Annotated in this window: 38 protein-coding genes and 2 pseudogenes (1 of these 40 running past the window's edge); 26 read left to right on the forward strand and 14 right to left on the reverse strand. The window is 68.7% G+C overall.

The window, feature by feature from the left end; all coding sequences use genetic code 11:
- Positions 1-209, reverse strand: partial view of a flavodoxin-dependent (E)-4-hydroxy-3-methylbut-2-enyl-diphosphate synthase gene (ispG, locus tag A5780_RS10715; RefSeq protein ID WP_193615572.1) — the 5' portion only. It extends 925 nt beyond the left edge of the window; 209 of the gene's 1,134 nt are visible here — the first part of the coding sequence; it begins with the start codon at positions 207-209; the stop codon falls past the left edge of the window.
- Between the two features lie 481 nt (positions 210-690).
- On the opposite strand from ispG (A5780_RS10715), the gene A5780_RS10720 reads away from it, so the two are divergent.
- The 6 genes from A5780_RS10720 to A5780_RS10745 all read left to right on the forward strand — a co-directional run bounded on the left by A5780_RS10720 (position 691) and on the right by A5780_RS10745 (position 8,912).
- Entirely contained in the window at positions 691-1,248 is a 558-nt protein-coding gene (locus A5780_RS10720) for an endonuclease V (RefSeq protein WP_231982915.1), read from the forward strand.
- Between the two features lie 514 nt (positions 1,249-1,762).
- Positions 1,763-2,023: a three-helix bundle dimerization domain-containing protein gene (locus tag A5780_RS10725; protein ID WP_063014933.1), complete on the forward strand. Its 261-nt coding sequence runs from the start codon at positions 1,763-1,765 to the stop codon at positions 2,021-2,023.
- A gap of 12 nt (positions 2,024-2,035) precedes the next feature.
- Entirely contained in the window at positions 2,036-2,959 is a 924-nt protein-coding gene (ppk2, locus tag A5780_RS10730) for a polyphosphate kinase 2 (RefSeq protein WP_369829516.1), read from the forward strand.
- 31 nt (positions 2,960-2,990) lie between these two features.
- Positions 2,991-5,786, forward strand: a complete 2,796-nt coding sequence (locus A5780_RS10735; protein ID WP_082976392.1) for a cation-transporting P-type ATPase — start codon at positions 2,991-2,993, stop codon at positions 5,784-5,786.
- Between the two features lie 9 nt (positions 5,787-5,795).
- Positions 5,796-7,502: a SulP family inorganic anion transporter gene (locus tag A5780_RS10740; protein ID WP_064908326.1), complete on the forward strand. Its 1,707-nt coding sequence runs from the start codon at positions 5,796-5,798 to the stop codon at positions 7,500-7,502.
- 21 nt (positions 7,503-7,523) lie between these two features.
- Entirely contained in the window at positions 7,524-8,912 is a 1,389-nt protein-coding gene (locus A5780_RS10745) for a diacylglycerol kinase family protein (RefSeq protein WP_082857055.1), read from the forward strand.
- On the opposite strand, the gene A5780_RS10750 is transcribed toward A5780_RS10745, so the two are convergent.
- Together A5780_RS10750 and dxr are read right to left on the reverse strand one after the other, a co-directional pair.
- Positions 8,896-10,119, reverse strand: coding sequence for an RIP metalloprotease (locus A5780_RS10750; RefSeq protein WP_064908327.1), 1,224 nt, complete (start codon positions 10,117-10,119; stop codon positions 8,896-8,898). The two genes, A5780_RS10745 and A5780_RS10750, sit on opposite strands and share 17 nt — an antisense overlap.
- Before the next feature lie 21 nt (positions 10,120-10,140).
- Positions 10,141-11,280 (reverse strand): 1-deoxy-D-xylulose-5-phosphate reductoisomerase, encoded by a 1,140-nt coding sequence (dxr, locus tag A5780_RS10755; RefSeq protein ID WP_063015001.1) that lies wholly within the window; start codon positions 11,278-11,280, stop codon positions 10,141-10,143.
- A 162-nt stretch (positions 11,281-11,442) separates the two neighbouring features.
- Between dxr and A5780_RS10760 the strand changes: the two genes are divergently transcribed.
- Positions 11,443-11,727: a DUF2631 domain-containing protein gene (locus A5780_RS10760; protein ID WP_104363070.1), complete on the forward strand. Its 285-nt coding sequence runs from the start codon at positions 11,443-11,445 to the stop codon at positions 11,725-11,727.
- A gap of 48 nt (positions 11,728-11,775) precedes the next feature.
- Here A5780_RS10760 and A5780_RS10765 read toward each other — a convergent pair whose 3' ends face one another.
- Positions 11,776-12,510 carry a LysR substrate-binding domain-containing protein gene (locus A5780_RS10765; RefSeq protein ID WP_063014939.1) on the reverse strand — a complete coding sequence of 245 codons (735 nt, stop codon included), beginning with the start codon at positions 12,508-12,510 and terminating at the stop codon, positions 11,776-11,778.
- Positions 12,511-12,704: 194 nt separating this feature from the next.
- Here A5780_RS10765 and A5780_RS10770 point away from each other — a divergent pair, with 194 nt between their 5' ends.
- The 3 genes from A5780_RS10770 to crcB (A5780_RS10780) all read left to right on the forward strand — a co-directional run bounded on the left by A5780_RS10770 (position 12,705) and on the right by crcB (A5780_RS10780) (position 14,366).
- A complete protein-coding gene (locus A5780_RS10770) occupies positions 12,705-13,352 on the forward strand; it encodes a phosphatase PAP2 family protein (protein WP_082976393.1) in 648 nt (215 codons plus the stop codon).
- A 136-nt stretch (positions 13,353-13,488) separates the two neighbouring features.
- Positions 13,489-14,007 (forward strand): fluoride efflux transporter CrcB, encoded by a 519-nt coding sequence (crcB, locus tag A5780_RS10775; RefSeq protein ID WP_063014948.1) that lies wholly within the window; start codon positions 13,489-13,491, stop codon positions 14,005-14,007.
- Positions 14,004-14,366 (forward strand): fluoride efflux transporter CrcB, encoded by a 363-nt coding sequence (crcB, locus tag A5780_RS10780; RefSeq protein ID WP_064908329.1) that lies wholly within the window; start codon positions 14,004-14,006, stop codon positions 14,364-14,366. Before crcB (A5780_RS10775) ends, crcB (A5780_RS10780) begins: the two co-directional genes overlap by 4 nt.
- A gap of 21 nt (positions 14,367-14,387) precedes the next feature.
- Here the strand turns inward: crcB (A5780_RS10780) and A5780_RS10785 are convergent, their stop codons facing one another.
- On the reverse strand, positions 14,388-15,530 hold the full coding sequence (locus A5780_RS10785) for a CdaR family transcriptional regulator (RefSeq protein ID WP_063028573.1): 1,143 nt from the start codon (positions 15,528-15,530) through the stop codon (positions 14,388-14,390).
- A gap of 179 nt (positions 15,531-15,709) precedes the next feature.
- Between A5780_RS10785 and hpnC the strand changes: the two genes are divergently transcribed.
- From hpnC to A5780_RS10845, 12 genes are all read left to right on the forward strand, one after another.
- Positions 15,710-16,564 carry a squalene synthase HpnC gene (gene hpnC, locus A5780_RS41795; RefSeq protein ID WP_030513104.1) on the forward strand — a complete coding sequence of 285 codons (855 nt, stop codon included), beginning with the start codon at positions 15,710-15,712 and terminating at the stop codon, positions 16,562-16,564.
- 2 nt (positions 16,565-16,566) lie between these two features.
- On the forward strand, positions 16,567-17,469 hold the full coding sequence (hpnD, locus tag A5780_RS10795) for a presqualene diphosphate synthase HpnD (RefSeq protein ID WP_369829517.1): 903 nt from the start codon (positions 16,567-16,569) through the stop codon (positions 17,467-17,469).
- Positions 17,466-18,968 (forward strand): hydroxysqualene dehydroxylase HpnE, encoded by a 1,503-nt coding sequence (gene hpnE / locus A5780_RS10800; protein WP_064908343.1) that lies wholly within the window; start codon positions 17,466-17,468, stop codon positions 18,966-18,968. Before hpnD ends, hpnE begins: the two co-directional genes overlap by 4 nt.
- Complete coding sequence (locus A5780_RS10805; protein ID WP_063014952.1) at positions 18,965-19,981, forward strand: polyprenyl synthetase family protein; 1,017 nt, start codon at positions 18,965-18,967, stop codon at positions 19,979-19,981. The genes hpnE and A5780_RS10805 overlap by 4 nt, the downstream gene beginning before the upstream one ends.
- A 2-nt stretch (positions 19,982-19,983) precedes the next feature.
- A complete protein-coding gene (shc, locus tag A5780_RS10810) occupies positions 19,984-21,951 on the forward strand; it encodes a squalene--hopene cyclase (RefSeq protein ID WP_082857057.1) in 1,968 nt (655 codons plus the stop codon).
- Between the two features lie 478 nt (positions 21,952-22,429).
- Positions 22,430-23,431: a 4-hydroxy-3-methylbut-2-enyl diphosphate reductase gene (gene ispH / locus A5780_RS10815; protein WP_219823437.1), complete on the forward strand. Its 1,002-nt coding sequence runs from the start codon at positions 22,430-22,432 to the stop codon at positions 23,429-23,431.
- On the forward strand, positions 23,432-24,433 hold the full coding sequence (gene hpnH / locus A5780_RS10820) for an adenosyl-hopene transferase HpnH (RefSeq protein WP_030513098.1): 1,002 nt from the start codon (positions 23,432-23,434) through the stop codon (positions 24,431-24,433).
- Between the two features lie 48 nt (positions 24,434-24,481).
- A complete protein-coding gene (locus tag A5780_RS10825; protein WP_064908330.1) occupies positions 24,482-26,275 on the forward strand; it encodes a 1-deoxy-D-xylulose-5-phosphate synthase in 1,794 nt (597 codons plus the stop codon).
- Entirely contained in the window at positions 26,272-27,390 is a 1,119-nt protein-coding gene (ispG, locus tag A5780_RS10830) for a flavodoxin-dependent (E)-4-hydroxy-3-methylbut-2-enyl-diphosphate synthase (RefSeq protein WP_064908331.1), read from the forward strand. The genes A5780_RS10825 and ispG (A5780_RS10830) overlap by 4 nt, the downstream gene beginning before the upstream one ends.
- 92 nt (positions 27,391-27,482) lie before the next feature.
- The gene (gene efeU / locus A5780_RS43060; RefSeq protein WP_104363024.1) at positions 27,483-29,714 is read left to right on the forward strand and encodes an iron uptake transporter permease EfeU; all 2,232 of its coding nucleotides are present in this window, start codon (positions 27,483-27,485) and stop codon (positions 29,712-29,714) included.
- Positions 29,715-29,750: 36 nt separating this feature from the next.
- The gene (efeB, locus tag A5780_RS10840; protein WP_030513094.1) at positions 29,751-30,986 is read left to right on the forward strand and encodes an iron uptake transporter deferrochelatase/peroxidase subunit; all 1,236 of its coding nucleotides are present in this window, start codon (positions 29,751-29,753) and stop codon (positions 30,984-30,986) included.
- A 59-nt stretch (positions 30,987-31,045) separates the two neighbouring features.
- Positions 31,046-32,377: an MFS transporter gene (locus A5780_RS10845; RefSeq protein WP_064908332.1), complete on the forward strand. Its 1,332-nt coding sequence runs from the start codon at positions 31,046-31,048 to the stop codon at positions 32,375-32,377.
- Here A5780_RS10845 and rlmN read toward each other — a convergent pair.
- Entirely contained in the window at positions 32,374-33,483 is a 1,110-nt protein-coding gene (rlmN, locus tag A5780_RS10850) for a 23S rRNA (adenine(2503)-C(2))-methyltransferase RlmN (protein ID WP_063014965.1), read from the reverse strand. The two genes, A5780_RS10845 and rlmN, sit on opposite strands and share 4 nt — an antisense overlap.
- A 135-nt stretch (positions 33,484-33,618) precedes the next feature.
- Between rlmN and A5780_RS10855 the strand changes: the two genes are divergently transcribed.
- Positions 33,619-33,966 carry a lipopolysaccharide assembly LapA domain-containing protein gene (locus A5780_RS10855; RefSeq protein ID WP_063014967.1) on the forward strand — a complete coding sequence of 116 codons (348 nt, stop codon included), beginning with the start codon at positions 33,619-33,621 and terminating at the stop codon, positions 33,964-33,966.
- Between the two features lie 18 nt (positions 33,967-33,984).
- Here the strand turns inward: A5780_RS10855 and A5780_RS10860 are convergent, their stop codons facing one another.
- The 3 genes from A5780_RS10860 to pyrH all read right to left on the reverse strand — a co-directional run bounded on the left by A5780_RS10860 (position 33,985) and on the right by pyrH (position 36,331).
- Positions 33,985-34,872, reverse strand: a complete 888-nt coding sequence (locus tag A5780_RS10860; protein ID WP_064904027.1) for a phosphatidate cytidylyltransferase — start codon at positions 34,870-34,872, stop codon at positions 33,985-33,987.
- Between the two features lie 103 nt (positions 34,873-34,975).
- Positions 34,976-35,533, reverse strand: a complete 558-nt coding sequence (frr, locus tag A5780_RS10865; protein WP_064904025.1) for a ribosome recycling factor — start codon at positions 35,531-35,533, stop codon at positions 34,976-34,978.
- A 63-nt stretch (positions 35,534-35,596) separates the two neighbouring features.
- Entirely contained in the window at positions 35,597-36,331 is a 735-nt protein-coding gene (gene pyrH / locus A5780_RS10870; protein ID WP_030513088.1) for a UMP kinase, read from the reverse strand.
- 57 nt (positions 36,332-36,388) lie between these two features.
- Here pyrH and A5780_RS10875 point away from each other — a divergent pair, with 57 nt between their 5' ends.
- Positions 36,389-36,859, forward strand: a complete 471-nt coding sequence (locus tag A5780_RS10875; protein ID WP_156769437.1) for a hypothetical protein — start codon at positions 36,389-36,391, stop codon at positions 36,857-36,859.
- Positions 36,860-36,919: 60 nt separating this feature from the next.
- Here the strand turns inward: A5780_RS10875 and tsf are convergent, their stop codons facing one another.
- From tsf to A5780_RS43065, 4 genes and pseudogenes are all read right to left on the reverse strand, one after another.
- Entirely contained in the window at positions 36,920-37,744 is an 825-nt protein-coding gene (tsf, locus tag A5780_RS10880; RefSeq protein WP_063014971.1) for a translation elongation factor Ts, read from the reverse strand.
- A 123-nt stretch (positions 37,745-37,867) separates the two neighbouring features.
- The gene (gene rpsB / locus A5780_RS10885; protein ID WP_036503641.1) at positions 37,868-38,746 is read right to left on the reverse strand and encodes a 30S ribosomal protein S2; all 879 of its coding nucleotides are present in this window, start codon (positions 38,744-38,746) and stop codon (positions 37,868-37,870) included.
- 270 nt (positions 38,747-39,016) lie between these two features.
- Entirely contained in the window at positions 39,017-39,382 is a 366-nt protein-coding gene (locus A5780_RS10890) for a DUF202 domain-containing protein (protein WP_064908333.1), read from the reverse strand.
- Positions 39,379-39,699, reverse strand: a pseudogene (locus A5780_RS43065) (YidH family protein); the annotation flags it as partial. The pseudogene A5780_RS43065 and the gene A5780_RS10890, both read right to left, overlap by 4 nt.
- Positions 39,700-40,223: 524 nt before the next feature.
- On the opposite strand from A5780_RS43065, the pseudogene A5780_RS39865 reads away from it, so the two are divergent.
- Positions 40,224-40,676 (forward strand): annotated as a pseudogene (locus A5780_RS39865) (M23 family metallopeptidase); the annotation flags it as partial.
- A 51-nt stretch (positions 40,677-40,727) separates the two neighbouring features.
- Here the strand turns inward: A5780_RS39865 and A5780_RS39870 are convergent.
- The gene (locus A5780_RS39870) at positions 40,728-41,495 is read right to left on the reverse strand and encodes a siderophore-interacting protein (RefSeq protein ID WP_064903935.1); all 768 of its coding nucleotides are present in this window, start codon (positions 41,493-41,495) and stop codon (positions 40,728-40,730) included.
- 149 nt (positions 41,496-41,644) lie between these two features.
- Here A5780_RS39870 and A5780_RS10915 point away from each other — a divergent pair, with 149 nt between their 5' ends.
- Positions 41,645-42,157, forward strand: coding sequence for a DUF1990 family protein (locus tag A5780_RS10915; protein WP_064903933.1), 513 nt, complete (start codon positions 41,645-41,647; stop codon positions 42,155-42,157).
- Positions 42,158-42,349: the final 192 nt, after the last annotated feature.

A 42,349-nucleotide genomic window follows, 5' to 3' on the forward strand; every position in this document is an offset into this window, starting at 1 on the left:
TCCTGCCGCGGGCAGGCCACGCGCACGATGTCACAGCCCGAGGCGGTCAGTTCCGCGATCTGCTGCAGCGTGGCGTTCACGTCGTGGGTCTTGGTCGTGGTCATCGACTGGACGGAGATGGGGTGATCACTGCCCACTCCCACCGTGCCCACCATCAGCTGGCGCGTTTTACGCCGCGGTGCGAGGACCGCCGCCGGTGCGGCCGGCATCCCCAGGGTGATGGCTGTGCTCACGTTCGGCTGCCTACTTTCGTCTGCGTCTGGTGCACCCGTTCGTTGCCGAGTCTAGTGCGGGCGGTATGAGAGCGACCTGTGAGAGCACCGACACCCCGGCCGGTGAACCACGCACTCATGGTCCGCCACCACCGCCGAACGACTGTGACCAGGACCGTACCGTCGCCGGGCCGAGCTGCCCGGCACACCCGGTATGCCCGGTCATCCGCGTTTTTCCGCCCGGATGCCGAGGTGGCTACCGTAGACGAGCCGAAGACCGGCAAGCACCGTCGCGTTCAGGAGGATTCACCGGATGTACATCCCGCGACCACGTGTCGGGCGGCGCTGACCGTGCGCCTGGCGATGACTCCCGAACTGCCCGCCGACCCGGAAGCGGCTGCGGCACTGCAGGAACGATTGCGCGATTCGGTGCTCACCTACGACCCGGCGGCCGCCGCGATTTCGCACCGTCGCGGGCCTGGATTCGGCCTACGACGAGTCCGGCGCGGTCGTCGCCGCCGTCGTGGTCCTCGATCTCGACACGATGGCGACCGTCGACACCGCCGTCGCCCGCGGCACGACGCGGTTTCCGTACGTGCCCGGCCTGCTCGCGTTCCGGGAACTGCCGACCACCCTGGCCGCGCTGGAACGCCTCGAGACCACGCCCGACCTGCTGGTCTGCGACGGCCAGGGCATCGCCCACCCGCGGCGCTTCGGGCTGGCGTGCCATCTGGGGGTGCTGACCGGCCTGCCGTCGATCGGCGTCGCCAAGACGGTGTGGGGTCGATGCGACGAGCCCGATGCCGCGCGGGGTTCGGTATCCGACATCACGGTGGACGGCGAGGTGGTCGGCCGGGCGCTGCGCACCCAGCCCGGGATCAAACCGGTGTACGTGTCGGTGGGCCATCGCATCTCCCTCGACACCGCGTGCGCCCAGGTTCTCGCGCTCGCACCGAAGTACCGCCAGCCGGAGACCACCCGCCGCGCCGACCATCTGTGCCGAACACTGTTGCGCGACAGCGTCTCTCGCGGCTAGGGAAGCGCCCGGGCACAGCGGGCGAGCAGCGCCGGGTGGCAGCACCGAACCAGCCTACGAAGGCGACCATCGGCAACTTCATCGCTAATCGACGATTCGCGTTGCGCGGACCCGCGAGATTCGCCGAACACCACCGCCACCCGGAGCGACGGCAATCAATGTCCGGGCGGCGCCAGAGTCGAATGTCACCTCGTTTCAGATATTCGTTCTCGAATTGCGATCGCGCCTGATGCGGTCGATTGTTTTCCGTTTCGTCGTACCCGATCGAAGTAGCCGAAATCCGATGACTATTCGCCGATCGCCACCGGACGCGAACCCTTTACTCCGATCCGGGTCGGCCGCGTGCGATCGCCGCGAACACTACATATCAAGACGAACACCGCAGATCAGACGGCACGACAGGGGAACGGCCACCGGAGGCGGATATGACGAATCACGAAAGAGCAAGGCGCCGTCGAATTTCGCGCCCGATTCGTGCCTTGACGACCATCGCCGCCGGGCAGACGATAGACCGATGACCGGCGATGAGGAATTGATTCAGGTCGAACAAGTCATCGAGCGAATGATCGCGCGCCACCCGTCCGTCCCGCCGGGGGACATAGAACTCATCGTGCGCGACATCCACAAGCGCTTCTCCGATGCGCGAGTACACGACTTCGTCCCTCTACTCGTCGAGAAGGCAGCACGGCAAGCGATCAGCATCCGGCCCGCAGGAACACCGGCATCCGCGTCTCGCACCCGTCCGCGCGGCACGCGCGCAGTGACGGTCATCTGAGGAGACGAGTACGTGGGGAAGAAGTCCCGCCACGGCAAGCGCCGGGCCGACACCCCGGGGAACACGCTCACCGAGCGTTCCCACCGTCCGCCGCGAAGCTCGGCGGAGCTGTCCGGCGCGCAGGAATCCGCGGCGGCGAGGTCGAACGAACCGATATCGAACACGCCGATGTCGAACAAGGAGTACCGGCGGCTGCTGCGGCCGTTGCAGGCCGAACTGGTCGCCCTGCAGGAGTGGGTGAAGGACTCCGGCGCGCGGCTCTGCCTCGTCTTCGAGGGCCGCGACACGGCCGGTAAGGGGGGAGTCATCAAGGCCATCACCGCGCGCGTGAGCCCGCGGGTGTTCCGGGTCGTCGCCCTGCCCGCCCCCACCGAGCGGGAGAAGTCGCAGATGTACATCCAGCGCTATCTGCCGCATCTGCCGGCCGCCGGCGAGGTCGTCATCTTCGACCGCAGCTGGTACAACCGGGCCGGCGTCGAACGGGTGATGGGTTTCTGCACCGACGAGCAGGCCCGGCACTTCCTCGAGCTGATTCCGACGGTGGAACGCGAGATCGTCGACTCGGGCGTCATCATGCTGAAGTACTGGCTGGAGGTCGGTCAGGACGAGCAGACGCGGCGGCTGCAGAGCCGCATCGACGACCCCCGCAAGATCTGGAAACTGTCGGATCTGGATCTGCGCTCCTACAGCCGCTGGTACGACTATTCGCGGGCACGGGACGAGATGTTCCACTTCACTGACACCGGCTGGGCGCCCTGGTATATCGCGGCCACCGACGACAAGAAGCGCGGCCGGCTCAACATCATCAGTCACCTCCTCGGCCGGATCGACTACGAGCCGCTCGATCGACCGCAGGTCGTGCTACCGGATCGGCAGAGCGCGAACGGCTATCGCGTCCCACCGCAGCCGCTGCACTGGATTCCGACGCCGTACTGAGAGTTGCGAGCCGAGGGAGAGGACGAGCGTTATGGCGGACACACAAGCGGTGCCCCGGAATCCGTCCGCCGGCGCACCGGCACCCGAACCTGCCGATTGGCACGCCCGCGACGCCGACGCGGTGGTGACTGCGCTCTCCTCGGACCGGCACGCCGGACTCACCACCGCCGCGGCCGAGCAGCGGCGTAAACGCTACGGCCCCAACGAAATAGCCGCCGAGCCCGCACCGGCGCCCTGGGCCGTCGCGCTGCGACAGCTCCGCGATCCGATGAACCTGATGCTGGTCGCGGTGGTGGTGGTCAGCGTCGTCATCGGCGAGATTCCGACGGCCGTCGTGGTCGGGGTGCTGGTCGTGCTCAACGTCGTACTCGGCACGCGACAGGAACTCGTGGCGCGCGCGAGCGTGGACGCGCTGGCGAAGATGCAGTCGGCGCAGGCGCGGGTGGTGCGCGACGGAGTGCTGACCCAGCTCGACGCGCTCGAGCTGGTGCCCGGCGATATCGTCCAGCTCGAAGCGGGCGATATCGTCCCCGCCGACGGCCGGCTCGTCACCTCCGCGACGCTGGAGACCCAGGAGGCGGCGCTCACCGGTGAAAGCGCCCCCGTGGCCAAGGATCCCGGCACCCTCGCCGCCGCGGACGTACCGCTCGGCGACCGCGGCGACATGGTCTATCAGAACACCTCGGTCACCCGGGGGACCGCCACCATGGTGGTCACCGAAACCGGGATGAACACCGAGATGGGCCGGATCGCGTCCATGCTGTCGGCGGTCCCCCCGTCGAGATCACCGCTGCAGCGTGAGCTGGATTCGCTGACGAAACTGCTCGGGGTGATCGCGTGGACGGCGGTGGCGATCATCGTGGTGATCGGTGCGCTGCGCGGCCAGGATGTGACAGCGGTACTACTGCTGGGCATTTCGATGGGCGTCTCCGCGATTCCCACCGGGCTGCCGACCTTCGTCCAGGCGATGCTGGCCTACGGCGCACGCCGCCTCGCCGACGCCAAGGCCGTGGTCAAGAACCTCACCGATGTCGAGACGCTGGGCGCGACCAGCGCGATCAACTCGGACAAGACCGGCACCCTGACCATGAACCAGATGACGGTGCGATCGCTGTTCTTCCACTGCCGCTGGTACGGCGTGACCGGAGAGGGCTACAGCACATACGGAACGGTCACCGAGGCCGCGGGCGAAGGCGTCCCGGATTTCAGCCTGCTCGCCTATGGTCTGTGCCTGGACAGCGACGCCACCGTGTCCGACACCGGAGAGGTGGTCGGCGATCCGACCGAAGCGGCGCTGGTGGTACTGGCGGCCAAGCTCGGCATCGACGCTCCGCTCACCCGCCGCGCCTACCCGCGCATCGCCGCGGTGCCCTTCGACTCGGCCTACAAATTCATGGCCACCTTCCACCATCTGCGCGTCGACGATCGGACTCGATTCGTCGAATTGGTCAAGGGCGCACCGGATATGGTCCTGGCCCGCTGCGCGAGCGCCTACCGCCCCGGCCGCACGGAGGTGCCGATCGACGAGGCGCGCGCCGAGATCACCGCCGCGATGCACACCATGTCGGAGCAGGGCCTGCGCGTTCTCGCCTTTGCCGTCCGGATCCTCGACGGCCGGGTGGACGCCGCGCGGGCCGATCCCATGTCGCTGGTCGAGAATCTCACCTTCGTCGGCATGGTGGGTATCATCGACCCGCTGCGGCCCGAGGCGGTCGATTCGGTGCGCATCGCCCACGAGGCAGGGATCGACGTGCGCATGATCACCGGCGACCACGCGATCACCGCCGCCGCGATCGGAGCCGAACTCGGGCTGGGGCCGGGGGCGGTCGGCGGCGCGGAACTGCAAGCCATGACCGACGAGCAACTGGCCGAGGCGCTGCCGAATCTGCACGTGTTCGGCCGCGTGACCCCCGAGGACAAGCTGCGGCTGGCCGGCGTGATGCAGCGCGGCGGCGCGGTGGTGGCGATGACCGGTGACGCGGTCAACGATGCCGCCGCGTTGAAGAAGGCCGATATCGGCGTCGCGATGGGTTCGGGCAGCGAGGTCACCAAACAGGCCGGCAAAATGGTGCTCACCGACGACAACTTCGGGACGCTGATCACCGCGATCCGCCTCGGCCGGGCCATCTACGACAAGATCGTGTCCTACATTCGGTATCAGATGTCGAAACTGTTCTCCCTGGTGCTGCTGTTCTTGGTGGCCAGCATCTTCGACATCAACCACGGCGTCGCGCTGACTCCGCTGATGGTGCTGTTCCAGCACTTCTTCATCACGCTGTTTCCGGTCGCCGTCATCATGACCGACCCGCCGCCGGCGAATCTGATGAACAAGCCGCCGCGCGATCCGGCGATGCCGATCGCCAACCGGACCGCGTTCGCGCAGTGGCTGGCCTACGGTGTGCTGCAGTTCGCGGTCGCCCTTGCCGCCATGCTGCTGGCTCCCGGCGAGATGAGTACGGACACCGCCTCGGTGCCGATGACGACGACCTTCGTGGTGCTGTCACTGGGTTCGGTCCTCGCCGGGCTCGCGATGCGTCGCGATCCCGAATCCGGTTTCACCGCACCGGTTCTCGGTGCGCTGAAGATCTTGTCGATCCCGGTCGTCGTCACCGTGCTTGCCGTGGAATTGAGTTTCCTGCAGGATCTGCTGATGACGACATCGCTGACGGGTGGCCAGTGGCTGGCCTGTCTCGGCTGGTCGGTGCTGATCCCGATCGCGATCGAGGCGGAGAAGGCGCTGCGGCGCAGGCGCATCCGCCACAACGCACCGCAAATTCCGCTCAATACTGCGGCCGCGGTGACGCCGCTGCGTGCCCGGGCGCACTGAGGCGCGGCCGTGGGCTGGCGAGACAGTATCGGCCGGCTGCCCGGAATCGCGACCGCGCGTGGATATCACCGTGACTGGCTGCGCGCGGATGTGACCGCGGGCCTCGTCCTGACCGCGCTCCTGATTCCCGCGGGCATGGGCTACGCCGAAGCCGCCGGGCTGCCCGCCTACGCCGGCCTGTACGCGACCATCGTTCCGCTGCTCGCCTACGCCGTGGTCGGCCCGTCGCGAATCCTCGTACTCGACCCCGACTCGTCGCTGGCCCCGCTGATCGCGGCGGCGGTGCTGCCGCTGGCGGCCGCCGGTGATCCCCGCAGCGCCCTCGCGCTGGCGGGCGTACTGGCCGTACTCGTCGGCCTCATCCTGCTCGTCGGCGGTTTCCTGCGCCTCGGATTCGTCACCGAACTGCTGTCCAAACCCATCCGGCTGGGATATCTGAACGCCATCGCGCTGATCGTCGTCGTCGGGCAGGTGCCCAAACTGCTCGGATTCTCGGTCGAGGAGACCGGTCTGCTCGCCGAGATCGCGGCCATCGTCCGGGCGGTCTTCCACTCCGGCATCGAACCGGTCGCAGCGGCCGTCGGCATCGGATCACTCGCCGTCATCGTGATCTTCCGGATGTGGCTGCCGATCGTGCCGGGTGTGCTCGTCGCGGTCGTGGCCGGCATCGTGATCTCCGCGGCCGCCGGGCTCACCGACGAGATCGGGATGGTCGGCGCGTTGCCCGAGGGCCTGCCGCTGCCCTCGGTCGGCGGGGTCGGCCGGCACGAGGTCGCTCGCCTGATCGGGCCCGCGGCGGGTATCGCGCTGATCGCCTTCGCCGACAGCGGCGTCCTGTCGCGCACGTTCGCCTCGCGCCACGGCGAGGACGTCGACGGCAGTACGGAAATGAAAGCGATCGGGGTCGCCAATGTGGCCGGCGGGCTGTTCGGCGGATTTCCCGTGTCCGCCAGCGGCTCTCGCACCCCCGTCGCCGAACAGAACGGTGCGCATACGCAATTGGCGGGTGTGGTCGGAGCGGCCGCGGTGTTGCTGTTCGTCCTCATCGCCCCCGGACTCACGGCCTACCTTCCCGACGCGACGCTCGCGGCGGTGGTGATCGTCGCGGCCACCGCGTTGATCGATGTGCGCGGCCTGGTCCGGATGTGGCGGATGAGCACGGTGGAATTCGGCCTCGCCGTGGCCGCGTTCCTGGGCGTCGCGCTGGTGGGCGTCCTGCAGGGCATTCTGGTCGCGATCGGGCTGTCGTTCGTCGCGGTGGTCGCGCGGGCCTGGCAGCCGTACCGCACCGAACTCGTCGCCACCGCGGACCGGCCGGGTTTCCACGACATCGAACGCCACCCCGAGGGACACCGCTTCCCCGGCCTGGTGCTGGTGCGTTTCGACGCGCCCCTGTTCTTCGCCAACGGCCAGATCTTCGACGACTACGTGCGCTCGCTCGTCGCGCGGGCTCCGTACCCGGTCGAATGGGTGGTCGTCGCCGCCGAACCGATCACCGGCCTCGACACCACGGCCGTCGACGAACTCGTCGATCTCGACCGGTACCTCGAGGGCCGCGGGATCCGGCTGGCCTTCGCGGAGATGAAAGGGCCGATCAAGGACACGATCATCCGCTTCGGCGTCGGCGACCGGTTCGACGCGACGCATTTCTACCCCACCGTCGACGCAGCGGTCGATGCCTTCCAGCACCGATCCGATCACACGACCGATACCTGAGCGCCCGGGACGAGGCCTGCCATGAACCACATCTACGCCGAAGAGCCACCCTCGCACCGCCGATCCGGAGACGCAGCGAACGACGGCGGCCGCTCGCTGCGCGCCCGATCACGCTGGGCGCGAACAGCATTCGTCTTCGCCGGTGCGGCCGTGGTGGTGCCGGTCGTGTTCGCCGACGTGCTGGGTACCCTCGCGCTGCTGATCGTCGGTGCGGGCGGGGTGGTGGTGACGGTGGCCGCGCTGTACTGGTTCGTGAGCGACCGTGGGGCCATTCGGTGGGTGTCGGCGATCGTGGCGGTGGCGGCGCCGATCGTGGTTCTCGTCATGTTCGTGCGCACGGGCCTGCTGTGGGTCGTGCTAGTGGCGGGCGCGCTGGCCTTCGCGTCCATGTTCTGTGCTCGCGCCGCGCTACGGCCGGGTGAGGCCCACACGACGGCGATCGAATACTCCGCGCCGCCACCGCGACGACCGTTCCTGATCATGAATCCCCGCTCCGGGGGAGGGAAAGTCGCGAAGTTCGATCTGCGGCGCCGAGCCGAAGAGCTGGGCGCAGAGGTTGTGCTGATGGAGGGTCGCGTCGATGTCGCCGCCCTGGCTCAGGAGGCCGTCGAACGAGGTGCGGACCTGCTGGGCGTCGCGGGCGGCGACGGGACCCAAGCGCTCGTGGCCGGGGTCGCCGCCGCGCACGACCTGCCGTTCCTCGTGCTCAGCGCGGGCACGCGCAATCATTTCGCGCTGGACCTCGGGCTCGACCGCACCGATCCGGCGACCGGGCTCGACGCGTTGCGCGACGGCGTGGAGATGCGCGTCGACCTCGGCCGGATCAACGGCCGGCCGTTCGTCAACAACGCCTCGTTCGGCGTCTACGCCGAGATCGTGCGCAGCCCCGCCTATCGCGACGACAAGACCGCGACCGTCCTGCGCCTGCTCCCCGATCTGCTCGCCGGCCACAGCGGGACCAAGCTGGTGGCGCGTATCGGCGCCACCACGGTCACCGGCCCGCAGGCGGTGCTGGTGAGCAACAATCCCTACGGCACCAGCGATCTCGCCGGGCTGAGCCGCCGCGACCGCCTCGACCGCGGCGTGCTCGGGGCGGTCACGGTCTCGGTCTCCGATACCCGCGCGGCATTGGGTCTGATCCGTCGCACACACAGCCACGGACTGACCCAGCAGACCGCATCCGAAGTCGTCGTCGAGGCCGAGAGCTCACCGATCCCCGCCGGCGTCGACGGGGAATCGCTGCTCCTCGACACACCGGTGCGATGCGTCGTGGAACCCGGCGCGCTGCGCGTGCGCGTACCGCGCAACCGCCCCGGAACCCGCCCTGCCGCAGCCGCTCTGGACTGGCTGCGCCTGCGCGATCTGGCGCTCGGTCGCGCGAGCGCCGAATCCGCTACGGGAACAGCTTGATCGGGTTCACGATGTCGGCGACCAGGGTGAGGATCATGTACGCCCCGCCGATCACCACCACCACGTAGGTGGCGGGCAGCAGTTTCAGGTAGTCGACCGGAGCGCCGTTGGGCAGGCCCTTGCGGTTGCGCCACATGTTGCGCAGCTTCTCGAAGATCACCACCGCGATGTGGCCGCCGTCCAGCGGGAGCAGGGGCAGCAGGTTGAACGCGCCGAGGAAGAAGTTCAGGCTGGCCAGCACCAGCACGAACGCACCCCACAGCCCATGTTCGGCGGTTTCGCCGCCGATCTTGCTGGCGCCGTAGACGCTGACCGGAGTGTCGGCATCGCGCTGGCCGCCGGTGACCGCATGCCAGAGGCTGACCACCTTGCTCGGCATCTGCGCCAGCGAGGCGAACGTGCGGCCGAACATGTCACCGGTGAATGCCACCGAGGCCGGAACCGCGGAGATCAGGTTGTGCTTCACGGGACCGTAGAAGTCCTGTGCCACACCGACTTTGCTCACGTACACCGGCGTGGTGACGCGCTCGGAACTGTCGGTGGACTTCAGCGGATAGGTCGCCACCCGCTCCGGGGTCACCGGAATCTGCAGGGTCTGATCGTCACGTTTCACCGTGTAGACGACCGGGCCGTTGGCCTTCTCGGTGATCGAGCGGAAGTCGTTCCAGGTCTTGACGGGCTTGCCGTCGATCGCGGTCACCAGATCGCCGCGCTTCAGCCCGGCGCGTTCGGCCGGGCCGGGGCCGGTGCACTTCTGCATCGACCCGTCGGGGTTCTGCGCGGGCACGCAGCCGGCCGGGTAGATCTGGGTGGCTGGCGGCGAATCCAGCCGGGGCAGCCCCCAGGCCACCGCGAGCAGCATGATCAGCAGGAAGCCCAGGATGAAGTTCATCGCGATGCCGCCGAACATCACCACCAGCCGCTTCCAGGTGGCCTGCCGGTACATCGCGCGATGCAGGTCCTCGGGTGGAACCTCGTCCAGCGCGGTCATCCCCGCGATATCGCAGAAACCGCCCAGCGGCAGCGCCTTGAGGCCGTATTCGGTCTCACCGCGGCGGAACGAGAACACCTTCGGCCCGAAGCCGACGAAGTAGCGGCGCACCTGCATGCCGGTGGCCTGCGCCGCCCACATGTGGCCACATTCGTGTAGCGCCACCGATACCGTGATGCCGAGGGCGAACAGCACGAATCCGATCGCGAAGCCCATGCGGTATGGAACCCTCCTGAATCAGTTGCTCACGAGCGTGCGCGCACGCTGTCGCGCCCACGCATCCGCCGCGAGCACCTCGTCCAAGGTACTGGGTTCCGCGGCCCAGCGGTCGGCCGACTCGACGACCCGCGCGACCGTGCGCACGATATCCGGGAATCGCAGCGCACCGTCGAGGAATGCCTGCACCGCGATCTCGTTGGCGGCGTTGTACACCGCGGTGACGCTGCCACCGGCCTTACCCGCCGCGCGAGCCAGCTCGACCGCCGGGAAGACCTCGTTGTCGACCGGTTCGAATTCCCAGGTGAACGCGGTGCCGAAGTCGATCGGGGCGAGGGTGCCCGGCACCCGGTCGGGCCAGCCCAGGGCCAGTGCGATCGGCAGCTTCATATCGGGCGGGCTGGCCTGGGCGAGGGTGGAACCGTCGGTGAAGGTCGCCATCGAATGCACGATCGACTGCGGATGCACCGTGACATCGATCTTGTCGTAGTCGATGCCGAACAGCATGTGCGCCTCGATCAGTTCGAGGCCCTTGTTCACCAGCGTGGCCGAATTGAGGGTGTTCATCAAACCCATCGACCAGGTGGGATGAGCCTTGGCCGCGTCGGGGTCCACCGATTCCAGCATCTCGGCGGTCCAGCCCCGGAACGGGCCGCCGGAGGCGGTGAGCACCAGCCGCGCGACCTCGTCGGCGCGCCCGCCGCGCAGGCACTGCGCCATCGCCGAGTGTTCGGAGTCGACCGGGACGATCTGCCCGGGAGTGGCGGCCCGGGTCACCAGACTGCCGCCCGCCACGAGTGATTCCTTGTTGGCCAGGGCCAGGCGCCGCCCCGATTCCAGAGTCGCGAGCGTCGGGCGCAGCCCGAGCGCGCCGACCAGGGCGTTGAGCACCACGTCGGCGTCGGTGCGGCGCACGAGTTCGGTCACCGCGTCCGGACCGGTTAGGCCCACACCGAGTTTCGCGGCGGCGGCCGGATCGGCGACGGCCACGTTGTCGGTACCGGTGGCGCGGATCTGCTCGGCCAGCAGGTCGGTATTGCCGCCGCGCGCGGCCAGTCCGACCACCTGGAATCGGTCCGGATTGGCGGCGACGACCTCCAATGCCTGGGTGCCGATGGAGCCGGTGCTGCCCAGCAGCAGAACTTTCACGATGTCGGACACGCACTCATTGTCCACGGTGAATCGCCGCGCACGTCACCCCGCTGGCTACGACGCCCGGTCGTATGCAAACATATTCTCGACAGTCACCTTCACGACCTGCGGACCTCACGGTGCACTCCGCGCACCCGAACCGCAGCGAACACGGAAATGATGGGAGCGAACGTGGCCGCCACGGAACTGGAACCCGCCAAGAGCGCCGGCGTCGTCACCAAGGTCGATCCCGCCGAGGTTCCCTCCGCCGCCTGGGGCTGGAGTGGTGAATCGCGGCGCACCTTCCGTATCGCCGGATGGGTCGTCTTCCTGATCCTGCTGGCCATGCTGTTCGAGAACCAGCAGGGCCACACCTCGGGCACCGGCTACACCGGATACATCTTCCTGATCGGTTTCGCCGTCGCGCTGGCGGGCATCTTGATCCGCGATTCGATCATCCGGCGCAAGCCGCGCTGAATCACCGTCGCGTAGCGCATCATTCGACCGGCCGCTGAGGTGCTGACCTCAGCGGCCGCGTCGTTTCCGCGGGCCGCCGGCCTTGCCCGCCCGTCCCGGCTTCGCCGCGCCGCCCCGGCGTGCGGCCGGTTTCGCACCGCCGTCGCCCCGGCCCCTACCGCGCTGCGCCGCAACACCTTCGGCGCGCGCACCGGAATCCTGCCGGCCGCGCCGATCGCGTTCACCGGCGGTCCGGGAACTGCGTGCCGTGCGCCCGCGCACGACGCCGATGAATTCCTCGGCGAGTTCGACCGCGTCCTCGATCGGCCACGACAGCGCGACCTGGGTCGGATCGACATCGGTGAGCGGACGATAGATCAGGTCGCGGCGGTGATGCAGCCGTGCCAGCGACTGCGGCACCACCGCCGCCCCGCCGACCGCGGCCACCAATTCGACGGTGTCGCCCACCGCGTCGAGATCGGTCGCGTCCTGCATCCGCTCGCCCTCCAGATCGGCCAGGCTCACCTCGTCGAACAGCCCGATCGGATGATCCTTCTGCACCACCGCCACGGCGACCTCGTGGTAGAGCGGGATCGCGTGCAGCCCGGCCCGATCGATCGGTAACCGGACGAAGCACATGTCGACCCGTCCCTGCGCCAGTACGTCGCGCTGCTGTGCCTGCGGCACGGCGATCAAATCGAGCGGGACATCGGGGAACCGTTCGGCCCACACCCGCGCCCACTTGGCGACGGTGACGCCCGGGACGTAGCCGATGCGCAGCGCGGCGGGAGCAGACTCGGTCATGCGGCCAGCGTATGGCACCGGGCGGGCCGGTTCGGCATCCACCGCGAACCCCGGCGACCCGATACGCGATCCAGGTGACGCGGAGTTCGACGGCAGTGGTCGAAACCGTGCCCACCGGGCGAACACGGTAGAAATGATCGCAGTACGTTTCCCATCCTCCCCCGGCGTCCCGGGCAGACCAGATCGGATATGCGTTGACGACCCCCTCCCCGGCCCCGATGGCATCCGGCGGCCCCGGATTCGATCGGCCGCTGTTCACCACCATCACCGATTTCGCCGACCACACCCGGTGGCTCAACGACGCGATGCTCTGGTGGACCGACGCCGGTTTGGCGGTGTTCGCGGTGCTGATGGTGATCGGCTGGTGGCAGGCCCGGCGCCGCGACGACCGGTCCATGGCGCTGGCGCTGCTGGCTCCGGTCAGTGTGGTGGTCGCCTATCTGGTCGCCGAGGTGGTGAAGGTGATCGTCGCCGAACCACGCCCGTGCCGGGGCGTGCCGACCGCCTACATCATCGAAACCTGTCCGGTGCCGAGCGACTACTCGTTTCCCAGCGGTCACACCACCACCGCCGCGGCGACCGTCGCGGCGCTGTATCTGCTGAATCGGCGGCTGGGCTGGATCACGGCCGTCTTCGCGTTCGTACTGGCCTTCAGCCGGGTCTATGTCGGCGGTCATTACCCGCACGACGTCGTGGCGTCGGCGATCCTGGCTATTCCGGTCGCCGCTGCCGTCAGTCTGCTGCTGGCCCGCCCCGCCACGGCGGTGGTGACGCGCATGCGGTCCTCCGCACTGGCGCCGCTGGTCGCCGACGCCTCGACGGCGCCGGCATCCCGGATGTGAGCCTCACGCTATTCTGTCCGACGTGGCGGTGGGGCTCGCCACTTCGGCGCCGCGGCCGGAGCAACCGTGATCGGACGATCGCCAACAGTCCCTACTCGAGGTACCACCATGTTCGTGTTCGAGTAGGAGTCCGTCGTTGACCGAGCTACGCCGTGAGGAGCCCCGGCCCGGCGAATCCGCCGACCGGCCCGTCGATCCCGATATCGATCTGCACGTCCCGTCGCAACGCCGCGAACTGCTGCGCGAACACGGCGCGGTGCTGGCGGTGATCGGGCTGGGTGGCGGATTGGGCGGTCTGGCCCGCTACGGCCTCACCCAGCTCCTGCCGACACGCCCCGGGCAGTTCCCGTGGGGCACATTCACCGAGAATGTGCTCGGCTGCCTGGCGATCGGCGTGCTGATGGTGCTGATCACCGAGGTCTGGTCGGCGCATCGACTGGTGCGGCCGTTCCTCGGGGTCGGATTTCTGGGCGGGTTCACCACCTTCTCCACCTACGCCGTCGAAATCCGTAATCTGCTGCAACCCGGTTCGGCCGTGACGGCGTTCGTCTATCTGGCCGCTACCCTGCTGAGCGCGCTGCTCGCGGTCCTCGCCGGGGTGACGCTGGCGCGAATGACGCTGCTCCGCAAGGTGATTCGAGGAGAGGCACGATGACCGTCGTCCTGGTCTTCGCCGGTGCGGTGCTCGGCGCCCCGGCCCGCTACCTCACCGATCGGTTCGTGCAGGCACGCCACGACAGTCTGTTTCCCTGGGGCACGCTGACGGTCAACATCGTCGGCTGCCTGATTCTGGGCGCGCTCACCGGCGGTGCGGCCGGCAGCCCGGTGCTGGCGTTCGCGGGCACCGGATTCTGCGGGGCGCTCACCACCTACAGCACCTTCGGTTACGAGACCGTCCGGCTGCTCGAGCAGCGCTCCGCGTTCTACGCCGCGATGAACGTGGTGATCAGCGTGATCGCCGGACTCGGCGCCGCGCTGCTCGGCTATGCCGTGACGCACGCGCTGGTCGGCTGAGATCTCGCGGATATCGCCGACTCAACCGGCGCGTCCGTGCGGCTGATCCCAGACCAGCGCCAGATACATCCGGGCTCGCTCGCGTGGCGAATCCAGGCGCTCCCCGAGCAGGTCGTGCAGCCGGTCCATGCGGTAGCGCACGGTCTGCGGGTGAATGTGCAGATCGTCGGCGACCGCGTGCCGGTCGCCCATGTTCCAGAGCCAGCTGCGCAGCGTTTCGACCAGCCGGTCGCGCTTACCGTCGGGCAGTTCCCGAAGTGGTTGCAGCACTTGGGCACGCAGCGTTTCCAGCAGCCATTCGTCGCGATTGGCGATGATGGTGTCGAGTTCGTCGGCGACCACCACCGGCGAGCCGGACAGCACGCCGGCCTTGCGCAACCGCAGCGCGGTGCGGGCGATCCGCATACCGGTCGGCAGCAGGTCCAAGGTGAGCGGATGACCGATCACCGCGTCACAACCCCGCAGCGCGGCGATCAGCCGGGTGATCCGCCCGCCCAGCATCGGACTGGGCACGATCGCCCCGACCGCGTCGTCACGCCGGATCGGCAGGCAGTGACCGCCGAGATGTTCCACCACGCCGCAGGAGCGCGCATCGGCCGGATCGGCGAGCACCACCGCGACCTCGGGGGGCAGCTGCCAGCCCGCGCGTTCGGCGGCCAACCGGATTCCGACGGTGTCGGAACGGCCGGAAAGCAACATTTCCGCCAATTCCTCGCGGTGCCGTTCCCGGGCCGCGCTGGAGGCGGACTGTTCGAGCACATAACCGTGCGCCGAGGCCGCGGAGAATTCGTCGACGAAGGCGAAAACGGCCTCCGCCAGCACCGCGAGCACCTCCGGACCGAGATCGAGTTTCAGCGCCGTTTCCGCGACGTGATGCCAGGCGGCGCGGGCGCCGACCTGGTAGGCGCCGAGCAGATCGGACAGGTCCGCGCCGTCGTGCAGTTGCTGGCGGCCCACCTGTTCGAAGACCAGCTGTGTCGGCGGCGGGACGCCCTCACCAGCGGAATCGCCTGTGCGGGGGCCGTGTTCGGCCAGGTCCAGGAGCCGATGGACGAACAACACCCCGACCTCGGCGACCTCCGGGCGATGGTCGTCGAGATAGCGCGCGTAGTCGGGCCACTCCGCGGCGAGCAGATCACGGACCTCGTCCAGGAGATCGGGCATCCTAGCGTCGAGTTCCTCCGAAAGCTGCTCCAATGCCTCCGGTGTTATCGGAATTTCATTATGGGAATCGCTCATTCGAGTCCTTTCCGACTCGATTATCTTCCGGATACAAAAAACACCAACCGGAATCACCTCGACGGTTGAAGATTTGAGCCCTGTGTTGCGTTCACCATCGAAACATGGACGCAGCGACAGCCCCGGCCCGCTGGCTGCGGGCCCGTGAAAAGGAAGAGAACTTTCCCGTCGCGCTGCGGTGGTTGCCACGCGAACCACGCCGACACCTGCACGCGGTCTACGCAGCCACCAGGTTAATCGACCAGGTCGGCGACGAAGCCCCCGGCGATCGTGTGTCGCAACTGCTGACGCTGCGTGCCGACCTCGCCGGTCTCTACCAGGGTCGCACGCCCGACGATCCGGTGCTCCAGATGCTCGCCCCCACCGTGGCGGCGTGCGATCTGCCGCAGGAGGCGTTCCAGGAGTTGATCGAGGCCAATCTGCTCGATCAACGCGTCGGCCGCTACGCCACCTTCGAGGATCTGCTGGGCTACTGCCGGCTGTCTGCGAATCCGGTGGGCCGCCTGGTCCTTGCGGTCTTCGACCAGTCCACACCGGACACGCTGGCACTGTCGGATCGGGTGTGTTCGGCACTGCAGGTGCTCGAGCACTGCCAGGACGTGGCCGAGGACCACGCGGCCGGACGCATCTACCTGCCGCAGGACGATCTGGCCGCGGCCGGGGTGCCGGAAGCGGCGCTGGCCACCGGCGGACCGGGTGATCCGGCATGCCGAGCGGTGGTCCTGACCCAGGTCGAACGCTGCGAAGCGATGCTCGGCGAAGGAGCTCCGCTGGTCGCCCGGCTCACCGGATGGGCCCGGCTCGCAGTCGCGGGATATCTCGCGGGCGGATGCGCGACCGCGAAGGCGCTGCGCGCGGCCGAGGGCGACGTGTGGACCCAGCCGGTGCGGCCCCGCCACGTCGACACCGTGGCCTCGATGGTCACGCTGCTCGGCAAGGCCACGGTGGTGCCGCAGTGAGCATCATCGCGACCGGCCCGACCACCGCGGCGGCCTACGAGACCTGTGAACGGATCACCCGCACCGAGGCCAAGAACTTCTACTACGGTATCCGGCTGCTGCCCCCGGAGAAGCGCACGGCACTGTGCGCGCTCTACGCGCTGGCCCGCCGCATCGACGATATCGGCGACGAGCAGGGCGAACCGGCCACCAAAACCGAGGCGCTGACCCTGTTGCGCAAGGAATTGGACAAGGTCACCGGCGGCGCTGGCACCGACGATCCGGTGTTGTTCGCCGTCGCCGACACCGCGCGGCGCTATCCGGTGCCGCTGGGTGCGTTCGGCGAACTGATCGACGGTGTGCAGGCCGATGTCGACGGCGTCACCTACACCGACTTCGACGAGTTGACCCACTACTGCCGGTGCGTGGCCGGGGCGGTGGGCCGCCTGTGCCTGTCGATCTTCGGCTCCGGCGGTGATCCGTGCGCGCCGGTGTATGCCGATCAGCTGGGAATAGCGTTGCAGCAGACCAACATTCTGCGCGATATCCGCGAGGACCTCGGCAACGGCCGGGTCTATCTGCCCCGGGACGAGTTGCTGCGCTTCGGCGTCCGGCTCGAACTCGACGCCGGTGGGGCGCTCGACGATCACAACGGCGGACTGGCCGCGCTGATCCGCGCCGGCGCCGAACGCGCCGAGAACTGGTATTGCCTGGGACTGCGGCTGATTCCGCATCTGGACGGCCGCAGTGCCGCCTGCTGCGCGGCGATGGCGGGCATCTACCGGCGGCTCAACGAGCGCATCCGCGCCAATCCGGTGGCCGTCTACGACCGGCGGCTGTCGTTGAGCGCACGGGAGAAGACCCGCGTCGCATCCGGCGCCCTGCTGCAGTACTCGATGACGGCATTCGGGTGGGGCCCGCGATGACGGCGCGGGTGGCCGTGGTGGGCGGCGGGCTCGCGGGGATCACCGCGGCTCTGCGCTGCGCGGACGCCGGATATGCGGTGCGGCTGTATGAATCCCGGCCCTGGCTGGGCGGGCTGACGCATTCGTTTCCCCGTGGCGATCTGTGGATCGACAACGGACAACACGTCTTCCTGCGGTGCTGCGACCGCTATCTCGCACTGCTGGATCGGCTCGGCATGCTGGATGCGGTGCACCTGCAGCCGCGCTTGGACATACCCGTCTCCGGCGGTGGCCGCGCGGGCAGGTTGCGGCGGCTGCCGTTGCCGGCACCGTTGCATCTGAGCTGGGCGCTGCTGCGCTATCCGTGGTTGTCGCAGGGCGCGCGGGTGCGGTTCGTCCGGGCCGCACTTGCTCTGCGGGCGGTCGATCCCGCCGATCCACGGACGGACACCACCAGTTTCGGGGACTGGTTGCGTGCGCACGGCCAGGATCGCGACGCCGTGGACAGTCTGTGGGATCTGGTCGGCATCGCCACCCTCAACGCGCGCGCCGACGACGTATCGCTGGCGCTGGCCGCGACCGTCTTCCGGATCGGCCTGCTCACCGATGCCGATGCCGCCGATATCGGGTGGTCGCGGATCCCGTTGCGGCAGTTGCACGGTGAGGCCGCGCTGACCGCCCTCACCGCGGCCGGGGTTACGGTCGTCCACGAGCGAGTCACGGCCGTCCGGCGAGTAGCGAACGGGTGGGCGGTGTGCACCCGGTCCGGCGACTGCGCCGCCGACGCCGTCGTCTCGGCCGTGCCCCCTGCCGCGGCTCAGGCGCTGTTGCCCGCCGACGCGGTGGATCTGCCCGCGAATTGGGCTGCGAGCCTGGGCAGTTCGCCGATCGTCAACATCCACGTGGTCTACGACCGGCCGGTGATGAACGAATCCCTGCGAGCGGGGGTCGGCTCGGTCGTGCAGTGGGTTTTCGACCGCACCGACGCCTCGGGATTGCGCGTGGCGGGTCGCCGGAGCGCGGACGTCACCGACGGGCCACAAGACAGTTCGGCGCCGGTCGCGACAGCCGCACCGAGCCCGTCGGTGGCACCTGCCCGGTTTCCCGCCGGCGCGCAATATCTGGCCGTCTCCGTCTCCGCCGCCGACGCATTCGTCGATCGCCCCGTCGCCGAGCTGCGCCGGGAATTCCTGCCCGCCCTCGAACAGTTGCTGCCCGCCGCCCGCACGGCGCAGGTGGTCGACTTCTTCGTCACTCGCGAACGCCATGCGACGTTCCGGCCCGCACCGGGCAGTGCGCGGCTGCGGCCGCCCGCGGCCACCGCGTTGCCCGGCCTGGCGCTGGCCGGAGCGTGGACCGATACCGGCTGGCCCGCGACCATGGAGGGCGCCGTGCGCAGCGGGGAATCCGCTGCGGCCGAGATCATTTCGCATCCGTCGGGGCGTCGGCCCCGCGACGGTGCCGCCGAGCGCACCGGTATGCCCGAACCCCGCACGCGGATATCGGAGGTGATCAGATGACGGTAACCATCCTGTCCACGGTCGACGCCGACGGCCAGGCCGTCCGGTCGGCGCTGTCCGACGCCGTCGGGCGGCTCGACGACGCGATCCGGCCGGTGGTCGCCTATCACCTCGGTTTCTGCGACGAACGCGGCCGTCCGGCCGTCGCCGACAGCGGCAAATCGGTGCGGTCGCGGCTGACCATGCTCGCCGCCCACGCCGCCGGCGGCGACGAGCTCTGTGGGATTCCGGGCGCGGTGGCGGTCGAACTCGTGCACAACTTCTCGCTCGTGCACGACGACCTGATGGATCGCGACGCCACCCGCCGGCATCGGCCCACGGTCTGGGCGGTGTGGGGCGATCCGGTCGCCGTGCTGGCCGGCGACGCGATGCTCTCGCTGTCGCACGAGGTGCTGCTCGATTCCGGGTCACCGCACGCGGTGGCGGCGGCCCGGCTGGTCGGGAAGGCGACCCAGGATCTGATCATCGGCCAGGCCGCCGACGTCGACTTCGAACACCGCAACGACGTGACCCTCGCCGAATGTATCCGCATGGCCATGGGCAAGACCGCGGCGCTGCTCTCGGCGAGTGCCGCGGTCGGCGGTGTGCTGGCCGGGGCGCCGCCGGCGACGGTCGGGGCGCTGCGCACCTACGGCGACAACATCGGTCTGGCCTTCCAGCTCGTCGACGATCTGCTCGGCATCTGGGGCGATCCGGCGGTGACCGGCAAACCGGTGTTCTCGGATCTGCGTTCGCGCAAGAAGTCGCTCCCGGTCACCTGGAGCGTGGAATCCGGCCGCGCGGCCGGTCAGGCGCTGGCACAGTGGCTCGCCCAATCGGGCGAACCGAGCGAGAACGATCTGCGGGCCGCCGCCGACATGGTCGAGACCGCCGGTGGCCGGCGCTGGGCCCGCGCCGAGGCCCGGCGGCGGGTGCGCACCGCCCAGCAGGCTCTCGCCGCGGTCACCATCACCCCCGAATACCGCCGGGAGCTTTGTGACCTGGCCGATTTCATCGTGGAACGGAGTGCATAGGAATGACAGTCACCCAAACCGGCAATGCGGCAGCGAACCGGCGGGCAGCGGTCGATCCGGCGCACGGCGCCGACGAACTGAGCGCGGTCCGCTCGGCCACCGACGCGGCGGTGCGGCTGCTGCGCTCGTCCCAGCACGAACAGGGCTGGTGGAAGGGCGAATTGGCGACCAACGTGACGATGGACGCCGAAGATCTCCTGCTGCGGGAGTTCCTCGGCATCTCCACCCCGGACGTGACCGAGCCGGCGGCACGCTGGATCCGATCACAGCAGCGGGCCGACGGAACCTGGGCGACCTTCCACGGCGGCCCCGGCGATCTGTCGACCACCGCCGAGGCGTGGGTGGCGTTGCGACTCGCCGGTGACGACCCGGCCGCGCCGCATATGCGCGCCGCGGCCGCATTCGTGCGCGCCGAAGGCGGGATCGAGGCGTCGCGGGTCTTCACCCGAATCTGGTTGGCGCTGTTCGGCTTGTGGTCCTGGGACGATCTGCCGAATCTGCCACCCGAACTCGTGCTGTTCCCGTCCTGGTTCCCGCTCAACATCTACGACTGGGGATGCTGGGCCCGCCAGACCGTGGTGCCGTTGACCGTGGTCGCCACGCTGCGGCCGTGCCGCCCGCTGCCGTTCGGCATCGACGAATTGCGTACCGGCGCGCCCCCGGCCCGCCGCGCGCCGATCACCTCCCTCGCCGGAGTGTTCCAGCGCGTGGACACGGTGCTGCACACCTACGCGCGGCTGCCGTTGAATCCGCTGCGCGATGTGGCGATGCGGCACGCCGCGGAGTGGATTCTGGCCCGCCAGGAGGCCGACGGCGGCTGGGGCGGAATTCAGCCGCCGTGGGTGTATTCGCTGCTGGCACTGCACCTGCTGGGCTATCCGCTCGATCATCCGGCGATGCGGGCTGGCATCGCGGGCCTGGACGGATTCGTCGTCCGCGAACAAACCCCGGACGGTGAGGTACGGCGGCTCGAGGCCTGCCAGTCACCGGTGTGGGATACCGCGCTGGCGACGGCCGCGCTGCTGGACGGCGGGGTGGCGCCCGACGACCCAGCGGTGCTGCGGGCCACCGACTGGCTGCTGGGTGAGCAGATCACCGCCGGCGGCGACTGGCAGGTGCGCCGGCCACATCTGGAACCCGGGGGCTGGGCCTTCGAATTCGCCAACGACGTCTACCCCGACACCGACGACACTGCCGAGATCGTCATTGCGCTGCACCAGGTTTCGCATCCGGATCGCCCGCGGCTGGATGCGGCGATCGAGCGCGCGGTGCGCTGGACGGTCGGCATGCAGTCCGCCGACGGCGGGTGGGGCGCCTTCGACGCCGACAACACCTCGATCCTGCCGACGAAACTGCCGTTCTGCGATTTCGGCGCCGTCACCGATCCGCCTTCGGCCGATGTGACCGCGCACGTGGTGGAGATGCTGGCCGTCCTCGGCCGCGGCGGTGATCGCGCATGCCGCCGCGGTGTGCGCTGGCTGCTCGACCATCAGGAGTCCGACGGTTCCTGGTTCGGACGCTGGGGCGCCAACCACGTCTACGGCACGGGCGCGGCGGTTCCGGCGCTGGTCGCGGCCGGTACGAGTCCGCGGTCGACGGCGATCCGCGCGGCGGTGCGCTGGCTGGAGGCCCATCAGAACGCCGACGGCGGATGGGGTGAGGATCTGCGCTCCTATCGGGACCCGGAATGGGTCGGCCGCGGCGACTCCACCGCCTCGCAGACCGCGTGGGCCCTGCTGGCCCTGCTGGCCGCCGAGGAACACGACTCCCCCGCCGTGCGCCGCGGCATCGACTGGCTGGTGCGCACGCAGCGACCCGACGGCGGCTGGGACGAGGACCTGTTCACCGGCACCGGCTTCCCCGGCGATTTCTACATCAACTACCACCTGTACCGCTTGGTGTTCCCGGTCTGGGCGTTGGGGCGGTACCTGCGGCGGCGAACGGCCACCGCCGAGCGAGACGGGAGCTGACGACATGCCCCGCCCCGGAACCGTCTGTGCCCCGTTGCGTTCGGAGTGGGCGGCACTGCGCGGTGCCGCCACGGCGCCCGTGGTGCACACCGGGCGCGGTCCGCGGCGGCGCTACGACGCCGCGGCGGCGGGACCGGTCGCGGTGGCGGGAGTCGCGGGTGCGCTGACCACGGAGCTGCGCCCCGGTGATCTCGTGGTGGCCAGCGAGATCCGGCGCAACGGCACCGAATTGCCCAGTCCCGCAGCGGTATTGCTGCACGGCGAACTGCTGCGGCTGGGGCTGCCCGCACGGCTCGGACCGGTGTATTCCGCCGAGCACGTGGTCACCGGCCGGGCGCGCGCCGAACTGGCGGAGACCGGTGCGCTCGCGGTCGACACCGAAACCGCGTTCCTCGCCGCCGATGCCCCCGACGGGCAGGCCGTCGCGCTCCGGGCGATCGTCGACACCCCCGACGCGCCGCTGCTGCGCCCCGGCACGATGTGGCGCGGAATACGGGCACTGCGTTCGCTGCGGGCGGCCGCGCCGGCGCTGGACCGATGGTCGTCGGCAACCGGCGAGCGCGAGATCCTGCTCGCCGGGCCGCGCTCGTTCTGCGCCGGGGTCGAGCGGGCGATCGAGATCGTCGAGCAGGCGTTGCTCCGCTTCGGCGCCCCGGTATACGTGCGGCGTCAGATCGTGCACAACAGCCATGTGGTGCGCGAATTGGCCGGGCACGGAGCGGTTTTCGTCGAGGAGCTCGATCATGTGCCCGAAGGCGCGGTGGTCGTGCTCGCCGCGCACGGCGTGACCCCGGACGTCCGCCGCCAGGCCGAACGCCGCCGCCTGCGCGTGGTCGACGGCACCTGTCCCCTGGTGTCGAAGGTGCACGCGGAGGTGCGCACCTTCGCCGCCGCCGACAAGACCGTCTTCCTGATCGGTCACGCCGACCACGAGGAGGTGGTGGGCACCCGCGGCGAGGCGCCCGGCAATGTGATCGTGGTCGCCGATCCGGAAGCGGCCGCCCGGGTGTCGCCACCGGATCCCGATCGGGTCGCCTACGTCACGCAGACCACCCTGGCCGTCGCGGAGGCCGAGGCCACGGCCGATGTTCTGCGGCAACGGTTTCCGGCCTTGAGCGGGCCGCGCAAGGACGACATCTGTTATGCCACCACCAACCGCCAGGAGGCGGTGCGGGCGGTGGCCCGGGAATCGGACCTGGTGCTCGTGCTGGGTTCGCGTAACTCCTCCAATTCGCTGCGGCTGGCCGAGGTCGCCGCGGCCGAGGGTGTGGCGGCACATCTGGTGGAGGACGCCGGCGAGGTCGAATTGGACTGGCTGGCCGGCACCCGCCGCATCGGTGTCACCGCCGGTGCGTCGGCACCGCCGCATCTGGTGGACGACCTGGTCGAGGCCCTGTCCGGGCTCGGCGCCCTCCGGGTCCGCCACACCACCGTGACCGAAGAGAGTGTTCGATTCAACCTGCCTCGGGAGGTGAGCTGAATGGCCATGCCATTCCGTCAATCCGTACGTCTGGGAGCGTATCTCGCAAAACAGAAGCTGTTGCGCCGCGAGAAGTTCCCCATCCTGGTCGAATTGGAGCCGTTGTTCGCCTGCAATCTGAAATGCGCGGGCTGCGGCAAGATTCAGCATCCGCATACGCTGCTCAAACAGCGCATGCCGGTCGAACAGGCCGTCGGCGCGATCGAGGAATGCGGCGCCCCGATGGTCTCGATCGCCGGTGGCGAACCGCTGATGCATCCGCAGATCGACGAGATCGTGCGGCAACTGCTCGACCGTAACAAGATCGTCTTTTTGTGCACGAACGCGGTACTGCTGCCCAAACATCTGCACAAGTTCACCCCGCACCGCAATTTCGCGTGGATGGTGCATCTGGACGGACTGCGCGAACGCCACGACGCCTCGGTCTGCAAGGACGGCGTCTTCGATCAGGCCGTAGCGGCGATCCGCGAGGCCAAGGCCGCCGGATTCCGGGTAATGACGAATACCACCTTCTTCGATCTGGATTCGCCACAGGACGTGATCGACGTCCTGGACTATCTCAACGACGAGCTCGAGATCGACCACATGCAGATCGCGCCCGGTTACGCCTACGAGAAGGCCCCCGATCAGGAGCATTGGCTCGGGGTGAAGCAGACCCATCAGCTGTTCGCCAAGGCCTTCGCCGACGGACGCCGCAAGAAGTGGCGGCTGAATCATTCCCCGCTGTACCTGGATTTCCTGGAGGGCAAGGTCGACTTCGACTGCACCGCCTGGGCGATTCCGTCGTATTCGCTCAAGGGATGGCAGCGGCCGTGCTACCTGCTCGACGACGGCTATGTCGCCACCTATCGGGAATTGATCGACGACACCGACTGGAACGCCTTCGGCCGCGGCAATGATCCACGCTGCTCGAATTGCATGGCGCACTGCGGCTACGAGCCGACCGCGGTGGTCGCGACCCTGGGTTCGCTGAAGGAGACGATCCGCGCCGCCGTCAGCTGAGCCGAATCGACACCGGGTCGAATTCCCACACCGGAAGGTGAGCCACGCATGAAACCCTCGCCGCGCGGGCCGGACCCGCTCGCCGCCCTCACCGGACCCGACGCACTGGCCGCGTTGTCCGACGACGAACTGCCCGCGCTGGCGCAGCGGTTACGCGATCGCCTCGTCGAAACCGTCACCGGAACCGGCGGGCATCTCGGCGCCAGTCTGGGGACGGTGGAGCTGACCATCGCGCTGCATCGCGTCTTCCGTTCGCCCACCGATGTTCTCGTCTTCGACACCGGACATCAGAGTTATGCGCACAAGTTGCTCACCGGGCGATCGCACACCTTCGACACACTGCGGCAGGCGGGTGGGATCGCGGGGTATCCGAACCGCACCGAATCCGCGCACGACTGGGTGGAGAATTCCCACGCCTCGGTCAGCCTGGCGTGGGCCGACGGCATCGCCAAGGCCTTCCAGCTGCGCGGCGAACACGAGCGCCGGGTGGTGGCGGTGATCGGCGACGGCGCGCTGACCGGCGGTGTGGCCTGGGAAGGCTTGAACAATCTGGGCGCGGGCGGGCGCCCGGTCGTGGTGGTGCTCAACGACAACGGGCGCTCCTACGATCCGACCGTCGGCGCGCTGGCCGGGCATCTCACCGGACTGCGCGACGGCGACACCGTCTCCGGAAATCTGTTCGACGCCTTGGGTTTCACCTATCTGGGCCCGGTGGACGGCCACGACATCGGCGCACTGTGCACGGCCCTGCACAAGGCCGCCGAACTGGCCAAACCGGTTGTCGTGCACGCGGTGACGGTGAAAGGCCGCGGCTTCGGCCCGGCCGAGGCGGACGAGGCCGACCGCATGCACGCGTGCGGGGTGATCGATCCGGTCACCGGTGTGCCGCGCAAACAGCCCGCCCCCACCTGGACCGATATCGTCGAATCGGAACTGGCCGCCATCGCCCGCGACCATCCGGAGGTGATCGCCATGACCGCGGCGATGCGCTTGCCCACCGGACTCGGCGAATTCTCCCGCAGCGCACCGGAGCGGGTGTTCGATTCCGGTATCGCCGAACAACACCTGCTGGCCTCCGCCGCGGGCTTGGCGGCAGCCGGTATGCATCCGGTGGTGGCGGTGTACTCGACCTTCCTCAACCGCGCGATCGATCAGGTACTGCTCGATATCGCGCTGCACGAACTGCCGGTCACACTGGCCTTGGACCGCGCCGGCGTCACCGGTCCGGACGGCCCCAGCCATCACGGGATGTGGGATCTGGCGCTGCTCACCTGCGTACCGGGGATGCGGATCGCGTGCCCACGCGATCCCGGCCGGGTCCGCGCACTCCTGCGCGAAGCCGTGGCCACGGCCGGGCCCACCACCGTGCGTTACCCGAAAGCCACTGCCGGAGAGAATATTTCGCCGATGGCACGGATGGACGGGATGGACATTCTGTACCGCGGGCCGCGCAGTCCGCTCGATATTCTGCTGGTGGCGGTCGGTCCGATGGCCGGGCCGTGCCTGCGCGCGGCGGAACTACTGGCCGACAGCGGTTTCGGCGCCACCGTCATCGACCCGCGCTGGGTGTGGCCGATCAATCCGGGGCTACCGGCGATCGCGGCACGGCATCGGCTCACCGTCTGTGTGGAAGACGGTATCGCCGCCGGCGGGGTCGGCTCCCATCTGGTCCACGCGATTTCCCGCGACCCCGACGCCGCCCCTGTTCGCGCGCTCGGCCTGCCCACCGCATTCATCCCCCACGCCTCCCGCGACAGCATCCTGGCCGAGTACGGACTGACCGGCGAGGGCATCGCCGCGGCTTGCGCGGAATGGTTACCCGCGACCGAGAGGATCCGATGACCGCCGTATTCCTGTCCGAGCCCGCGGCTCCGACGCTGCGACCGCGCCGGGAGAGCCGGCGCATCCAGGTCGGCTCGGTGCCGGTGGGCGGCGGCGCACCCATCTCGGTGCAGTCGATGACCACCACCGTCACCGCCGATGTCGAGGCGACGCTGCGCCAGATCGCCGAATTGACCGCTGCCGGTTGCGATCTCGTCCGCGTGGCGGTGCCCACCCAGGACGACTGCGCGGCACTGCCGACGATCGCCCGCCGCTCGGCCATCCCGGTGATCGCCGACATCCACTTCAATCCACGCTACGTCTTCGGCGCCATCGATGCCGGTTGTGCCGGAGTGCGGGTGAATCCGGGTAATATCCGCACCTTCGACGACAAGGTCCGCGAGATCGCCGCCGCGGCGGGTGCGGCGGGGGTGCCGATCCGCATCGGCGTCAACGCAGGTTCCCTCGATCGGCGCATCCTGGACCGGCACGGCGGTCGCGCCACGGCCGCCGCACTGGTCGAATCGGCGCTGTGGGAAGCGAGGCTGTTCGAGGAGCACGGTTTCGCCGAGCTGAAGATCTCGGTGAAACACAACGATCCGCTGACGATGATCCAGGCCTACCGGCTGCTCGCCCAGCGTTGCGACTATCCGCTGCATCTCGGGGTCACCGAGGCGGGTCCGCCGCTGCAGGGCACCGCGAAATCGGCCACCGCGTTCGGGATCCTGCTGTCCGAGGGGATCGGCGACACGATCCGCGTCTCGCTGTCCGCGCCGCCGGTCGAGGAGGTCAAGGTCGGTCACCACATCCTGGCCGGGCTCGGGCTGCGCCCCCGCACCCTCGACATCGTGTCCTGCCCGACCTGCGGCCGCTGCCAGGTCGACGTCTTCGAGCTCACGAAGAAGGTCGAGGCGGCCTTCCGGGATTTCCCGGCGCCGCTGCGCGTCGCGGTGATGGGTTGCATCGTCAACGGTCCGGGCGAGTCGCGGGAAGCCGATATCGGGGTTTCGGCGGGCAATCACAAGGGTCAGATCTTCGTCCGCGGCGAGGTGGTGCGGACGGTACCGGAATCGATGATCGCGGAGGCGCTGCTCGAGGAAGCGCTGGCACTGGTCGAGGAAGCGCCGGAGGGATAGCCTCGGCAAATCCGGACATTACGCGCATACCACCCCATCTACGGTAACGGTTACTCGCTACAGGCATGCAGGATTGGACCTGTGGTATAGGTATGCCTTACCTTTGGACGGTGAGCTGGGCCGAGGCTGTACCGAATCTACTGATCTGCCTGCGGGAGGGCCTCGAGGCGGGCCTCGTGGTGACGATCCTGCTGGCTGCCGTGCGCAAAACATCGACCCCCCAGCGCCCGGTCTCCTCGACCCCGGTCTGGCTCGGCCTGCTCGGCGCGGTATCGGTGGCGGCCAGCTTCGCGGCGGTGCTCACCTATTCGACGAGCGTGCTCTCCAACTCCGGCCAGGAAATCGTCGGCGGCACCCTGAGTGTGATCGCAGTCGCCCTGGTGACGGCCATGGTCTTCTGGATGCGGCGCACCGCCGCGTCGCTGTCGGGCCAGCTTCGCGGTGAGGTCGCCCGCGCCACGGCGATCGGCGCGGGAGCGCTGGCCATCACGGCCTTCATGGCCGTCGGGCGCGAAGGCCTGGAATCGACGCTGTTCGTGTGGACCGCGGTGAAGGCCTCCGGCACCACCGTCGCGCCGCTGATCGGCGCCGCACTCGGGTTCACGGCCGCGGTGGTGCTGTGCTGGCTGCTGTATCGGCAGTCGGTGAAACTCAACCTCGGCGTGTTCTTCAACCGCACCGCGCTCGCGCTGATCGTGATCGCCGCCGGCGTGCTGTCCTACGGTCTCGGCGATCTGCAGGACGCCGGAATTCTGCCCGGCCGCCACTGGGTCGCGTTCGACCTGTCGGCGCATATCGACCCCAACTCCTGGTGGGTCTCGATCATCACCGGCATCACCGAACTGACGCCGCGGATGACCGTGTTGCAGGTCGTGGCGTGGGTGGTCTACCTGGCGGTGGTGATCCCGCTGTTCGTCCGAGCGGGACGCGGGGCGCCCGCGAAGGCCCCGGCGAAGGCGGCGCAGCCGGCGGCCGCGGCGCCCGTGACGGCTACCGCCGCGGCGAGTGGCGGCGGGGGCGCCACACCGGCCACCGGGGCGACCGGCCAGGGTCCGCGAAACACAGCGTCGGCGCCTCCCCCGGCGGCAGCGACAACGTCGGCATCGGCTCCGGCCGACTCCGAGCACACGCCCGACTGGTGGGAGCGGGTCGCCGGACCTCGACCCTTGCTGGTCGGTGCGGTGCTGGTGGTGGTTCCCGCGGTGGCCGCCGGGGTGGCGATCGCGCTGCTGCCGTCGAGCGGCTCGGGTAAGGCGCAGGCGGTGTCGGTCACCGACAGTTCGTGCGCCTCGGAATGGAAGTCCGGGCGGGCCGGGACGCAGACATTCGAGGTGCAGAACAAGACGTCCAAGGCCGGGGAGATCAACCTGGTCAACTCCGGCGGCGCGGTCGTCGGCGAGATCGAGACGATCGGCCCGGCCACGACCGCCAATCTGACGGCGACCTTGAGCAGCGGCAGCTACACCATGCAATGCCTGATGTCCGGCAAACCGGTGACTTCATCGGCGGCAGTGCAGGTCAGCGGTGAGGCGGGCGAGACCCCGCCGGCCGTCAAACGCGTCACCGAGGACGATCTGCGCGGGCCCAACGACGCCTATCAGGCGTATGCCGCCGGCGTGCTGACCCGGCTCTCCGGCGCCGTCACCGCGATCGGCAACGATCTGCGCGGCGGTAATATCGCTGCGGCACAAGCGGATTGGCTGAACGCCCAGCTGGAATGGGAACGGGTCGGCGCCTCCTACAACAGCTTCGGTGACGCCGGCACCGCGGTCTCGGGTCTGCCCGACGGCCTGCCGGGTGGGGTGAACGATCCCGGATTCACCGGTCTGCACCGGCTGGAGTACGGCCTGTGGCACGGCCAGCGGCCGGATCAGCTGCTGCCGGTGGTCGATCGGCTCGGTGGCGATATCACGAACATCCGCAAGAATCTCGGCAGCGACGACCTCGCCGGCGATCCGAAGAAACTCCCGCTGCGCGGGCACGAGATTCTGGAAGACGCCCTGCGCGACCATATTTCGGGCATCGACGACCAAGGCGCGGGCGCCGCGTATCCGATGACGCTCGCCGACATCGACGTGACTCGCGCGGTCCTCGATCAGCTCGGCCCGCTGATCGACCCGCGGGCGCCGCAGCTGCGCGCCACCCTGCGCACCCGTCTCGACGACTTGCAGGCCGCCCTGCTCGCCACCCAGGACCACGGGCACTGGCAGTCGCCCGACCGGACCCCGCCGGCCGCCCGGCAAGCCGTCAACGCGCGCCTCGGCGCCGCCCTCGAGGAACTCGCCAAGGTGCCGCGATTGCTCGAAGTGCCGATCTCCCACTGACATGCCGAACCACCGACCGACCAGTAAGGCTTCACGATGAACGTCAGCCGCCGCCGCTTCCTCTCCGGCGCCGCCGCCGGTGCCGCCGGAACCGCGCTGACCGCGGGCATCCTCGCCGAGGGCGCGCGCAAGGACGCCGACGCCGCCACCGTGGGCACCCCGAAGGCCGAGGCGAGCTACCCCTTCCACGGTGAACACCAGTCCGGCATCCTCACCCCGGGCCCGTCGGCGAAACAGAATGCCGCCTGCTTCGCCGCCTTCGACGTCACCACCACCCACCGCGCGGAACTGGTGGAGGCGATGAAAACCCTCACCGCACGCGCCCGCTTCCTCACCGCCGGCGGCGCCCCGACCGACCTCGGGCTCGGCCAGCCTCCCTCCGACAGCGCGGTGCTCGGGCCGGAGGTCATCGCCGACGGGCTCACCGTCACCACCGGTGTGGGCGCGAGCCTGTTCGACGGCCGCTTCGGGCTGGCCGCGGCCAAACCCGCCAAACTCACGCCGATGCGGACCTTCCCCAACGACACCCCGGATCCGGCCTGGATGCACGGCGACCTGCTGATCCAGCTGTGCGCGCATCACCCCGACACCGTCCATCACGCGCTGCGCGACATCACCCGCCAGACCCGCGGCGCACTGCAGCTGCGCTGGAAGATCGACGGCTACAACTCCCCGCCGCGCCCCTCCGGCACCGGCCGGAACCTGCTGGGCTTCAAGGACGGAACGGCCAACCCCACCGGCGCCGACGCCGAATCGCTCATCTGGACCGACGGCGGCGGCGAACCCGAGTGGACCCGCGGCGGCACCTATCAGGTGGTCCGGCTGATCCGCATGCTCGTCGAATTCTGGGACCGGGTCTCGATCAACGAGCAGGAGAACATGTTCGGACGCCGACGCGACTCCGGCGCCCCGCTCGACGGCAATCAGGAATTCGACACCCCCGACTACGCCGCCGACCCCGAGGGTTCGGTCATCCCCCTGGATTCCCATATCCGGCTGGCCAATCCGCGCACTCCGGAAACCGCCCGTCAGCAGCTGGTCCGCCGTTCCTACAACTACGACCTCGGCGTGGAGCGCAACGGCAACATGGCCTCGGGCCACATCTTCACCTGCTTCCAGCAGGACGTCGCCCGCCAGTTCGAGGCCATCCAGACCCGGCTGATCAACGAACCTCTCACCGACTACGTCCAGCCCTTCGGCGGCGGCTACTTCTTCGCCCTGCCGGGGGTGCGTGACGAGAAGGATTGGTACGCACGGGCTTTGCTGAGCTGAGCGGTGAGCGCGCCCGCGAACCCGATTTGACTGGCCGGCCGCGAATGCGCAGAGTACGGATGATGATCGCCCCTGCCGACGTCGCCACCGCGACCGTACGCAAGGTGACGATTCGGCTGGTGCCGTTTCTGTGCCTGCTGTACTTCGTCAATTACCTGGATCGGGTGAACGTGGGTTTCGCCGGGCCCAGTGGGATGAAGACCGACCTCGGCATGTCGGAGACCGCATTCGGATTCGCCTCGGGCATCTTCTTTCTCGGCTATCTCGTGCTGGAAGTGCCGAGCAATCTGGCGCTGCACCGGTTCGGTGCGCGGCGCTGGATCGCCCGCATCATGCTCACCTGGGGCATCGTCGCCACCGCGATGACGTTCGTGCCCAACGAGACGGTCCTCATCGTGCTGCGCTTTCTGCTGGGCGTGGCGGAGGCCGGATTCTTCCCGGGCATTCTGCTGTATCTGACCTTCTGGTTTCCCCAGCGCTACCGGGCCCGTATCGTCGCCCTGTTCATGACCGCGGTGCCACTGTCGACCGCTCTGGGATCCACACTGTCGAGCCTGCTCATCGAGTACGGGGACAACGTCTTCGGGCTCAGCGGCTGGCGGTTCATGTTCCTCGTGCAGGGCCTGCCGGCCTTGCTGCTGGCGGTGGTGACCTGGTTCTACCTCACCGATCGGCCGGAGCAGGCCCGCTGGTTGTCGGCCGAGGAAAGGAACTGGCTGGCAACCGAACTCACGGCGGAGCAGCGCTCGGTTCAGCGCACCGAACACTGGACGGTGCGCCGATCTCTGACCCATCCGCGCATACTCGGACTGGCCGCGATCTACGCGGGCATCGTCTACGGGCTCTACGCCCTCGGCTTCTTCCTGCCCACCATCGTGGCCGGATTCCAGCAGCAGTACGGGACCCACTACTCGGTGGTGCAGCGTGGCCTGATCACCGCTGTGCCCTATGTGATCGGCGCGGTCGCGATGATGTGGTGGGGCCGCCACGGCGATCGCACCGGCGAACGCCGCCGGCACGTCGCCCTGCCCGCGATCATCGGCGGCCTCGCCATTCCGGTCGCGTTGTACCTGGACAATCCGTTCGCGGCGATGTCCGCGGTCACCGTCTGCGCCGTCGGTGTGCTCGCCGCGCTGCCCACCTTCTGGGCCCTGCCGAGCGCATTCCTGTCCGGAGCCGCCGCGGCCGGCGGGATCGCCCTGATCAATTCGCTCGGCAATGTCAGCGGGTTCGCGGCGCCGTATCTCACCGGCTGGCTGGCCGACCTGACGGGAACCCAGCGCGCGGGGCTGTGGGTGGTGGGGGCATCGATGGTGCTCGCGGGTCTCGGTGTGTTCGCCCTGCGATCCGGAAGCGGCGCTACCGGCTCGACCGACAGCGCACCGAGTTAACCCTCGGCCGCCAATTGCCCGCAGGCCGCGGCGATCTCCTGCCCCCGCGTATCGCGCACCGTGCAGGGCACACCCTGTGCCTCCACTCGCCGCACGAATTCCCGCTCGACGGGTTTCGGCGACGCGTCCCATTTGGAGCCCGGCGTCGGGTTGAGCGGGATGAGGTTGACGTGGACGCGGGAGCCGAGTGCCTTGTGCAGTTTCGAGCCCAGCATGTCGGCGCGCCACGGCTGGTCGTTGATATCGCGGATCAGGGCGTATTCGACCGAGACCCGACGGCCGGTCTTGTCGGCGTAATACCGTGCGGCGTCGAGTACTTCGGCGACCGACCAGCGATTGTTGACCGGCACCAACGTATCTCGCAATTCGTCGTCCGGTGTGTGCAGGGAGACGGCCAGCGTCACCGACAGGCCCTCGTCGGCCAGTTTGCGGATCGCGGGGGCCAGGCCGACGGTCGACACGACCACGTTGCGCTGCGAGATACCCAGGCCGTCCGGGGCGGGCGCGGTGATTCGCCGGACCGCCGCCACCACGCGCTTGTAGTTGGCGAGCGGCTCACCCATCCCCATGAACACGATGTTCGACAGCCGGCCGACACCGCCGGCCACCTCGCCGTCACGCAACGCCGCGGCGGCCGCGCGCACCTGGTCGACGATTTCGGCGGTCGATAGATTGCGATTCAGTCCGCCCTGGCCGGTCGCGCAGAACGGGCAGGCCATACCGCAGCCGGCCTGACTGGAGATACACAGCGTGTTGCGGTCGGGATAGCGCATCAGCACGCTCTCGAGCAGCGTGCCGTCGCCTGCGCGCCACAGGGTCTTGCGGGTGGTTCCCTCGTCGCACACCACTTGCCGCACCTCGCTGAGCAGCGGCGGGAACAGCGCCTCCGCGATCTTCTCCCGCATCGGCTCGGGCAGATCGGTCATCTGCCGCGGGTCGGCCTGCAACCGCGCGTAGTACTGCCGGGCGATCTGATCGGCCCGGAACTTCGGCAGTCCGAGCTCCTCCACCGCCTGCCGCCGCTGGGCCGAATCGAGGTCGGCGAGATGCCGCGGCGGCATTCCACGGCGCGGGGCATCGAAAACGAGCGGCAGGGAGGTAGTCATAACCCTTCCAGTGTCGCATTGCCGGTACCGGCCCGCCGCCTGCGGGCAGGGATAACCCGATCACAGTTACGGCGCGGCCGAACGGGTATTCCGGAGATACGCATATCCGCCATAGCGATCGGGAATGATCGAAATATGACCAGCGACGCAGTACCGAGCCCCGGACCGGATCCGGTCCCGCACACCGATCCCCCGCGCGTCGACACTCCGCCCTCGACCGCACCCGTCCGGCGCAACCGAGCCCTGAAAACCCGCGCGGGCTACACCTGGGTGGCGCTGGTGGCGGCGGCGGTAATCGGGGTGCTGCTGTTGATCTTCATCCTGCAGAACCTCGATCAGGTGCGGATCCACCTGTTCTTCTGGCAGTTCAACCTGCCGCTCGGCGTCACGCTGCTGCTGTCGGTAATCGCCGGAGCGCTGGTGATGGCGCTGGCCGGTGGCTGGCGGATCATGCAGTTGCGGCGCGCGGCGAAGCGGCGCTGAACCCGGAGCGGCGGGATCTCAGAGCAGGGCGGTCAGGACCAGCCAGGAGACGAACGCCGAGGGCAGCATCGAGTCGAGGCGATCCATGATGCCGCCGTGTCCGGGCAGCAGCGTGCCCATGTCCTTGATGCCCAGCTCGCGCTTGATCTGCGATTCGATCAGATCCCCGCAGGTCGCCACGAGCACGACCGCGATGCCCAGCAGCACGCCGATCATCGAATTGGCCTGCAGCAGCAGCGTCACCGTGAGCAGTCCGCCGATGATGCAGAACACCAGCGAGCCGGCGAAACCCTCCCAGGACTTCTTCGGGCTGATGGCCGGCACCATCGGATGGCGGCCGAACAGCACCCCGGCCACGTAACCGCCGACATCGGAGCAGACCACCAGGATCATGAAGGTCAGCACCCGGAGATTGCCGTCGTCCTGTTGCAGCATCAACACCGCGAACGAGGCCAGCAGCGGGATCCAGGACACCACGAATACCGTGATCGCGGTGTCGCGCAGGAAGTTTCGGGGCGTGGCCGACAAGCCGTGGTCGAACAGGCGCCAGACCATGCACACCAGCGCGGTCGCCGCGAACGCACCCGCCACGCCCTGGGGGCCGTAGGGCCAGGCCAGCCAGATCATCGCCTGCCCGCCGACGATCAGCGGCACCCGCGGCACCAGGACATCGGCCTCGCGCAGCCGCTTGGCGACCTCCCAGGTGGCGATCGCCATCGCGACCGCGATGACTCCGATCAGAACCTTCGGAACGAACAGCAGGATCGCGATCAGCGATGCGCCGAGGCCGACACCGACCGCCAGCGCGGCCGGTAAGTTGCGACCGGCGCGTGAGGGCTTACCGCTCGGCTGCGCCGAGGGCGTGTCGGGAGCCGGTGTTGCACCGGCCGGGTCGCTCACCGGCATCGTCTCGCCGGCTGCGGCGTCTTCGGCCACGATTGTCCCGTCGCTCACTTATTCGTCCACTCCGTCCCCGGGCCCGTGCCGCATCGTCGCGCCGGGCCGAGTCTCACACCTCGAGCAGTTCCGATTCCTTGTGCTTGACCAGCTCGTCGATCTGGGCAACGTACTTCTGGGTGGTCTTGTCCAGTTCCTTCTCGGCGCGACCGACCTCGTCCTCACCGGCCTCGCCGTCCTTCTGGATGCGGCTCAGCTCATCCATCGACTTGCGCCGCACATTGCGAATGGCGATCTTGGCGTCCTCACCCTTGGATTTCGCCTGCTTCACCAATTCCCGCCGACGCTCCTCGGTCAGCTGCGGAATCACCACGCGAATGATCGTGCCGTCGTTGGTCGGATTCACGCCCAGATCCGAATTGCGGATCGCGGTCTCGATCGTCTGCAACTGCCCCTGCTCGTAGGGCTTGATGACGACCATGCGCGGTTCGGGCACGGTGATGCTGGCCATCTGGGTGATCGGCGTCGGCGAGCCGTAGTACTCGACCACGACCCGGTTGAACATGCCCGGGTTGGCGCGGCCGGTCCGAATACCTCCGAGGTCGTCCTTCGCCACCGAGACAGCCTTTTCCATCTTCTCCTCGGCGTCGAAGAGCGCTTCATCAATCACGACCGTTTCCTCCACAGCATCGTTTCGGGGCCCGGAATTCGCGAGGACCGATCCCCGCAGGGTTCAGGACCGAACCAGTGTGCCGATTTTCTCACCGGCCACCGCGCGGGCGATATTGCCCTTGATCAACAAATTGAACACCAGCATCGGCATCTGGTTGTCCATACACAAACTGAACGCGGTCGCGTCGGCCACCTTGAGTCCGCGCTCGAGGACTTCCTTGTGGGTGATCTCGGAGAACATGATCGCCTCCGCCTCGACCTTGGGGTCGGCGGTGAAGACGCCGTCGACGGCCTTGGCCATCAGCACCACCTCGGCGCCGATCTCGAGCGCGCGCTGCGCCGCGGTGGTGTCGGTGGAGAAGTACGGCATGCCCATACCGGCCCCGAAGATCACCACGCGGCCCTTCTCGAGGTGCCGCTTCGCCCGCAGGGGCAGATACGGCTCCGCGACCTGTCCCATGGTGATGGCCGTCTGCACCCGGGTGTCGACACCCTGCTTCTGCAGAAAGTCTTGCAGCGCAAGGCTGTTCATCACGGTGCCGAGCATACCCATGTAATCGGAGCGGGCCCGCTCCATGCCGCGCTCCTCGAGTTCGGCGCCGCGGAAGAAGTTACCGCCACCGATGACCACCGCCACCTGCACGCCGGTCGAGACGACCTCGGCGATCTGCTCGGCTACGGTCTGGACCACATCCGGGTCGAGCCCGACCTCGCCGCCGCCGAACATCTCCCCACCCAATTTGAGGAGTACTCGGCGATAGCCCTTGCGGTCGGGCGCCGTATCCGGGTCCGTCATCGGTCTCCTAGTCCTCGGCAGTCGAGCGAGCGCACGCACGGGAAATTACCCTCCCGGGTGCGATTGTTCGCGCGGGACGGTAACACGCTGCGTCCATCCTGCACCACGCGAGGTCGCGCCGGTGAGCCGACCCTCGAATACGCCGCCATTCCCGGATCCCACTACGAAACGTTGTTGTTTCAAATAAGGTGCGGCCGCATGAAGATCACTCGCCGGACGGTTCACTTTCTCTGCGCCGCAGCGTTGCTCGGCGCCGCACCCCTCGCCGTCATCTCTCCCGCCACGGCGGCGGTCGTTCCGCTGACACCGGAGGCCACGGCAGCGCCGGACAACCCCGGTTCTGCGACGCCGACCAGTTTCACCGAACCGATCCCGACCGGCAGCACCGCAGCGGCGTTCGGCAGCGTGGACAACAGCACGCCGATCATCAGCCTGCTCCCCGTCATACCGCTCCTGGCGAACTGGGCTATCACCGGGAGCAGCGACTGCATCATGCCGGGAACGGGCCACTGCGGCACCGGTGGCTGATCGATACCGAAAGGCCCCCGGCGCAACGGAATTGGTCGCGCCGGGGGCCTTTGCGGTGTATCAGGCCTGACCGACCTCGAAGCGAGCGAAGCGGGTGACGGTGACACCGGCCTCGTCCAGCAGCTGCTTGACGGTCTTCTTGCTGTCGGTGACCGACGACTGCTCCAGCAGGACGACGTCCTTGTAGAAGCCGTTCACCCGGCCCTCGACGATCTTCGGCAGCGCGGCCTCCGGCTTGCCCTCTTCCTTGGCGGTCGCCTCGGCGATCTCGCGCTCCTTGGCGACGACCTCGGCCGGGACGTCCTCGCGGGTCAGGTACTTGGCCTTCAGCGCGGCGATCTGCATCGCGGCGGCGCGAGCGACCTCGGCGGCGGCGTCGCCCTCACCCTGGTACTCGACCAGCACGCCGACGGCCGGCGGCAGGTCCGAGGACCGCTTGTGCAGGTAGGTCGCGACCGGGCCCTCGAAGGACACGACGCGACGCAGCTCGAGCTTCTCGCCGATCTTGGCGGCCAGCTCCTGCACCACCTGGTCGGCGGTCTTGCCGTTGACGTCGACGGCCTTGAGCGCCTCCAGATCGGCCGGGCGCACCTTGGCGGCGGCGTCGACGATGTCGCCGGCGGTGTTCTGGAACTCGTCGTTCTTGGCGACGAAGTCGGTCTCGGAGTTGAGCTCGATCATCACGCCGTTCTGCGCGGCGACCAGACCCTCGGCCGTGGCGCGCTCGGCGCGCTTGCCGACATCCTTGGCGCCCTTGATCCGCAGAACCTCGACGGCTTTATCGAAGTCGCCGTCGGTCTCCTCCAGGGCCTTCTTGCAGTCCATCATTCCGGAGCCGGTGAGCTCGCGGAGCCGCTTCACATCCTGGGCGGTGTAGTTCGCCATCGTGGCGAGCCTCCTCGAAGATTTACGAAAGTTGTCAAGTCTCTTAGCACCACCATGCCGACCGCTTCCGAACAGGAAGGGCCGGCAAGGTGAACAGACAATCGCGGTGGGAACCGCGCCGGATCAGAAGTCGGCCGGGGTCTTGGTGGCCGGCTCTTCCTTCAGCTCCGCCTCGGCGGCGGTCTCGGCCGGAGCCTCGGCGGCAGCCTCGCCGCCCTCGGCGGCCGGGGTCGCCTGCGCCAGCAGTTCCTGCTCCCACTCGGCGAGCGGCTCGCCGGCGCCGGCTTCGGGCTTCACATCGCCCGAGGCGCGGGAGGCACGGGCCTGCACGCCCTCGGCGACCGCGGAAGCGACAACCTTGGTGAGCAGCGCGGCCGAGCGGATCGCGTCGTCGTTACCCGGAATCGGGTAGTCGACCAGGTCGGGGTCGCAGTTGGTGTCCAGGATCGCGATGACCGGGATGTTCAGCTTGCGAGCCTCACCGACGGCGATGTGCTCCTTGTTGGTGTCGACGACCCAGATGGCCGAGGGCACCTTGGCCATATCGCGGATACCGCCGAGGGTGCGCTCCAGCTTGTTCTTCTCGCGGGTCAGCATCAAGATTTCCTTCTTGGTGCGGCCCTCGAAACCACCGGTCTGCTCCATCGCCTCGAGTTCCTTCAGGCGCTGCAGCCGCTTGTGCACGGTGGAGAAGTTGGTGAGCATGCCACCCAGCCAGCGCTGGTTGACGTAGGGCATCCCGACGCGAGTCGCCTCGGCCGCGATCGACTCCTGAGCCTGCTTCTTGGTGCCGACGAAGAGAACGGTGCCACCGTGGGCGACGGTCTCCTTGACGAACTCGTAGGCCTTGTCGATGTAGGTCAGCGTCTGCTGCAGGTCGATGATGTAGATGCCGTTGCGGTCGGTGAAGATGAACCGCTTCATCTTCGGGTTCCACCGCCGGGTCTGGTGACCGAAGTGTGCGCCGCTGTCGAGCAGCTGCTTCATGGTTACGACAGCCATAGCCGCGTATCCGCCTTTCCTGTGCCGGTTGACGCAGAAACCGAGGGTCGGTCTCTGCCCTGGCGTCCGTGGCCGCCGGACCTTCCGGAAGAATTTTCGGGAGGACCAGCCGACGGCACCGTGATCGGACGCGCGAAGTCGATCCGCGTACAGCGAACCGCGTGGCCAGTCTACGACCAGCGCAGGTGAGAACATAAACGGGGTGGTCAGCGCCCGGTTTCGCGGGCGGGCTCAGCGGACGCCGCACAACCCGCCGATCCGCAGATCAGCTCACAGTCGCCAACCGGGCATCGGTTCCAGCAACGCCACGACGAGCGCAGCCAGCGCCACCACGCAGATCGCCACGCTCGTCGTCGACATCGCGAACCGTCCGTCGCTCCAGCTTCCCCACGCGTGAGTGTGCAGGGTCCGGCTGCGTACTACGCAGACGGTGGCCACCACCCCCAGCGCACCGATCGCCACCAGCGCGAGCACGAGGGCCGCACGGTCGCCGCTGGTCAAGGCCACGTGCAGGAACAGCAGCGCGTTGGCCATGGCCCCCACGGCGGTGCGCCACCACGACAACGCCGTCCGCTCGGCCTGCAAACCGCGATCGGCCGCCACGGCGGGCGGGCGCTCCGGCGGGATCGAGGTCATGACAGCAGCAGTCCGATGCCGGCCAGCACGGCGATCACGGCGATACCGATCGCCAGAATCGGCACCATCACCGTGTGCGGGAGCGGACGGCCCTCCCGCATCGCCGCCCCCACCATCCGCCAGCGACCGAGGGCGCCGAGTGCGATCACGGCCGCCAGCACGATGCAGCTGATCGCCAGCGCCGATCGGATGTCGTGATGCCCGAACGGCTGCACCAACTCGTGCACCGCGACCCCACCGGCGAGCAGGCCGAGGGCGGTGCGGATCCAGGCCAGGAAGGTGCGTTCACCGGCGAGTGTGAAGCGATAGTCGAGTTCGGGGCCCTCCGTCGCGTCGGACGCAGCCGGTTCGCCGCCGGTGTCCGTGCCCGCGCGGGCGGAGCGGGGCCCGGGGGGCGCCGACGATGCGGCGGCGGGCGCGCCGGGCGGGTTCGAGTCCGCGGTGCGCGGGTCCGGCGGTGTGGCCGGGGCGGAGTCGGGCGTCTCGGCGCTCATGATCCGAACCACCGGCGAACGCGGTCCACGGAGGAGACGGCGGCCGGGCGGCCGCCGGTCATGCACGGGCCGATCACCCGTCTGCCGAACGAAACAACATGCGCCGCGGAGGTTCTCGGGACGGCCGTGACCGATTCGGCGGAATCACGACACACGACCATCGACTGCACCTTCCTCGGGCGAGTCCGGCCGGCTCGAGCGACCACCGCGGCGTCCCACCGGGAACGCGCCCTGTTCACATGCTTGCGAGTTGTCCACACACGCCGAGACCGATCTTTCCATGCCCGTCGGTTGCGGCGAGGGTGGGACGCATGCGCTGGTTGTCGAGATTTCTTCCGGGAGTGGTGATGATGGCCGTGAGCTGCGGCGGTGCGAGCGCGTCCGCCACGCCCCCGGCCGGATTCGGCTGGCCGCTGCAGCCGCGACCGGCGGTCGTGCGCGGCTTCGACAAACCGCCGCACGACTGGCTACCGGGCCACCGCGGAGTGGATCTCGCCGGCGCCGACGGGCAGCCGGTACTCGCCGCCGGTGCCGGAATCGTCGTCTTCGCGGGTGAGGTGGGTGGCAAACCGGTCGTCTCGGTCGACCATCCGGGCGGACTGCGCACGACCTACGAGCCGGTGCGAGCGGGCGTGCCGGTCGGTCGCCGGGTCGAGCGCGGGGCGGTCCTGGGGACGCTGCAATCCGGACATGCCGGTTGTCCCGGCGTCTGTCTGCATTGGGGTCTGCGGCGTGGCCGTGACTATCTCGACCCGCTCGGCCTGGTGCGCCACGCTCCCGTGCGCCTGAAACCGGTGCGACCGCCGGCGCCCTCGGAGGCCCGCCGAGGTCCGGCAGAGGCCCGCGCCGATCTAGCGAACAGCCTCGGCGGCGGATTCCTCTTCGGACAGTTCACGTTTCCACTGCCGGAAGCCCTCCTCGGTGCGCCCGCGTCGCCAGTATCCGGAGATCGAGGCCCAATCGGCCGGCACCCCGCGCTCGGTGCGGACGTAGCGCCGCAGATCGTGCATGACCTTGTCGGCCTCGCCGTGGATGAAGACGTGCACGCGGCCTTCGCGCCAGGGCTCGGCACGGACCGCGGCGGCCAGCGCTTCGCCGGGCGTGCGATCCCCACGATGTACCCACGCGAGTTCGACCGCGGCGGGGCGCGGAAAATCCAATTCGTCCGTGGGACCGGCGATTTCGACGAATACCCGGCCGAGGGCGTCCGACGGCAGGGCGGCACACGCCGCGGCGATGGCGGGCAGAGCCGCCTCGTCACCGGCCAGCAGATGCCAATCCGCCTCCGGCTTGGGGGAATACGCGCCGCCCGGCCCGAAGAGTTCGATGCGGTCGCCCGGTCGAGCCGCGGCCGCCCACGGCCCGGCGACCCCCTCGTCACCGTGGTAGACGAAATCGATCGCGATCTCCTCGGCCTCGGGGTCGACGGCGCTCACGGTGTAGGTGCGCGTCGTCTCACCGTCCGGGCCGGGGAACAGCAGTTTGACGTAGGCGTCGGTGAATCCGTTGGGATGGAAACCGGTGAAACCCGGGCCGCCCAGATACACCCGGATCATGTGGTCGGTCAGGCGTCGCGTGCGCCTGACCTCGAAGGACAGTTTGGTGCGAGTACGAGCCACAGTGCGATACCTCCGATATTAGGGTTACCTAAGGAAGCGTAGCACGACTTATCTCCGATAGCTCGAAGTATATCGTCGATAATGTCGAGAGGACGATCTCGCTTCGATGCGCCATGTCGCGGCACTGCGCTGCGGGTAAGGATGGTGTTATGGCGAATTCCCCGGCCGCCGAGCCGTTCACCTATCCGGAAGTCGGAGCGACCGCCGGAGAATTCCCGCCCGGCTATCACCACTTCCGGCTGCGCCGTCGCATCGGCAGCGGACGGGCGCTGTTCGAATCCGCCGGCGATCAGATCCTGGCCTACCGCATGCAGCGCGGCACCGGCATTTTCGAACACGCCGATACCCCGGCCGCCGAACCGGGAACGGCTCTGACGGTGCGCCTGGGCATTGCCGGTATCGGCATCACGGCGCCCTGCCGGGTGATCTACGTCGTCGATGAGCCGACCCGCCGCGGCTTCGCCTACGGCACCCTGCCGGGCCACCCGGAAATCGGCGAGGAACTCTTCGCGGTGGAATACGACCCCGCCGACGAGGCGGTCTACGGCGTCGTGGCCGCCTTCTCGCGGCCCGCCGCCTGGTACACGAAACTCGGCGGCCCTGTGGTCCGTGCGGTGCAGCACTTCATCGCGGGCCGCTACATCGACGCCATCCGGCCGTAGACGACTTCCGTTGTCGGCCTCGGCGGGCATGCGCGGCGATTGTCGGATCGGCGATAAGGACGTCACATCGGCGTGCGACACCGCAGTATCTTGCATGACAACGTGTTCGGGCCCGGCGGCTCAGCGGAACCCGATGGCTCTGCGGGATCGGCTCGTGGTGGAGATGTTGTACGCCACCGGAATCCGGGTCAG

This window comes from Nocardia sp. 852002-20019_SCH5090214, assembly GCF_001665865.1.
Classification (GTDB): domain Bacteria; phylum Actinomycetota; class Actinomycetes; order Mycobacteriales; family Mycobacteriaceae; genus Nocardia; species Nocardia nova.

Excerpts from the sequence above, each read along its gene's own strand:
- A5780_RS10845 (WP_064908332.1), top strand. The coding sequence starts at position 31,046 with ATGATGATCGCCCCTGCCGACGTCGCCACCGCGACCGTACGCAAGGTG.
- A5780_RS10915 (WP_064903933.1), top strand. The coding sequence starts at position 41,645 with ATGGCGAATTCCCCGGCCGCCGAGCCGTTCACCTATCCGGAAGTCGGA.
- efeB (WP_030513094.1), top strand. The coding sequence starts at position 29,751 with ATGAACGTCAGCCGCCGCCGCTTCCTCTCCGGCGCCGCCGCCGGTGCC.
- hpnE (WP_064908343.1), top strand. The coding sequence starts at position 17,466 with ATGACGGCGCGGGTGGCCGTGGTGGGCGGCGGGCTCGCGGGGATCACC.
- A5780_RS10745 (WP_082857055.1), top strand. The coding sequence starts at position 7,524 with ATGAACCACATCTACGCCGAAGAGCCACCCTCGCACCGCCGATCCGGA.
- crcB (WP_064908329.1), top strand. The coding sequence starts at position 14,004 with ATGACCGTCGTCCTGGTCTTCGCCGGTGCGGTGCTCGGCGCCCCGGCC.
- A5780_RS10825 (WP_064908330.1), top strand. The coding sequence starts at position 24,482 with ATGAAACCCTCGCCGCGCGGGCCGGACCCGCTCGCCGCCCTCACCGGA.
- A5780_RS10765 (WP_063014939.1), bottom strand. The coding sequence starts at position 12,510 with ATGACCGAGTCTGCTCCCGCCGCGCTGCGCATCGGCTACGTCCCGGGC.
- ispH (WP_219823437.1), top strand. The coding sequence starts at position 22,430 with ATGTGGCGCGGAATACGGGCACTGCGTTCGCTGCGGGCGGCCGCGCCG.
- tsf (WP_063014971.1), bottom strand. The coding sequence starts at position 37,744 with ATGGCGAACTACACCGCCCAGGATGTGAAGCGGCTCCGCGAGCTCACC.
- pyrH (WP_030513088.1), bottom strand. The coding sequence starts at position 36,331 with ATGACGGACCCGGATACGGCGCCCGACCGCAAGGGCTATCGCCGAGTA.
- shc (WP_082857057.1), top strand. The coding sequence starts at position 19,984 with ATGACAGTCACCCAAACCGGCAATGCGGCAGCGAACCGGCGGGCAGCG.
- efeU (WP_104363024.1), top strand. The coding sequence starts at position 27,483 with ATGCCTTACCTTTGGACGGTGAGCTGGGCCGAGGCTGTACCGAATCTA.
- rpsB (WP_036503641.1), bottom strand. The coding sequence starts at position 38,746 with ATGGCTGTCGTAACCATGAAGCAGCTGCTCGACAGCGGCGCACACTTC.
- A5780_RS10725 (WP_063014933.1), top strand. The coding sequence starts at position 1,763 with ATGACCGGCGATGAGGAATTGATTCAGGTCGAACAAGTCATCGAGCGA.
- A5780_RS10860 (WP_064904027.1), bottom strand. The coding sequence starts at position 34,872 with ATGCCGGTGAGCGACCCGGCCGGTGCAACACCGGCTCCCGACACGCCC.
- A5780_RS10735 (WP_082976392.1), top strand. The coding sequence starts at position 2,991 with ATGGCGGACACACAAGCGGTGCCCCGGAATCCGTCCGCCGGCGCACCG.
- A5780_RS10750 (WP_064908327.1), bottom strand. The coding sequence starts at position 10,119 with ATGGGCTTCGCGATCGGATTCGTGCTGTTCGCCCTCGGCATCACGGTA.
- ispG (WP_064908331.1), top strand. The coding sequence starts at position 26,272 with ATGACCGCCGTATTCCTGTCCGAGCCCGCGGCTCCGACGCTGCGACCG.
- rlmN (WP_063014965.1), bottom strand. The coding sequence starts at position 33,483 with ATGACTACCTCCCTGCCGCTCGTTTTCGATGCCCCGCGCCGTGGAATG.
- A5780_RS10890 (WP_064908333.1), bottom strand. The coding sequence starts at position 39,382 with ATGACCTCGATCCCGCCGGAGCGCCCGCCCGCCGTGGCGGCCGATCGC.
- hpnC (WP_030513104.1), top strand. The coding sequence starts at position 15,710 with ATGGACGCAGCGACAGCCCCGGCCCGCTGGCTGCGGGCCCGTGAAAAG.
- A5780_RS10855 (WP_063014967.1), top strand. The coding sequence starts at position 33,619 with ATGACCAGCGACGCAGTACCGAGCCCCGGACCGGATCCGGTCCCGCAC.
- A5780_RS10805 (WP_063014952.1), top strand. The coding sequence starts at position 18,965 with ATGACGGTAACCATCCTGTCCACGGTCGACGCCGACGGCCAGGCCGTC.
- hpnH (WP_030513098.1), top strand. The coding sequence starts at position 23,432 with ATGGCCATGCCATTCCGTCAATCCGTACGTCTGGGAGCGTATCTCGCA.
- A5780_RS10785 (WP_063028573.1), bottom strand. The coding sequence starts at position 15,530 with ATGCCCGATCTCCTGGACGAGGTCCGTGATCTGCTCGCCGCGGAGTGG.